This window comes from Streptomyces sp. NBC_00122 (assembly GCF_045160845.1).
Taxonomy (GTDB): Bacteria; Actinomycetota; Actinomycetes; order Streptomycetales; family Streptomycetaceae; genus Streptomyces.
In genome coordinates, this window is sequence record NZ_CP108191.1 from 1132501 (window position 1) to 1187684 (window position 55184).

Below are 55184 nucleotides of genomic sequence, written 5' to 3' on the forward strand. Positions count from 1 at the left end.
CTTAGAGCGGGCACGTCATGTCGGAATATGACCGACGCGCCACAACGTCCTCGCTGTGTTGTTGCCTGCAAGCACTCCGAAACCGGAGCCTTACAGGGCTTTTTCAAAGGAACCTCATCCACCGAAGTGGACGGGGTATCAACTTCTGGCGTTGATTTTTGGCACGCTGTTGAGTTCTCAAGGAACGGACGCTTCCTTTGTACTCACCCTCTCGGGCTTTCCTCCGGGCTTTCGTTCTGTGTTCTTGCGTTTCCAACTCTACCAGATCATTTCCCCGCCGTTTCCGGCTTGGATTTGAATTCAGTGACCGTTGGAGGTCTTTGCCTTTCGGCGCTCCACCACATTAGCGCTTATCCCTTGCGGCTCATAATCGAGCCACCGGCGGGGAATTCGGGCATGCCGAATAGAACCCCGCCAGGGGTAGATCGCAGTGAGTGGGTTGGCCGCTCCGGGAGGCTGCTGATAGCAGTGACCCGTTCAAGCGGCTCGGACTACGTTAGGCGTCCGGTAGGGCCGAGTCAAGTTGAGCGGCGGCGTGGCGCGTGGGCGCGGTAGGGGCTCACCGTCGGGTCGTGGGTGATCCAGAACCGGTAGGGGTGAGTGGCGCCGGCGCCGCCCACTCCCGTGCGTGGGCCGCTGCTGACCTGGTCGGGCGAGGTGGGGGTGCCCGTAAGAAGGGAGAGGGGGGAATCGGGGCCCCCGCAGAGGTCGGTGCCGTCGAGGGAGCGGTCCACGTCCAGGGCGGCGGCCAGGCGGGCCGGACCCTTGGCCAGTTCTCTCGGGTATCTGGCGGAAACTCGGCGTTTGGCGGCCAGGTCGGCGCCCACCGTGACCTCGCCCGCGCGCACCAGGATCCCGCTGGCGTGGCCGGGCGGGCCGCACACCAGGTTGAGGCTGAACCACATGCCGTAGATGAAGTAGACGTAGGCGTGTCCGGGCGGTCCGAACATCGATGCGTTGCGTGCCGTACGGCCGCGGTAGGCGTGGGAGCCCGGGTCGGACTCCCCTTCGTACGCCTCCACCTCCGTGATGCGCAGTTCGATGGGGCCGTCCGGGGTACGGCGGACCAGGGTGCGGCCGAGGAGCTCCGGGGCCACGGTGAGGACCGGGCGGTCGAAGAAGGTCCGGGGCAGGGGCGTACGGTCGGGGCGCGCGCTCATCCGGTCGAGCGTAGTGGAACGCGTGCACCTGCAACCGGGGCCTAAGGTTCCGCGTCTGAGAGCGTGTTTTCGCAAGCGGTAGTAGCGGCGTAGTCGCCAGATCGTTCAAGGGGAGTTTGAGCATGGGGTTCAAGAAGCTGTTCGCGAGCCTGGGTGCCGGTGGTGCTTCGGTGGACACGATCATCACCGAGCCGAACGTCGTGCCGGGCGGGATCGTCCAGGGCGAGGTCCGGATCCAGGGCGGTTCCGTGGAGCAGCAGATCGAGGGGCTGTCCGTCGGGCTGCAGGCGCGGGTGGAGGTGGAGGGCGGTGACCAGGAGTACAAGCAGGACGTCGTCTTCACCAAGCAGCGCCTCGGCGGTGCCTTCAAGGTGCAGGCCGGCGCGGTGCACGTGGTGCCCTTCGGGCTGGAGATCCCCTGGGAGACGCCGATCACCCACTTCGGGGGTCAGCACCTGCGCGGGATGAACATCGGGGTCAGCACCGAGCTGGAGATCGCGCGGGCGATCGACGCGGGTGACCTCGACCCGATCAACGTGCACCCGGTGCCGGCGCAGCAGGCGATCCTCGACGCGTTCCGGCAGCTGGGCTTCTCGTTCCGCAGTGCGGACATGGAGCGCGGGCACATCCGCGGGACGCGGCAGACGCTGCCCTTCTACCAGGAGATCGAGTTCCTGCCGCCGTCGCAGTACCGCGGGCTGAACCAGGTCGAGCTGACCTTCGTCTCGGACGGCCGGGAGATGGACGTCGTCCTGGAGATGGACAAGAAGCCGGGGCTCTTCAGCGAGGGCAGCGACACCTACCGCTGCTTCCAGGTGGGCCTGCAGTCGTACCAGGGCACCGACTGGGCGGCGTACCTGAACCAGTGGATCGCGTCCGTCGGTTCCCAGCGCAACTGGTTCTAGGCTCCTAGGCTCGGACCGGTACGCGTATCCGATTCCGAGCAGGAGGGTCAGCAGTGACCGAGCAGAGCAGGGCTCCTCTTCCGCACGACTTCCACCCCGAGGTGCACGAGTTCACCGTGACCAGTACGGATCTGGCGCCCGGTGCGGATCTGGGCGACGCCCAGGTCAAGTCGGGCGGGGACGTCTCGCCGCAGCTGCGGTGGGAGGGGTTCCCGAAGGGGACGAAGAGCTTCGCCGTGACGTGCTTCGACCCGGACGCGCCCACGGGCAGCGGGTTCTGGCACTGGGTGCTCTTCGATCTGCCGGCCTCGGTCACCGAGCTGCCGGCCGGGGCGGGCAGCGGGAAGTTCGAGGGGCTGCCCGCCGGGGCCGTGCACGTGCGGAACGACTACGGCACCAAGGACTTCGGCGGGGCGGCGCCGCCGGCCGGGGAGCGCCACCGGTACGTCTTCACCGTGTACGCGGTCGATCAGGAGAAGCTCGGCCCCGGCGAGGACGTCTCCCCCGCCGCGGTCGGCTTCAACCTGCGGTTCCACACGCTCGGGCGGGCCCAGCTGATCGGCGAGTACGAAGCCCCCGCGCGCTGATCTTTTCTCCCGGTGTTTGCCCGGTCCTGGTCTAAAGGCGGCCAGGACCGGGCATTTTTATTGCGTTGTCCCGCGTGGCGCGCGCGGCCAGAGTGGTCGCGGGCCCTACCGCAAGGGTGGTCGCGGGCCTGCACACGGGAGGTGGGCGAGATGCGGGACACGCTGGTACTGAATGCGAGCTTCGAGCCGCTGTCGACGGTGACGCTGAACCGGGCTGTGGTCCTGGTGCTCCAGGACAAGGCCGTGGTCGAACAGTCGCATCCCGAGTTGCGCGTGCGCGCGGCCACCATGGAGCTTCCGATGCCGCGGGTGATCAGGCTCTGCAGGTATGTCCGGGTGCCCTTCCGAAGACATGCTCCCTGGTCGCGGAGGGGGGTGTTGGTCCGGGACCAACACCGGTGCGCCTACTGCGGGAAGCGCGCGACGACCGTGGACCACGTGCTGCCCAGGGCCCAGGGGGGCGGGGACACCTGGCTGAACACGGTGGCCTCCTGCGCCGAGGACAACCACCGCAAAGCGGCCCGGACTCCGGAGGAGGCGGGGATGCCGCTCCTCCGGAAGCCCTTCGTGCCGTCTCCTGCGGACGCCATGCTGCTCGCCCTCGGGGTGGCCGGGCAGGATGCGCTGCCGGAGTGGCTGGAGCGCTCCGCCTAGGCGTGTGCCCCGGCTGTCCCCGGCTACCGCGTAGCCGGGGACGTTGGGCGACGTAACTCTGCTACGTCGTTCAGCGGACCAGCAGCTGGACGATGGCGATGACGCCGACCGTGACGATGACCGCGCGCAGGGCGGTCGGCGGGAGGCGTCGGCCGACCTTGGCGCCGATCTGGCCGCCTATCGTGGAGCCGACGGCGATGAGGGCGACGGCCGTCCAGTCGAATTCTGCGACGAAGAGGAAGACGACGGCCGCGATGCCGTTCACCAGGGCGGCGATGACGTTCTTCACGGCGTTGATCCGTTGCATGTCCTCGCGGAGCAACAGGCCCATCAGGCCGAGGTAGAGCACGCCCTGGGCGGCCCCGAAGTAGCCTCCGTACGCGCTGGCCAGCAGCATCCCGGACAACAGCACGGGTCCGCCGTCGGGGTGGCCGGTGTCGCCTCCCGCGGCCTCCTGGCGCCGGCGCAGGGCGGCGGCGAGCCGGGGCTGGAGGACGACGAGCACGAGGGCGAGTCCGATGAGGACGGGCACGATCGTGTCGAAGGAATCGGACGGCAGGGTGAGGAGCAGGACGGCGCCCGCGAGTCCGCCGACGAGGGACACGGCGCCGAGCCGCACGATGCGGGCGCGCTGGCCCTGGAGCTCCTTGCGGTAGCCGATGGCGCCGCTGATCGAACCGGGCACCAGGCCGAGGGTGTTGGACACGTTGGCGGTGACCGGCGGCAGGCCGGTGGCGAGCAGCACCGGGAAGGTGATCAGGGTGCCGGAGCCGACGATGGTGTTGATGGTGCCCGCGCCGATGCCGGCGGCGAAGACCGCGAGTGATTCCCAGATGGACATGGACTGTGCCATCCCCTTTGCATGAGTGAGTCGCCTCCCCGCCATGAAGGTCGAGGGGCCACTCCGATCATGCAGGAGGGGGTGGCGGGTCAGTCGATGGGGGGCTGTTCGCGGCGGTCCGCGGCGTCCTTGTCGCGGGCTGCGGGGATGCCGCCGCCGTCCTTGCCGGAGTTCTGCGGGTTGAAGCCCGAACCGCCGCCCATGGGGCCGAAGTTGCCCATGGCTCCGGAGAGGCCCTTGAGGGCGTCGCCGATCTCGCTCGGCACGATCCAGAGCTTGTTGGCGTCGCCTTCGGCGATCTTCGGGAGCATCTGGAGGTACTGGTAGGCGAGGAGCTTCTGGTCGGCGTCTCCCGCGTGGATGGACTCGAAGACCGTACGGATGGCCTGGGCCTCGCCCTCGGCGCGCAGGGCGGCCGCCTTGGCCTCACCTTCGGCGCGGAGGATGGAGGACTGCTTCTCGCCCTCGGCGCGCAGGATCTCGGACTGGCGGACGCCTTCGGCCTGGAGGATCGAGGCGCGCTTGTCGCGGTCGGCGCGCATCTGCTTCTCCATCGAGTCCTGGATGGAGGTCGGCGGCTCGATGGCCTTGAGCTCGACGCGGTTGACGCGGATGCCCCACTTGCCGGTGGCCTCGTCGAGGACGCCGCGCAGGGCCGCGTTGATCTCCTCGCGGGAGGTCAGGGTCCGCTCCAGGTCCATGCCGCCGATGATGTTGCGCAGCGTGGTGACGGTGAGCTGCTCGATGGCCTGGATGTAGCTGGCGACTTCGTACGTCGCGGCGCGGGCGTCGGTCACCTGGTAGTAGATGACCGTGTCGATGTTGACGACCAGGTTGTCCTGGGTGATGACCGGCTGCGGCGGGAACGGCACGACCTGTTCGCGCAGGTCGATGCGGTTGCGGATGGAGTCGATGAACGGGACGACGATGTTGAGGCCCGCGTTGAGCGTGCGCGTGTAGCGGCCGAAGCGCTCGACGATGGCGGCGCTGGCCTGTGGGATCACCTGGATCGTCTTGACCAGTGCGATGAAGACCAAAGCCACCAGAATGATCAGGACGATGATGATCTCTGACATGCGGTTCCCCGTGCCCTTCCGGCTGTCTGTGCTGCCCCGTTGAACGGAGTCTCGCAGACCCGCGGGCTGCGAGCAGGCTGCTTGTCACATGACGACGGCGGTCGCCCCGTCGATCTCCACGACGTCCACGGACTGGCCGGGCTCGAAACTGCTGTCCGCGTCGAGGGTGCGCGCGGACCAGATCTCGCCGGCGAGCTTGATGCGGCCGTCGGTGCCGTCGACGCGTTCGAGGACGACGGCGCTGCGGCCCTTCAACGCGTCGATGCCGCTGCGGTGTTGGGGCCGCTGGTCGCGGTGCCGGTTGGCGATCGGCCGGATGACGGCGATCAGCGCGACCGACACGGTCACGAAGACCAGGACCTGGGCCACCACTCCCCCGCCGACGGCCGCCGTGACGGCGGCCGCCACCGCTCCGACGGCGAACATGCCGAACTCCGGCATCGCCGTCAGGACGAGGGGGATGCCCAGTCCGACCGCCCCTATGAGCCACCACACCCATGCGTCGATGTCGTCCACATGGTCATGGTAGGTCCGGTGGGCGCGGTCGGGACAGGGTGCGGGGGCTCGTTACTGGCCGAGGGGCAGACCCTGCGCGGTCCAGCGGTCGTTCCCGTTGCGCTCGACGACCAGCGGGAGGCCGAAGCAGAGCGACAGGTTGCGGGAGGTCAGTTCGAGGTCGATCGGGCCCGCGGTGACCACCTTGCCCTGACGGATCATCAGGACGTGGGTGAAGCCGGGGGCGATCTCCTCGACGTGGTGCGTGACCATGACCATGGAGGGCGCGAGCGGGTCGCGGGCGAGGCGGCCGAGGCGCCGTACGAGGTCCTCGCGGCCGCCCAGGTCCAGGCCCGCGGCGGGCTCGTCGAGGAGCAGCAGCTCGGGGTCGGTCATCAGGGCGCGGGCGATCAGCGTGCGCTTGCGCTCGCCCTCGGAGAGGGTGCCGAACTTCCGGTCGAGGTACTCGGTCATGCCGAGGCGGTCGAGGAAGGCGCGGGCGCGCTGCTCGTCGACCTCCTCGTACTCCTCCTGCCAGGTCGCCGTCATGCCGTAGGCGGCGGTGAGGACGGTCTGCAGGACGGTCTGCCGCTTGGGCAGCTTGTCGGCCATCGCGATACCGGCGATGCCGATGCGGGGGCGCAGCTCGAAGACGTCCACCTTGCCGAGGGTGCTGCCGAGGATGGTGGCGGCGCCCTTGGTCGGGAAGAGGTAGCTGGAGGCGAGGTTCAGCAGCGTGGTCTTGCCGGCACCGTTGGGGCCGAGGATCACCCAGCGCTCCCCCTCCTTCACCGACCAGGAGACCTGGTCCACCAGAGCCCGGCCCTCGCGGACCACGGATACGTCCACCAGCTCCAGAACATCGCTCATGAGCGTGTTGTCACCCCTTGCAGTCACGGTTCTCTGTGCGCCGGCAGGCGCAGCCCCAGGGGAAAACCTACGCCACTCACGGACGGGTCCGGGGCCGGGGCCGGGCCATGCGGCGGGTCCGTAGAGTTGAGGGATGCTTTTCGAACCACGTTCAGGGCGGTTGGCCGCCTGGGGGAACGCGTTGCTGGCCGGTCTGGTCTCGCCCGACGAGGCCGTGTCGTCGATCGTGGGCGGGGACGCCGTGCACCGGGTGGCGGGGCTGCCCGGGGAATCGGGTCCGGTGGGTCTCACGCTGGCGCTGGGGCGGATGCGGGCGCTGGGGGCGACCGGGCTGCGGGTCGCGCTGCCTGCGCCGGGGCATCCGCTGGGACTGAGCGGGCCGCCGGAGTTCAACGCGCGGGCATTGGAAGCCGAGGAGGCGGTCGTCGCGGTGGGTGCGGCGCTGGGGCTCGTGCCGGAGGTGTCCGAGGCCGGGCCCGAGGGGGACGTGCACGTGTCGGTGACCTGGCACTGCCTGCCGGTACGGGAGGCCCCGCCGGCGGACGTGCCGTCGCTGGGCGAGGCGGAGCGGGAGCTCGCGGAGGCGCTGCGCGAGGCGACCGTGGTGCTGACGCGGCTGGACGTGGCGGCGTCGGGGCCGGTGGCGGACGCGGCGCTGTCGGCGTACCGGGCGCGGGCGGAGGCGGGACGGGAGGTCCTGGCCCCGGGCTATCCGCCGCGGGCGGTGCGGGTGCTGGCGCTGGCGCAGCGCGTGGACCTGATGGTTTCGCTGGCGTACGAGAACGGGCACGGGGGTGCGGTGGCCGCCTCGGAGATGGCGGCGCGGGCCGAGGCCTTGCGGCCGGTGGAGCGGGTGACCCGGCGGGCCCTCGTCGCGGCGTACAACGCGGCCGTCGAGGAGCGTGAGCGGGGCCGCTAGGGCCTGTCGTCACAGGGCCTGTCGTCGCCGCGCGGGGACGGCGGCGGCCCCGCTTCCCGGGGAGAAGGTGGAAGCGGGGCCGCGGTCAGGCGGGGGTCAGGCGTTCACACCCGTGTTGCCGAAGGCCGGGTTGAGCAGGCCGATCACGGTGACCGTGTTGCCCACCACGTTCACGGGGACGTGCACCGGGGCCTGGATCAGGTTCCCGGAGGCCACGCCGGGCGAGTTCAGGGCCTCGCCCTCCGCGGACGCACCGCCGTGCGCCGAGGAGACACCGGCGCCGGCGGCGAGGAGGCCGCCCGCGATCATGGTGACGGCTGCGGCCTTCTTGAAGTTCTTCACGTTCTCGTCCTCCAGTACGTCTGCCGCGACCAGCCGTCGCGACACGCCATGGAGAACGGTCACCCGGCGGTCCGGATACGCCATGTGGGCTACATACACCCGACCGTATGAATCTCAGTCCGGAATGAGACGGTCCGGTTCACCCCGTTCACTCGGCGAGCCCGTGCCTGACCGCCCACAACGCGGCCTGCGTCCGGTCGGACAGGTCCAGCTTCATCAGGATGTTCGAGACGTGGGTCTTGACCGTCTTCTCGGAGAGGACGAGCGCGCGGGCGATCTCGCGGTTGGAGCGGCCGTCCGCGATGAGGCCCAGCACCTCGCGCTCCCGATCGGTCAGTGAGCCCGGCCGGCCGGCCGAAGGGCTCTGCTCCTCCTGGGAGAGCAGGGTCACCGCCACCTCGGGCTGGAGGAGGACGTGGCCGGCGTGGACGGAGCGGATGGCTCCGGCCAGGGCGTCGGGATCGATGTCCTTGTAGACGTATCCCGCGGCGCCGGCCCGCAGGGCGGGGATCACGGTCCGCTGCTCCGTGAAGCTGGTGACGATCAGCACCCGGGCCGGGTTCGCCAGCTCGCGGAGCCTGCGCAGCGCCTCGATGCCGTCGGTGCCCGGCATCTTGACGTCCATGAGGATCACGTCGGGCCGCAGCTCCTCGGCGCGGGCGACGCCCTCCTCGCCGTCGGAGGCCTCTCCGACCACCTCGATGTCGTCCTGGACCTCCAGGAAGGTGCGCAGGCCCCGGCGGACCACCTGGTGGTCGTCGACCAGCACCACTCGGATCCGGCTGGGGGTGTCAGCCACCGGGGACCTCCATCTCGATCGTGGTGCCCTTGCCGGGCTCCGAGTGCACGGTGAGCCGGCCCCCGACACCGCTCGCGCGGTCCCGCATGGAGACCAGGCCCAGGTGGCGGCCGGCGCTGCGGACGGCCTGGGGGTCGAAGCCCTTGCCCGAGTCGACGACCTTGAGGACCGCTCCCCCGGCGGGGCCCTTCGCCAGTGTGACCTCGACCCGGTCCGCCCCCGAGTGGCGCAGGGCGTTGTGGAGCGCCTCCTGGGCGACCCGCAGGAGCGCCTCCTCCTGGGTCGCGGGGAGGGCCCGTACGCCGTCACAGGTGAAGGTGACGTGCGCGGTGTGGGCGCGGTCGAGTACGTGGACCTGGGTGCGCAGGGTCGCGATCAGGCCGTCCTCGTCCAGGGCGGCCGGGCGCAGCTCGGTCACGGCGGCGCGCAGCTCGTCGGCGGCCTCCGCGGCCAGTACGGCGACCTGCTGGAGCTCGTCCTTGGCCCGGTCCGGATCCCGGTCCACGAGGGCGGCGGCGGCCTGGGCGGTGAGGCGCAGCGAGAAGAGCTTCTGGCTGACGGCGTCGTGCAGCTCGTGGGCGAGCCGGGAGCGTTCTTCGGCGATGGTGAGCTCGCGGCTGCGCTCGTAGAGCCGGGCGTTGGTGAGGGCGATCGCGGCGTGCTGGGCGAGGAGGGAGAGGAGCTCCTCGTCCTCGTCGGTGAAGCCGTGCCTGCCGCCCGGGGCGCTCTTCTTGTTGGCGAGGAACAGGGCGCCGAGGATCTCCTCGCCGTCCCGGACGGGCAGGCCCAGGAAGTCGGACATCTCGGGGTGGGCCGCGGGCCAGCCCTCGAAGCGCGGGTCCTTGCGTACGTCGGCCAGCCGCTCGGGGCCGTCCTTGTGGAGCATCGCGGCGAGGATGCCGTGCTGGCGCGGCAGCGGGCCGATGCGGCGCCACTGCTCGGCGCTGATGCCGTCCACGACGAACTGGGCGAAGCCGCCGTGGTCGTCCGGGACGCCCAGGGCCGCGTACTCGGCGTCCAGGAGCTCGCGGGCGGAGACGACGATCGTGCGCAGGACGTCGCGGACCTCCAGGCGGCGGCTCATGGCGAGCAGCGCGGTGCTGACGGCGGCCAGGCCGCTGCGGGGGCCGCCGTACACGGGACTACCGGTCATGGCCTCACCGTACCGGCGGGCGTGACCTGCGGGATCGGGCGGTGGACGTAGGTCCAAGGGACGTGTGCGGGTGGGGCCCGCGACCGACGCGGCGGCGGGTGCGGGCTTCCTACGTTGGGGGCATCTGCTGATCGGGACGGAAGGCGAGGGGTGCGGTCATGTCGGTGGCGATCGTGACGGGGGCGTCGAGGGGACTGGGCCGGGCGCTGGCCGGGGAGCTGGCGGCACGGGGCTGGGACCTGGTGCTGAGTGGGCGGGGCGCGGCGGCGCTGGAGGAGGCGGCGGCCGGGCTGGAGCGGGCGGGAGGGGAGACGGGCGGGAGGGCGGGGAGGGTCGTGGCGGTGGCGGGGGACGTGTCCTCGGGGGAGCACCGGGCGGCGCTGCTGGCGTCGGCGCGGGAGCTGGGCGGGCTGGACCTGCTGGTGAACAACGCGGGGGTGCTGGGGGCGGAGCCGCTGGTGCCGCTGGCGGTCCATCCGCTGGACGGGCTGCGCGAGGCCTTCGAGGTGAATGTGGTCGGGCCGCTGGGGCTCCTCCAGGAGGGGCTGGCGCTGCTGCGGGCCTCGGCGGCCGGGGCGGTGCTGAACATCAGCTCGGACGCCGCGGTGGTTCCGTACGCCACGTGGGGTGCGTACGGGGCCACCAAGGCGGCCGGGGACCTGCTGTCGGCGGTGCTGGCGGTGGAGGAGCCGGGGCTGCGGGTGTGGTGGGCGGACCCGGGTTCGATGCGGACGCGGATGATGGCGGCGGCCGAGCCCGGGGAGGACCTGGCGGGGCTGCCGGCGCCCGAGGAGGTGGCGCCGGTGCTGCTGCGGCTGGTGGCGGACGGGCTGCCGAGCGGGCGGTACACGGCCGAGGGGCTGGCGGCGGGGGCGGGGCGGTGAGCGGAGCGGCGAGTGGGGCCGTGAGCAGAGCCACGAGCGGGCGCCCGGCACCACGAGGGACGAGTCCCCGCACAAGGACGAGTCCCTATATAAGGGACATTCCGCCGGACCTTCTGGCCCGGGTGCCGGCCGAGCAGCGCGGGCCGGGTCTGGGCCGGGACGCGGTGCGGCTGCTGGTCTCACGGGGCAGTACGGAGGTGTCGCTGCACGCCTTCCGGGAACTGCCGGAGCTGCTGCGCGCCGGGGACGTGCTGGTGGTCAACACCTCGGCCACGCTCGCGGCCGCCGTGGACGCCCGGCTGGGCGGCGAGGCGGTGGTGGTGCACTTCTCGACCCGGGGCGACCGGGGGTACCCCCGGACGGAGTCCGGGGGAGGACGGTGGTCCGTGGAGCTGCGGACCCCGGCCGGCGGGGGCACGACCGGGCCGCGCGCCGGGGGCCCGGCCGGGTCGGTGGCGCAGCTGCCGGGCGGGCACCGCCTCGTACTGGAGGAGCCCCTCGCGGCGGGGGCGGACCGGCTGTGGTGGGCGCGGCCCTCGACGGACGACGTTCCCGGCCTGCTGCGGGCGTACGGGCGGCCGATCCGGTACGCCTACACGGAACGGGACCAGCCGCTGTCGGCGTACCAGACGGTGTTCGCCGTGCCGCAGGCCGACGGGGCGGGGTCGGCGGAGATGCCGAGCGCCGGCCGGCCCTTCACCGCGGAGCTGGTGGCGCGGCTGGTGAGCCGGGGGGTGCAGTTCGCGCCGCTGACCCTGCACACGGGCGTGGCCTCGCAGGAGGCTCACGAGCCGCCGTACCCGGAGCGGTACGAGGTGCCGGCGGCCACGGCGTGGCTGGTGAACGCCGCCCGGGCGACGGGCGGGCGGGTGATCGCGGTGGGGACCACGGCGGTACGGGCCCTGGAGTCCGCCGCGGACCCGCGGGGGGTGGTGCGCCCGGCCGCCGGCTGGACGGACCTGGTGGTGACGCCGGAGCGCGGGGTGCGGGTGGTGGAGGGGCTGCTGACCGGGCTGCACGAGCCGGAGGCGTCCCATCTGCTGATGCTGGAGGCGGTCGCGGGGCGTGCGGCCGTACAGCTCGGGTACGCGGAGGCGGTGGCCCGTCTCTGCCTCTGGCACGAGTTCGGGGACGTCCACCTCCTCCTCAGGGATGACAGCCGTCACTGAATGCATTGCTGGAGCAACGCGTGGTGAGAACGACGTAAGGGCGATGTGAGCCCCGGCATAGGACCCACATCACTTACGAAGCTCCCTAGTGGAAAAGTGCAGGTCCCGTCAGGGCGGACGGGCGTAGCGCCGGGGCCGGAAATCGGGCCTCGGCGCCCGCCCCTGATCCACTAAGCGGGATCGTACGTCACACCTTTGCCACAGGATTTTGCCGCCGCTAAGAATTGCTCCCGTCGCACAGCACCGCGGATCCCCGGATCCACAAAGCGCCTTCCTGCGACTCCCGCTATTCGAAGAGGTTGCCCCGCCATGTCTGCTTCCCGCACCCCCGGTCACAGTCGTCTGACGAAGGCACACAAGCTGTCCATCGCCGGTGCCGCCACGCTGAGCGCCGCCGCCGTCGCCTTCTCCCTCGTCCCGGCCGGTGCCGCGGAGGCCGAGACCATCTCCGCCGCCCCCGTCGCCTGGTCCCAGGCCGTGAACGGCGCGCAGACGAAGGCGCTGTACGGCCACCTCTCCACGCAGCACGTCATCGCCGACGCGAACGCCAAGGCCGTCGCCGCCAAGGCCAAGGCCAAGGCCGACGCCGACGCCAAGGCCAAGGCCGCCGCCAAGGCCAAGGCCGAGGCCGCCGCGAAGAAGGACCGCGCGCAGAAGGCGACCGCGAGCCGCTCCGCCGCCCGCACCCCCGTCTTCGCGAACAACCTGGACGGCTGGATCAAGGAAGCCCTCTTCATCATGAAGAAGGAGGGCATTCCGGGCACCTACGCCGGAATCCACAAGAACATCATGCGCGAGTCCAGCGGCAACCCGATGGCGATCAACAACTGGGACATCAACGCCCAGAACGGCATCCCCAGCAAGGGTCTGCTCCAGGTCATCTACCCGACCTTCAAGACGTACCACGTCAAGGGCACCAAGTTCGACCAGTACGACCCGGTCGCCAACATCGTCGCCGCCTGCAACTACGCGGCCGACCGCTACGGCTCGATGGACAACGTCAACAGCGCCTACTAGGACGCCGACGGCATCAAAGCCCCCCAGCGCCTCAGGGCGGCCCCCGGAACACCGGGTGCCGCCCTGAGGCGTTTCGCGCGTACGCGGACTACTTGCCGGCGCGCATGACCTCCGGCTCGTGACGGCGCAGCAGGCGCTGCACCGCGAAGCCGCAGGCGATGCCGAGGAGCAGCAGGATGATGATGTCCACGCTCCACTGGCCGACCGTGTGCTCCCACAGCGGGTCGGTGTTGGTCGGGTTCTGCTGGTCCCACGGCGGCATGAGCACGCCGAGGTTCAGCGTGGTGCCGGCGGCGGCGACGGCCCAGCGGGACGGCATCAGCCAGGCGAACTGCTCCAGGCCCGGGGAGTCGTACACCTGGAAGAGGATGCCGGTGAAGACGACCTGGATGATCGCGAACATGACCAGCAGCGGCATCGTCTTCTCGGCGGTCTTCACCAGCGAGGAGATCACCAGGCCGAACATCATCGAAGTGAAGCCGAGCGCGGTGACCGAGAGGCAGAGCTCGACGGCCGGGGGCATGAGCAGGCCCTCGGTGGGCAGGTCGCGCGGGGTGAAGCCGATGGCGCAGATGACCACGCCCTGGACGGCCGTGATGAAGCCGAGGACGATCACCTTCGACATGAGGTACGCCGACCGGGACAGACCGGTGGCGCGCTCGCGCTCGTAGATGACCCGTTCCTTGATCAGCTCACGGACCGAGTTCGCGGCGCCCGAGAAGCACATGCCGACACAGAGGATCAGCATGATCGTGCCGGCGTCGCCGTTGAACCGGGACGGCGGCTTCGGCGGCGCGAGGCCGAAGGTCGCCGGGATGACCGTCGAGACCACGCCGAGGACCGCGGGCAGGATCAGCATCAGGGCCATGAAGCCCTTGTCGGACGCGATCACCGAGACGTAGCGGCGGATCAGGGTCCACAGCTGGTCGCCCCAGCCCTGTGCCTTCGGCGGCATCATCTGCTGCGGCGGCATCGCGACGGCCTGCGGCGCGACCGCGTCGAGGTCGGCGGCGTACAGCTGGTAGTGCTGCGAGCCCTTCCAGCGGCCGGCCCAGTCGTAGTCGCGGTAGTTCTCGAACGCCGAGAAGACGTCCGCCCACGTGGTGTAGCCGAAGAAGTTCAGCGCCTCGTCCGGCGGGCCGAAGTACGCGACCGAGCCGCCCGGAGCCATGACCAGCAGCTTGTCGCAGAGCGACAGCTCGGCGACGGAGTGGGTGACGACGAGGACCGTGCGGCCGTCGTCGGCGAGGCCGCGCAGCAGCTGCATGACGTCGCGGTCCATGCCCGGGTCGAGGCCGGAAGTCGGCTCGTCCAGGAAGATCAGCGAGGGCTTGGTGAGCAGCTCCAGGGCCACGGACACGCGCTTGCGCTGACCACCGGAGAGCGCGGTGATCTTCTTGTCCTTGTGGATGTCGAGCTTGAGCTCGCGCAGGACCTCGTCGATGCGGGCTTCGCGCTCGGACGCGGCGGTGTCGCCGGGGAAGCGGAGCTTGGCCGCGTACTTGAGGGCCGTGCTGACCCTCAGCTCCTTGTGCAGGATGTCGTCCTGCGGGACCAGGCCGATGCGCTGGCGGAGCTCCGCGAACTGCTTGTACAGGTTGCGGTTGTCGTAGAGGACGTCGCCCTCGTTGGCGGGCCGGTAGCCGGTCAGCGCCTTGAGCAGCGTCGACTTTCCGGAACCGGACGGGCCGATGACGCCGATGAGCGACTTCTCCGGCACGCCGAAGGTGACGTCCTTGAGGATCTGCTTGCCGCCGTCGACCGTGACCGTGAGGTGGCGGGCCGAGAAGGAGACCTCGCCGGTGTCGACGAACTCCTCGAGGCGGTCGCCGACGATCCGGAACGTCGAGTGGCCGACGCCGACGATGTCGTTCGGACCGAGCAGCGCGGTACCGGACTTGGCCAGCGGCTGGCCGTTGACGTAGGTGCCGTTGTGGCTGCCGAGGTCGTGGATCTCGAACCGGCCGCCGGGCATCGAGCGGAACTCGGCGTGGTGGCGCGAGACCTGGAGGTCGGAGACCACCAGTTCGTTCTCCAGCGCACGGCCGATCCGCATGACGTGACCCAGCGACAGCTGGTGGAACGTCGTCGGGCTGCGGTCGCCCCCTTGGTGCGCGGCACCCTGCGCCGGGCGGGCCGCGGCGGGGCCGCCGCCCTGCTGGTGCGGGAAGTGCGGCGCCTGCTGCGCCTGCTGCGCGTGCTGCTGCTGTTCCCAGGCCTGCTGCTGAGGCTGCTGCTGAGGCTGCTGCTGCGGCGCCTGGTACGCGGGCGCCTGCGGCTGGGCGTACGCCTGGGCCTGCTGGGCCTGCTGGGCCACGGCCGGCTGGGGCGCCGCGGCACCGACAGGATTCAGCCGCGGGCCGTCGGTGGCGTTGCCCAGGTGGACCGGCGTGCCGGGCACGAGTTCGGCCTGCTGCACCCGGGCCCCGTGCACGTAGGTGCCGTTGGTGCTGCCGTGGTCCTCGATTCCCCAACCACGGCCGTTCCAGCTGATGGTGGCGTGACGCCAGGACACCCGGGCGTCATCGATCACCACGTCTCCCTGGGGGTCGCGCCCCAGCGAGTACGACCTGGACGGATCGAGCGTCCAGGTCCTTCCATTCAATTCCAGTACGAGTTCCGGCACTCCAGCCCCACTTAAGTCCCCCGAGAATCCCCCATGACGTCAGGGAGTCTAGGGATGGCGAACATCCGGGGGAACTATTTCAGGCCCACGGCCACATGTGGGAATCCGGGCCTTGCCAGGGCGTCTACGACTGCCCGTTGACGAGGGCGAAAGTCACCCGGAGAGTGAGATACGGGACTTCTCGACCGAGCTTCTCGACCGGGCGTCCCACCCGGACCGCTCCGCTCGGCTCGCATCGGGGGACCGCTCATGCGCCGCATCCGTCGGGGAGACGTCCTGCTGTCCGCCGTCGCCGCCGTGGGCTGGTCGCTGGTGGTGATGATGGTGGTCGCGGCGCTCGGGCTCCACCTGCTGGGCGCCGACGGTACGGGAGGCTCGCTCGGAGCGATGACCGCGGCCGTGGTCGTCCTGGCCGTGGGCGGCACCGTGACCCCTTCCTGCGATCTGCCGGTCCTCGGGGTGGCGGGGGCGGGCGCCGAGGCCTCACTGGACGTCGTGCCGTTGGGTGTGGGGCTGGCCGGGGCCCTCGTCCTGGCGCGGCTGTTCCTGCGGTCGGTACGGGTCGGGGCCGCCGCCGAGACGGCCGCCCGGGTGGTGGTGGTCGCGGCGCTGCTCGTCACCGTGGCGGGCGCGCTGGCCTGGGTCGGGCACGATGTCGTCACCCTCGACGGGGCCGTGCTGCCGAGGACCCCGGCGAAAGTGGAGATCCCCGGGATCGGGGACATCGGCGGGCTGCTCCCGGACCGCGTCGGGGACCTGATCGGGCCACGGGCCCGGGTGGGGTTCTCGGTGGAGCCGGGGCCGACGCTGCTGGGCGCGGGGGTGTGGGCGGTGGCGGTACCGGCACTGGCCCTGCTGATCTCGCGGCGCGGGCCCGCCCCGCTCGCGCGGCTGCGGCCGGCCGTCTCGGCGGTGGTGACGATGCTGCTGGTGGCGGTGGCGGCCGGACTGGCTGCGGCGGTGTGGGCGGCGCTGGGCGACGAGCACCCCGGACGGGTGCTGGGGGCGGCGCTGCTGGGCGCGCCGAACGGGAGCTGGGCGGGGGTCCTTCTCGGGCTCTTCGTCCCACTGAGCGGCCGGGCCTCGGGGGCGTCGGCCCGGGTGCTGCCGGATCCGCTGGACGAGCTGCTGACGGGCTCCGCGCGGGAGCCGGTGACGGTGGCGCGCCTGGCGGAGTACGACGGGCGGGTCTGGCTGCTGGTCGCGGGGGCGGCGCTGCTGCTGCTCTGCGCGGGGGTGCTGGCCGCCGTACGGACTCCGGGGCGCGGGATCGCGGGGTGCGCGGCGCGGCTGTCGGCCGTGACCGGGGTGGCTCTGGCGGGGCTGGTGTGGCTGACCGGGTTCTCGGCGGATGCATCGCTGGCGGTACTGGGGGTGGACGCGGTGGACGCCGGGGTGGAGCTGCGGGGGTCGGTCCCGCTCGCCCTGGCGCTGGGCGCGGCCTGGGGCGCGGCGGCGGGCGCGGCGGGCGCCCTGCTGACCCGGCGCCGCCGGAGCCGCCTGCCGGAGGCGGGGCCGGGCTCCGGCGCGGCCGCAGCCGGCGTCCCGGCGTGGCCCGACCCCGGCGCGCCGACGGCCGCGTACGGCCGGGGGCCGGCGCCGGGCCGGGTGCAGCCGTACCCGGATCCGGATGTCTCCTGGGACGTGACGGTCACCGGCATCCCGCCGCGGCCGCCGAAGCCGCCGAAGCCGGCCCGGCGGCCGCCCTTCACCCCGCCTCCCCCGCCGGGAGCACCGCCGCCGCCGAAGCCTCCGGGGCCTCCGGGGCCGCGGTGACCGCCCCGGCTCCGACGGACGGAGTCCGGCGCAGCGGCCCGCCGAGGAAGAGCCCGGAAGAGCGCGGAAGAGCGCGGCGCGTTCACGACGTGGGACGGGGGTCCTGTCCTGGGGGCGGGGAAGATACGGTGAGGGCACCATGAGCGCTTCGCAGACCTCCGACGTCCCCACCCTCCTCGTCAAGATCTTCGGCAAGGACCGTCCCGGGATCACCGCCGGGCTGTTCGACACCCTCGCCGCCTACTCCGTCGACGTCGTCGACATCGAGCAGGTCGTCACCCGGGGCCGCATCGTCCTGTGCGCCCTCGTCACCAAGCCCGCCGGCGGCGCCGAGGGCGAGCTGCGGGCCACCGTCCACAGCTGGGCCGAGTCGCTCAAGCTGCAGGCCGAGATCCTTTCCGGTACCGGCGACAACCGGCCGCGCGGCAGCGGCCGGTCCCACGTCACCGTGCTCGGGCACCCGCTCACCGCCGAGTCCGCGGCGGCCATAGCGGCCAGGATCACCGCGACCGGCGGCAACATCGACCGCATCTTCCGCCTCGCCAAGTACCCGGTGACGGCGGTGGAGTTCGCCGTCTCCGGCACCGAGACCGAGCCCCTGCGCACCGCGCTTGCCACCGCCGCCGCGCAGATCGGCGTGGACGTGGCCGTCGTCTCGGCCGGGCTGCACCGCCGGGCCCAGCGCCTGGTCGTGATGGACGTGGACTCGACCCTGATCCAGGACGAGGTCATCGAGCTCTTCGCCGCGCACGCCGGGTGCGAGGCGGAGGTCGCCGAGGTCACCGAGCGCGCGATGCGCGGTGAGCTGGACTTCGAGCAGTCGCTGCACGCCCGCGTGGCGCTGCTGGCCGGACTGGACGCCTCCGTCGTCGACAAGGTCCGCGCCGAGGTGCAGCTGACCCCGGGCGCCCGGACCCTGATCCGTACGCTGAAGCGGCTCGGCTACCAGGTGGGCGTGGTGTCCGGCGGTTTCACCCAGGTGACGGACGATCTGCGGGAGCGGCTGGGGCTCGACTTCGCCTCCGCCAACACGCTGGAGATCGTCGACGGGAAGCTGACGGGCCGGGTGACCGGCGAGATCGTGGACCGGGCGGGCAAGGCCCGGCTGCTGCGCCGCTTCGCCGCGGAGGCCGACGTACCGCTGTCGCAGACGGTGGCCATCGGCGACGGCGCCAACGACCTGGACATGCTGAACGCGGCCGGGCTGGGCGTGGCCTTCAACGCCAAGCCGGTGGTCCGCGAGGCCGCGCACACCGCGGTGAACGTGCCCTTCCTCGACGCGGTGCTCTACCTGCTCGGGATCACCCGCGAGGAGATCGAAGCCGCCGACCTGGCCTGATCCGCTCCGTACGCAGACACGGGAGGGCCCCGGCAGCCGCACCGGCCGCCGGGGCGCTTCCACGTCAGGGGTCCTCGGGCCCGGTCAGTGGTCCTTGGGCGTCCAGAAGTCGACCAGTGTGCCCACGCCGTGCTCCAGGGACTTCCACGAGCCGGTGAAGGAGACGACGGCGAGGGCCGCGGTCGGGAATCCGGTCCGGGTCATCCGCGCCAGCGTGTCGTCCTGCGCGCGCCCGGAGAGGGCGTCGGCGAGGGCGTGCATGCCGGGGTTGTGGCCGATGACGAGGAGGTCGGTGACCTCGTCGGAGGTCTCGTTCAGCAGGGCGATGAGCTCGCCCAGCGAGGCGTCGTAGAGCCTCTCCTCGTACGAGGTCTTCGGCCGGTGCGGCATCTCCTGGACGGCGAGCTTCCAGGTCTCGCGGGTGCGGGCTGCGGTGGAGCAGAGGGCCAGGTCGAAGGCGATGCCGGTTTCGGCGAGCTTCAGACCGACGGCCGGTGCGTCCTTGCGGCCCCGTTCCGCCAGCGGGCGGTCGTGGTCGGACACCTCAGGCCAGTCGGCCTTGGCGTGCCGGAGGAGGGCGATCCTGCGGGTTGTGTCGGCGCTCATGGCTCCCAGCTTCGCATGAAACGGGCCACGGGGCGCAGGGTGTTGAAGGCCCTCACACGGTGGTGGGGCAGACCCCGGCGCACCCCGGGCGTACGTGGTTCAGCCGACGGCGCGCAGGAGCTGCTGGGTGACGTGGATCAGCCCGGTGGCCTCGCCGGTGGCGGCGTGGGCCTCGCCGGATCCGGCGAGGAGGAGCAGCAGGAGGCCGAAGGCGAGCGCGGGCAGGGCCAGGGCCCACCAGTGCAGGCGGGCGTCGGCGCCGTGCCGGGTGCCGGCGGCGGCCCGGGCGGCGGCTCGAGGGCCGGACGGGAGGGAGCGGGTGTGCGTGGGGGCCGACATGGCCGCCTCCGGGGTGCTGACGGGGACTGGCTCGCTCCTTCGAATCTATGGATCCGAAGGAGCGGTTCCCATCCGGGGCGCACCCCAGTTCACCCTGACCCTGGCCCCCTAGGGGTTGGTGGGGATAACCCCACCAGCCTCCCGGTCAGGGGGAGGCGATCGACGCGATGACGGAGATGATCACGGTCACGACGAGCATCGCGCCGAGCACGAGGCCGAGCTTCCTGCGGCCGTGCTGCGGGTTCGGGTCAAGTACGGGCGACATGCCGCTCAGTCTCGCATGCCGCATTCGTCCTCGATCGTGCGGTCCCGTCCGGCCAGGATCCCGAGCGCGATCTGCGGGACGAGCAGTCCGGCCATGAGGGCGAGGGGCAGGTCCCAGCCGCCGCTGTGCTGGTAGAGGGTGCCGATGACCAGGGGCCCGGGGATGGAGATGAGGTAGCCGGTGCTCTGGGCGAAGGCGGAGAGCTTGACGACGCCGGCCGGGGACTTGGCGCGCAGTCCGATCATCGTGATGACGAGGGGGAAGGCGCAGTTGGAGACGCCGAGCAGGAGCGCCCAGGCCCACGCGCCCGCGGCCGGGGCGAAGTAGAGCCCTAGGTACCCGGCGAGGCCGAAGAGGCCGAGGGTGACGGCGATGGGGCCCTGGTTCCGCATCCGGCCGGCCAGGCCGGGGATGACGAAGGCGAGCGGGACGCCCATGACCATGGTGAGGGCGAGCAGTACGCCGGCGGCGGAGGCGGAGACGCCGGCGTCGCGGAAGATCTGCGGGAGCCAGCCCATGGTGACGTACGCGCCGGTGGCCTGGAGGCCGAAGTAGCAGGCCAGGGCCCAGGCGGTGCGGCTGCGGACGACCCGGGGACCGGTGTCGGCCCGTACGGCGGTCCCCTCCCCGGAGCCGACGGCCGCGGCCTCGGCCCGTGCGGCGCGCCGCGAGGCGCGGGCGATGGGCAGCCAGGGCAGTACGGCGGCCAGTGCGAGCACGGCCCAGATCATCAGGCCGGTGCGCCAGCTGCCGCCGAGGGCGCCGGTCAGCGGGACGGTCGCGGCGGCGGCGAGCGAGGTGCCGGCGGCCAGCGCCATGGAGTACAGGCCGGTCATCGTGCCGACCCGGTCCGGGAAGTAGCGCTTGACGATCACCGGGAGCAGGACGTTGGTCACGGCTATGCCGGCCAGGGACAGCGCGCTGGCGGCGAGGAAGGCGGCCGCGTTGTCCGCGAAGGGGCGGATCAGCAGGCCCGCGGCGACGGCGGCCATGCCGGCGCAGACGACGGCGGCCGGGCCGAAGCGGCGGGACAGCCGGGGCGCGGTGACGCCGAAGACGGCGAAGCAGAGGGCGGGGACGGAGGTGATGAGTCCGGCGACGGTGCCGCTCATGCCGAGGCCCGTGCGGGTCTCCTCGAAGAGGGCGCCGAGGCTGGTGATGGCGGGCCGCAGGTTGAGGGCGGCCAGCACGATTCCGACGATGAGCACCGGACCGAGCCACGTGGGGGCGACGTGGACGGGGGCGGGAAGAGGCCGGTCGGGGGCGGTGCGCACGACCGGCGGGCGGTTCATGGTCTGGAGTTCTTCGTCGGGCATTCAACCATCATAGAATCATGGGATGATTGGTTGTCCAGTCGCCCTCAGTGGAACGAAGAGGAACACATGCCGCTGACCTCGCCACGGCGCTCCGCGCTCGTCGACCAGGTGATCACCCAGTTGCGGAACCAGATCACCTCCGGCGAGTGGCCGGTCGGCGCCCGCATCCCCACCGAGCCGGAGCTGGTGGAGCTGCTCGGCGTCGCCCGCAACACGGTGCGCGAAGCCGTGCGTGCGCTCGCGCACAACGGCCTGCTCGACATCCGGCAGGGCTCGGGTACGTACGTCATCGCCACCAGCGAGCTGGCCGGGGTGATGCACCGCCGTTTCGCCGGGGCCGAGCCGCGGCACATCGCGGAGCTGCGCTCGACCCTGGAGTCCTCGGCGGCCCGGCTGGCGGCGGAGCGGCGCACCGAGCGGGACCTCGTACAGCTGGACGCGCTGCTCGCGCGGCGCGAGGAGGCCTGGGCGAGCGGGGACGCGGAGCTGTTCGTGGCGGCGGACGTGAGCCTGCACATGGCGGTGGTCACGGCCTCGCACAACGACGTGCTGGTCGAGCTGTACGCCGACCTCGGCGATCTCGTGGCGGACTGGCTGCGCGCGGACGTCGGGACCGAGCTGCACCCCTCCGCCCCTCTGGACCACGCCCGGCTGATCGAGGCGATCCGGCGGGGCGACGGGGACGCGGCCGCCTCGGAGGCGGCGGGTTACCCCTTCGCCTGCCTCGGCAAGGGCACCGCCTGAGGAACGGGAGGAACGGCCGGGGCCGTCGGGGCGGTCACGGCCGCTGGTGGCTGACCCAGGCCGAGCGGACCTCCTTCCAGCAGCGGCTGACGAGTTCGACGCGTCCGGCCGGGCCGACGGCCACGGCCGCGCCGTCGCCGTCCACGTCCCACCAGCGGTCGCATTCGACGTGCAGCCGCACCAGGTCGGTCTGCGGGTAGCCGTTGTGGCAGTGCGCCGTCACCTGCGAGCCGTTGATCTCGGTGTCGCAGTCGGCGCCGAAGAGCTCCCGGGGGTCGGGCCGCGCGGGCTGTACGGGTGGTTCGGCGGGGATGTCGGCGAGGTCCACCACGGCGGGGGCGGCCGCCTCGGGGCCGTACGCCGATTCCTCGCCCGGGGACTGCGCGAGCGCACCGGGACCCAGGAGTCCGGTCAGGATCACCGAGGTGAACAGCAGCGATAGCGTTCGGCTCGGTCTCGCGCGCACTCCCGTACCTCCTCCCCGCCGGAGCCGGGAAGATCCCGACTCGGTCAGTTTGCAGGTATCTGTCCTGGTTTTCGACTCGGGAAGATCCGGTCGCACGGCGAACATCCGATCGAGTGCGGCGCCGCGGGCCGCTCCGTGACCCACGAGAACGGCGGCGGCCGCGCCTCCCGGAAGGGAGGCGCGGCCGCCGCCGTACAGAGTGGGGAGCCGTCAGGCACCCATCGCGTGCAGGCCGCCGTCCACGTGGACGATCTCGCCGGTGGTCTTCGGGAACCAGTCCGAGAGGAGGGCGACGACGCCCTTGCCCGCCGGCTCCGGGTCGCTCATGTCCCACTCCAGCATGGAGCGGGAGTTCCAGACGTCCGCCAGCTCCGAGAAGCCGGGGATGGACTTCGCGGCCATCGAGCCGATCGGGCCGGCCGAGACCAGGTTGCAGCGGATATTCTCCTTGCCCAGGTCACGGGCGAGGTAGCGGCTGGTGGCCTCCAGCGCGGCCTTGGCCGGGCCCATCCAGTCGTACTGCGGCCAGGCGAACTGCGCGTCGAAGGTGAGGCCGACGACGGCCGCGCCCTCGTGCGGGAACAGCGGCTTGCAAGCCATGGTCAGCGACTTCAGCGAGAACGCCGAGACGTGCATGGCGGTGGCGACCGACTCGAACGGGGTGTTCAGGAAGTTGCCGCCGAGCGCGTCCTGCGGCGCGAAGCCGATGGAGTGCACGACGCCGTCGAGGCCGCCGAGCTCGTCGCGGACGAGGCCCTCCAGGCGGGCCAGGTGCTCGTCGTTGGTGACGTCGAGCTCGATCACCTTGACCGGCTTGGGCAGCTTCTTGGCGATGCGCTCGGTCAGCGTCGGGCGGGGGAACGCGGTCAGGATGACCTCGGCGCCCTGCTCCTGGGCCAGCTTGGCGGTGTGGAAAGCGATGGACGACTCCATCAGCACCCCGGTGATGAGGATGCGCTTGCCCTCGAGAATTCCGCTCATGGTGATCAGTGACCCATGCCCAATCCGCCGTCAACGGGAATGACGGCTCCGGTGATGTACGCGGCGTCGTCGGACGCCAGGAAGCTCACGGCTGCCGCGATCTCCTCGGGCTGCGCGTAACGGCCGAGCGGCACCTGGCCCACGATGCCCGCGCGCTGCTCGTCGGTGAGCACCTTAGTCATGTCCGTGTCGACGAAGCCGGGGGCGACCACGTTGAACGTGATGTTGCGCGAGCCCAGCTCACGGGCGAGTGAACGGGCGAAGCCGACCAGCGCGGCCTTGGAGGCGGCATAGTTGGCCTGGCCCGCCGAGCCCAGCAGTCCGACGACCGAGGAGATCAGGACGACGCGGCCCTTCTTGGCACGGAGCATGCCACGGTTCGCGCGCTTGACCACCCGGAAGGTGCCGGTGAGGTTGGTGTCGACGACCGAGGAGAAGTCCTCCTCGGACATCCGCATCAGCAGAGTGTCCTTGGTGATGCCCGCGTTGGCCACGAGCACCTCGACCGCGCCGTGCGCGTCCTCGATCTGCTTGTAGGCCTGCTCCACCTGCTCGGAGTCGGTGATGTCGCAGCGGACGGCCAGGACGCCGAGCGAGGTCAGTGCCTCCGGCGGCTCGCCGGACCGGTACGTGATCGCGACCTTGTCTCCGGCCTCCGCGAAGGCACGGGCGATGGCGAGGCCGATGCCCCGGTTTCCTCCGGTGACGAGAACCGAGCGGCTCAACGGATCACCCTTTCGCTAGCGGTCTGAATACCAAAAACCTATAGGCCGCTCCCCTCGTACGGAGAATCGACCTCCGACAGGGCCTTGCGGCGGGCTCTGTCGAGTCCCTACAGAAAGATGTAGGCACAAGAGCCCTGAGCGCGACATGATCGAGGCGACCGGCCCCGACCCCGGGAGGACTTCCGTGCCCCATTCCATCGACGCGGCCTTCACCGCACTGCCCTTGCGGGCGCTCGCCGACGCGGCGCTCGCCCGGGCGCGCGCACTGGGCGCCGAGCATGCCGACTTCCGGCTGGAGCGGATCCGCAGCGCCTCCTGGCGGCTGCGGGACGCCAAGCCCTCCGGCGGGTCCGACACCACCGACCTCGGCTACGCGGTCCGCGTGGTGCACGGAGGCAGCTGGGGGTTCGCCTCCGGTGTGGACCTGACCATGGACGCCGCCGCCAAGGTGGCCTCGCAGGCCGTGGCCATGGCGAAGCTGTCGGCCCAGGTGATCAAGGCCGCGGGCTCCGACGAGCGGGTGGAACTGGCCGAGGAGCCGGTGCACTCGGAGCGGACCTGGATCTCGGCCTACGACGTGAACCCCTTCGAGGTTCCCGACGCGGACAAGGCGGCGCTGCTCGCCGACTGGAGCTCGCGGCTCCTGGCGGCCGACGGAGTCGCGCACGTGGACGCCTCGCTGCTCGCCGTGCACGAGAACAAGTTCTACGCCGACACCGCGGGCACCGCGACCACCCAGCAGCGGGTCCGGATCCACCCGCAGCTCACGGCCGTCGCCGTGAACGCCACCACCGGCGAGTTCGACTCCATGCGCACCATCGCCCCGCCGGCCGGGCGCGGCTGGGAGTACCTGACGGGCACCGGCTGGGACTGGAACGCCGAGCTGGAGCAGATCCCCGGCCTGCTCGCCGAGAAGATGCGGGCGCCGAGCGTGGAGGCCGGGCGCTACGACCTGGTGGTGGACCCGTCCAACCTGTGGCTCACCATCCACGAGTCCATCGGCCACGCCACGGAGCTCGACCGGGCACTGGGCTACGAAGCGGCGTACGCGGGGACCTCCTTCGCCACCTTCGACCAGCTCGGCAAGCTCAAGTACGGCTCCTCGATCATGAACGTGACGGGTGACCGCACCGCCGAACACGGGCTGGCCACGATCGGCTTCGACGACGAAGGCGTCGAGGCGCAGAGCTGGGACCTGGTCAAGGACGGCACACTGGTCGGCTACCAGCTGGACCGGCGAATCGCGAAGCTGACCGGTCTCGGCCGCTCCAATGGCTGCGCGTACGCCGACTCCCCCGGGCACGTGCCCGTGCAGCGGATGGCGAACGTGTCGCTCCAGCCGGATCCGGGCGGTCTGTCCACCGAGGACCTCATCGGCGGGGTGGAGCGCGGCATCTACGTCGTCGGCGACCGCTCCTGGTCGATCGACATGCAGCGCTACAACTTCCAGTTCACCGGGCAGCGGTTCTTCCGCATCGAGAACGGCAAGCTGGCCGGGCAGCTGCGCGACGTCGCGTACCAGGCCACGACCACCGACTTCTGGGGCTCGATGGAGAAGGTCGGCGGCCCGCAGACCTACGTCCTGGGCGGCGCCTTCAACTGCGGCAAGGCCCAGCCGGGCCAGGTGGCCTCCGTCTCGCACGGCTGCCCGTCCGCGCTGTTCCGCGACGTGAACATCCTGAACACCACGCAGGAGGCCGGCCGATGAGCACCCCTTCGAACGGACGCACCAAGCCCCACGAGATCGTCGAGCGGGCCCTGGAGCTGTCCACCGCCGACGGCTGCGTCGTCATCGCCGACGAGGAGTCGAGCGCCAACCTGCGCTGGGCGGGCAACGCCCTGACGACGAACGGCGTCACCCGCGGCCGCACCCTCACCGTCATCGCCACGGTCGACGGCAAGGAGGGCACGGCCTCGGGGGTCGTCTCGCGCTCCGCCGTCACCGCCGCGGACCTGGAACCGCTGGTCCGGGCCGCCGAGGCGGCCGCGCGCGGGGCGGGTCCCGCCGAGGACGCCCAGCCGCTGGTGACGGGGACCCCGGCCTCGCCCGACTTCACGGACGCGCCCGCCGAGACCTCCTCGGCGGTGTTCGCGGACTTCGCGCCCGCCCTCGGCGAGGCCTTCGCCCGGGCCCGCGCGGGCGGCCGGGAGCTGTACGGCTTCGCCAACCACGAGCTGGTCTCCACGTACGTCGGCACCTCGACGGGCCTGCGGCTGCGCCACGACCAGCCCACGGGCACCCTGGAGCTCAACGCCAAGTCCCCCGACCGGCAGCGCTCGGCCTGGGCCGGCCGCGCGACCAGGGACTTCAAGGACGTGGACCCGACCGTGCTGGACGCGGAGCTGGCCGTGCGCCTGGGCTGGGCGGAGCGGAAGATCGAGCTGCCCGCCGGGCGGTACGAGACCCTGCTGCCGCCGACCGCCGTGGCCGATCTGCTGATCTACCAGATGTGGTCGGCGGCGGCCCGGGACGCGGTGGAGGGCCGTACGGTCTTCTCCAAGCCCGGGGGCGGCACCCGGATCGGCGAGAAGCTGTCGCAGCTCCCGCTGACCCTGCGCAGCGACCCGAACGCGCCGGGCCTGGAGTCCGCGCCGTTCGTGATCGCGCACAGCTCCGGGGACGACGCCTCGGTGTTCGACAACGGCCTGCCGGTCCCGTCCACCGAGTGGATCCGGGACGGGGAGCTGACCCGGCTGACCACGACCCGGCACACCTCCGGGCTGACCGGGCTGCCCCTCTCCCCCTCGTTCGGGAACCTGATCCTGGACGGGGGCGGCGACAAGTCGCTGGAGGAGATGGTGGCGGGCACCGAGAGGGGTCTGCTGCTGACCTGCCTCTGGTACATCCGCGAGGTCGACCCGGCCACCCTGCTGCTCACGGGCCTGACCCGGGACGGCGTCTACCTGGTGGAGAACGGGCAGGTCGTCGGCGAGGTCAACAACTTCCGGTTCAACGAGTCCCCCGTGGACCTGCTGTCGCGGGCCACGGAGGCCGGCCGGACCGAGAAGACCCTGCCGCGCGAGTGGGGCGACTGGTTCACCCGGGCCTCGATGCCGGCGCTGCGCATCCGGGACTTCAACATGAGCTCGGTCAGCAAGGGGGTCTGACCCACCTAGACTGGGCTTTGTTTTTCCCTACACCAAAGGAGTCGAGAGAACCGTGACGGACATCGTCGACGAACTGAAGTGGCGCGGGCTCTTCGCCCAGTCCACCGACGAAGAAGCGCTGCGCAAGGCGTTCGCGGACGGTCCTGTCACGTTCTATTGCGGCTACGACCCGACCGCGGCCTCGCTGCACGTGGGGCACCTGGTGCAGGTGCTCACCATGCGCCGGCTCCAGCTGGCGGGGAACCGGCCGCTCGCGCTGGTCGGCGGGGCCACCGGCCAGATCGGTGACCCCCGCCCGACCGCCGAGCGCACCCTGAACGACCCCGCGGTCATCGCGGAATGGGTGAACCGGCTGCGCTCGCAGATCGAACCGTTCCTGTCCTTCGAGGGCGAGAACGCGGCGGTCCTGGTCAACAACCTGGACTGGACGGCGGGCATGTCCGCGATCGAGTTCCTGCGGGACATCGGCAAGCACTTCCGCGTCAACAAGATGCTGACGAAGGACTCGGTCGCCAAGCGGCTGGAGTCCGACCAGGGCATCAGCTACACGGAGTTCAGCTACCAGCTGCTCCAGGGCATGGACTTCCTGGAGCTCTACCGGCGCCACGGCTGCGTGCTCCAGCAGGGCGGCTCCGACCAGTGGGGCAACCTGACGGCCGGTCTCGACCTGATCCACCGGGTCGAGCCGGGCGCGGTCGTGCACGCGATGGCGACCCCGCTGATGGTCAAGGCGGACGGCACCAAGTTCGGCAAGACCGAGGGCGGGGCCGTCTGGCTGGACCCGGAGATGACCACACCGTACGCGTTCTACCAGTTCTGGCTGAACGTGGACGACCGGGACATCTCCACCTACATGCGGATCCTGTCCTTCCGGAGCCGTGAGGAGCTGGAGGAGCTGGAGGCGCAGACCGCCGAGCGGCCGCAGGCGCGCGCCGCGCAGCGGGCGCTGGCGGAGGAGCTGACCACGCTGGTGCACGGCGCCGGCCAATGTGCCGCCGTGATCGCCGCGTCGAAGGCGCTGTTCGGCCAGGGCGACCTGGCCGAGCTGGACGAGGCCACGCTGGCCGCGGCCCTGTCCGAGCTGCCGCACGCCCAGGTGACGGAGCTCGGCCTGGTCGTGGACCTGATGGCGGAGACCGGTCTCGTCGCGAGCAAGTCGGCCGGCCGCCGGACCGTGAAGGAGGGCGGGGCCTACGTGAACAACGCGAAGGTCACGGCCGAGGACGCGGTCCCCGCCGAGGAAGACCTGCTGCACGGGCGCTGGCTGGTGCTGCGCCGCGGCAAGAAGAGCCTGGCGGCGGTCGAGGTCACCGGCGCCTGACGCGTCGCCACACCGCACGGCACGCGTCGGAGGGGCCGGCCGGACATGGGTCCTGGCCGGCCCCTCCGGCATGCCGGGGGCCGGCCAGGGCGTGCTCGAAACACGCCCTAAGTTGTCTGTCGCTTGCCCCGGACCGCCCCGTAGGCCATGTCGCCGAGACCGACGATCAGGACCGCCCCGGCGAGCTGCAGCAAGTGCCGGGTCCAGTCGATGCCCCTGGTGTCCGCGACACCGATCCAGGAGGCGACGGCATTGCCGATGACGGCGCCGATGATGCCGAAGAGGGTGGTCAGCCAGAGGGGCTGGTGCTGCTTGCCCGGCAGGATGGCCCGGGCTATCAAGCCCAGCACGAAACCGACGATGATCGCCCACAACCAAGACATGTCGAGCCTCCTCCCGGCGCGTTGTGCGCACGTGCGCCCAGTGTCGACCCGTGCGGCGTAACGCGCATTTCGAACACTCCATTCGAGCGACACCCCCTCTCCTCGCGGTCCGGGCGGCCGCGTACGGTGGGAGAGTCCGGGCCGGGAAGCGTCCGGCGGGTGATCGGGTGGTGGACTGTGGAGCGGACGAAGCGACAGAAGCGGAACGGGGCCGAGGTCTTCCGGATCACCGGTGCGCGGATGGGGCTCGCCGAGGACGTGCGGGGCCGCCAGCGACGCTATGTGATCTCGATGGCCATCAGGACCCTGTCGGTCATCGCGACCGTGCTCTTGTGGAACGTGCAGCGCCCGGTGGCGATCGTGACGCTGATCGCGGGCGCACTGCTGCCCTACGTGGCCGTGGTCATCGCCAACGCGGGGCGCGAGTCGGCCCCCTCGCTGCCCTCACACTTCGTCCCGGCGCCCGTGAGGCCTGCGCTGGAGGCGGAAAACCTCAAGAAAACCTCAGATCAATCATGAAGTTCCAGTGCACCGTACCGGGTCCTGCGTGACATACTGCCTACGCGCTCCGCATCCCCCGTCGGAGCGACGGACCGACGCCGGGCAGCTCCCCCCGTGGCTGCTCGGCGTCGCCTTTCCGTAGGGTTGAGGCGTGACCTCCCCTGATACCGAAACCCCCACATGCTCCGCCAAGGGCTGCCGCGACGCGGCCGTCTGGGTGCTGGCGTGGAACAACCCGAAGCTGCACACGCCGGAGCGGCGCAAGACCTGGCTGGCATGCGGGGAACACCGCGAACACCTCTCCCAGTTCCTGGGGGTCCGCGGTTTCCTCAAGGACGTCGTGAAGCTCGACGAGTGGGTGCAGCCGGAGGGCTCGGAGCGCGAGCGCTGACGGCTGGGCGCGCTGACGGCTGGGCGCGCTGGCGCTGGGCGCTGGGGGCTGGGCGCCGCCCTCCGGAACGGAAGGCCCTAGCCGCCGATCGCCGACATCGGGCGGTCGGGCTGCAGGAAGGTCGGGTCGTCGAGACCGGACCCGGCCTTCTTGCCCCACATCGCCACCTTCCACAGCCGGGCGATCTCCTCGTCCGGAGCGCCCGAGCGCAGGGCGGCGCGCAGGTCCGATTCCTCGGTGGCGAACAGGCACGTACGCACCTGGCCGTCGGCCGTGAGCCGCGTACGGTCGCAGGCGCCGCAGAACGGGCGGGTGACGGAGGCGATGACACCGACGGTGGCCGGGCCGCCGTCGACCACCCAGCGCTCGGCCGGGGCGGAGCCGCGCTCGTCGGCGCCCTCCTCGGTGAGCGTGAAGCGGGTGCGCAGGGACTGCAGGATGTCACCGGCGGTGATCATGCCGTCCCGCTTCCAGCCGTGCTGGGCGTCGAGCGGCATCTGCTCGATGAAGCGGAGCTCGTACTCGTTCTCCACGGCCCAGGCGAGCAGGTCGGGGGCCTCGTCGTCGTTGAGTCCCGGCATGAGGACCGCGTTGACCTTGACGGGGGTGAGGCCGGCCTCGCGGGCCGCGGCCATGCCGTCTATGACGTCCTTGTGACGGTCGCGGCGGGTGAGGGTCTTGAAGACGTCGGGCCGCAGGGTGTCCAGGGAAACGTTCACCCTGTCCAGGCCGGCGGCCTTCAGGGCCTGCGCGGTGCGCTTGAGGCCGATGCCGTTGGTGGTCAGGGACATCTTGGGGCGGGGCTCCAGGGCCGCGCACTGCTCGACGATCCCGACCAGGCCGGGGCGGAGCAGCGGCTCGCCGCCGGTGAAGCGGACCTCGGTGATGCCGAGCTGGGTGACCGCGATGCGGATCAGCCGCACGATCTCCTCGTCGCTCAGCAGGTCGGACTTGCCGAGCCACTGCAGGCCCTCCTCGGGCATGCAGTAGGTGCAGCGCAGATTGCATCGGTCGGTGAGCGAGACGCGCAGGTCAGTTGCGACGCGGCCATATGTGTCGAGAAGCACTGTGGGCCCCCTCCCCTGTCCGGAGCTGTGGCGATTCGATAGATCGAGCCTACGCGACGCCTGTGTCATGAAGGGGTCCCCGAATGAACGAGACGTAACGCGGCCGCGTCGTAGGGAAGTACGACACGGCCACGCACGGTGTTCGGTCGCATGCGTAGAGCCCGCTCAGTGTGCCCCGGTTCCCGTGAGGGAGCGGACCTCCAGCTCCGCGAACTTCTGGGGGTCCGCCTCCTCCTTCGACAGGACGGTTCCGAGCCAGCCCAGCAGGAAGCCGAGCGGGATGGAGATGATGCCCGGGTTCTCCAGCGGGAACCAGTAGAAGTCGGCGTCCTTGAACATCGAGGTGGGCTTCCCGGACACCACCGGGGAGAACAGCACCAGGCCGACCGCGGCGATCAGGCCGCCGTAGATGGACCACAGCGCTCCCTGGGTGGTGAAGCGCTTCCAGAAGAGGCTGTAGAGGATCGTCGGCAGGTTGGCCGAGGCGGCGACCGCGAAGGCGAGGGCGACCAGGCCGGCGACGTTCAGGTCGCGGGCGAGGGCGCCCAGGCCGATGGCGACGGCCCCGATGACCACGGTTGACCAGCGGGCGGCACGCACCTCCTCCTGCTCGGTGGCCTTGCCCTTGCGGATGACGTTCACGTACAGGTCGTGCGCGAAGGACGAGGAGGAGGCGAGGGTGAGGCCCGCGACCACCGCGAGGATGGTGGCGAAGGCGACCGCGGAGATCACGGCGAGCAGGACGGCGCCGCCCGTGGAGCCCGCGCCTCCGCCGATCTCCTGGGCGAGCAGCGGGGCCGCGGTGTTGCCGGCCTTGTTGGACTTGATGATGTCGTCCCGGTTCAGCAGGGCGGCGGCTCCGAAGCCGAGGGCGATCGTCATCAGGTAGAACCCGCCGATGATGCCGATGGCCCAGTTCACGGACTTGCGGGCGGCCTTGGCGGTGGGGACCGTGTAGAAGCGGATCAGGATGTGCGGCAGGCCGGCGGTGCCCAGGACCAGCGCGAGGCCGAGCGAGATGAAGTCCAGCTTGGTCAGCGAGTCCTTGCCGTACTTCATCCCGGGCTCCAGGAACTTGGTGCCCTGTCCGCTGTTCTCGGCGGCCCTGCCCAGCAGGTCGGAGATGTTGAAGTTGAACTTCAGCAGCACCAGGAAGGTGATCAGCAGGGCGCCCGCGATCAGCAGGACGGCCTTGATCATCTGGACCCAGGTGGTGCCCTTCATGCCGCCGATGGTCACGTAGAGGATCATCAGGACGCCGACCAGGGCGACGACGGCGACCTTGCCGCCGTCGCTGGTGATCCCCAGGAGCAGCGAGACGAGCACGCCGGCACCGGCCATCTGGGCGAGCAGGTAGAAGATCGAGACCACGATGGTGGAGGTGCCGGCGGCGGTGCGGACGGGCCGCTGGCGCATCCGGTACGCGAGGACGTCGCCCATCGTGTAGCGGCCGGAGTTGCGCAGCGGCTCGGCGACGAGCAGCAGGGCGACCAGCCAGGCGACGAGGAAGCCGATGGAGTAGAGGAAGCCGTCGTAGCCGAAGAGGGCGATGGCGCCGGCGATGCCGAGGAAGGACGCGGCGGACATGTAGTCGCCGGAGATGGCCAGGCCGTTCTGGAAGCCGGTGAACTGGCGGCCGCCCGCGTAGAAGTCGGCGGCGTCCTTGGTCTGGCGGCCGGCCCAGATCGTGATGATCAGGGTGGCGACGACGAACAGGCCGAAGAGGGTGATGATCAGCGGGCGGTGCTCGGTGGCACCGGCCGCGACCGTCGTCAGGTGGAGCGAGCCGCTCATTCGCCGGCCTCCATCCTCGCCTTGATGGCGGCCGCCTTGGGGTCGAGCTTGGTGGCGGCGTGCCGCGAGTACAGCCAGGCGATCAGGAAGGTCGTCGCGAACTGGGCGAGGCCGAGCACGAGGGCGACGTTGATGTTGCCGAAGAGCTTGGTCCCCATGAAGCCGCCCGCGTAGCTGGACAGCAGTACGTAGAGCAGGTACCAGGCGATGAAGGCCACGGTCAGCGGGAAGGCGAAGGAACGGTAGGAGCTGCGCAGTTCGGCGAACTCGGCGCTCTGCTGGACGTGTCCGAAATCTTCGGCCGTGGGGACCGCCGGGGGCGTTCCCGCGCTGCCTGGCGGCGGCGCTGCTTCGGTGGTCACGGGGGGTTCTCCTTGCGATGCGGACGCGGTGGGGACGACGGACAAAACAACCTCCGTGTGGGGGACGGTGGTGCCGAGCCCCCCTGTCAACGGCACGGCCGGCGCGTCGGGACGGTTCAACACCCGCTGTTTCTTTAGAGACTGATTTCTCGAACTGATGGCGCAGAAGCGAACACCGGCACTAGGTTCCACATGTCATGAACCCGTCCGCCGTGACCACGGCCGGGCGGTTTTTTCAAGGATGATGTGGAGAACCCATGGCTCATCTGGGATCCGGCCGCCGGCGTGCTCTCGCCGTTCCGGTCGGCCTGGCGCTCACCGCCTCGCTCGCCTTCCTGCCCTCGGTCGCGGCCTCCGCCGCTCCGCTGGGCAACACGGCGGACGCGGCCACGGCCTCCAAGGCCGAGACCACCGGGCCCAAGCTGTCGTACGTGGCGAACCTGAACACGTACGCCACGGTGACGGCGGCGAAGAAGGCCATCGAGCGTGCCGGCGGCACGGTGGTGACGGCGCACGAGCAGATCGGCGTCATCGTCGCGCACTCCCAGAACCCGGAGTTCGCCAAGCAGCTGCGGGCCCAGCGCGGACTGTTCGTGTCCGTGGGCGCCACCCGGACGGCCCCTCTGAAGACGGTGCAGACCACCGAGGAGGGCACCACGCAGAAGCTCAGCGCGGCGGACGCCGCCAAGGCGGCGGCGGACGCGGCGCCGGGGCAGGAGCCGCTGGAGTCCAACCAGTGGGACCTCCGGGCGATCAAGGCCGACCAGGCTCACAAGATCAACGATGGCAGCCCGGACGTCACGGTGGGCATCATCGACACGGGTGTCGACGACACCCACCCCGATCTCGCCGCGAACTTCTCCAAGGAGCAGTCGGCCAACTGCGTCGGCGGTGTCCCGGACACCACCGAGGGCGCCTGGCGTCCGTACGCGGACGGCAGCGACCACGGCACGCACGTGGCCGGCACCATCGGCGCCCCGCGCAACGGCGTGGGCGTCAGCGGTGTCGCGCCCGGTGTGAAGCTCGCCGCGATCAAGGTGAGCGAGCCCGGGACCAGCCTGTTCTACACCGAGGCGGTCGTCTGCGGCTTCATGTTCGCCGCCGAGAAGGGGATCGAGGTGACCAACAACAGCTACTACGTCGACCCCTGGTACTTCAACTGCAAGACGGACGACGACCAGAAGGCGCTGGTGGAGGCCCTCACCCGGGCGAGCAACTACGCCCAGCGCAAGGGCGTGCTGAACGTCGCCGCGGCCGGCAACGAGAACTTCGACCTGGCGTCCGACTCGATCGTCGACGACACCAGCCCGAACGACACGACCCCGACGCCGCGCACGATAGACCCGCGCGTCTGCCTGGACGTGCCGACCCAGCTGCCGGGCGTGGTCACCGTGACCGCGACCGGTGACAAGGGCTTCAAGTCGTACTACTCCAGCTTCGGCCTGGGCGTGGCGGACGTCGCGGCCCCCGGCGGCGACAAGTGGCAGATACCGGCCACCCCGGACGCCAACGGCCGCGTGCTGTCCACCATCCCGGGCGGCTACGGCTACAAGCAGGGCACCTCGATGGCCACCCCGCACGTCGCGGGCGTCGCGGCCCTGCTCAAGAGCGCGCACCCGTCGGCCACGCCGGCGCAGCTCCAGGCGATGCTCAAGGGCCAGGCCACCAAGACGGCCTGCCCGGCCCAGGTCTACGACGCGACCGGCGCTCTGATCAACGCCACCACCTGCGTGAGCAAGTGGGGCCAGACCGGCTACTACGGCTACGGCGTGGTCGACGCGCTCAAGGCCGTGCAGTAACACCTGGCAGGCGTAGTACGCGAGAGGGCCGGGCGGGGGTCGCCCCCGCCCGGCCCTCATCGCTCGTTCAGGGCTTGATCAGCACCTTGAGCGCGCTGCGGTCGTCCATCGCGCGGTAGCCGTCCGGGACCTCGTCCAGGGACACGGCCCGGTCGAAGACGGGCGACGGGTCGATCGCGCCACTGAGCACGTCGTCCAGCAGCTCCGGGATGTAGGCGCGGACGGGGGCCACGCCGCCGCGCAGGGTGATGTTGCGGTCGAACATGACGCCGAGGTCGAGGCCGGTGCCGCTGCCGTGCGGGACACCGACGTAGCCGACGGCCCCGCCGTCGCGGGTGATGTTCACGGCGGTGCGCATGGACTGCTCGGTGCCGACCGCCTCGATGACCGCGTGCGCGCCCCGGCCGCCGGTGAGCTCGCGCACGGCCGCCTCGGCGGCCTCGCCGCGCACGGCGACCACATCGGTGGCCCCGAAGAGCCGGGCTATGTCCGTACGGACGGTGTGGCGGCCCAGTGCGATGATCCGCTCGGCGCCCAGGCGCTTGGCGGCGAGGACGCCGCACAGGCCGACCGCGCCGTCACCGACGACGGCGACCGTGGAGCCCGGGCGCACCCCGGCGCCCAGGGCCGCGTGGTGCCCGGTGCCCATGACGTCGGAGAGCGCGAGCAGCCCGGTGAGCAGGTGGTCGTCGGAGGCGGCCTCGGCGGGCAGCTTGACCAGGGTGCCGTCGGCGTGCGGGACGCGGACGGCCTCGCCCTGGCCGCCGTCGTGGCCGACCGAGCCCCAGAAACCGCCGTGGTCGCAGGAGGTGAACAGACCCTCCTTGCAGTACTCGCAAGTGCCGTCCGACCACATGAAGGGCGCGACGACCAGGTCTCCGGCGCGCAGGCCGGACACGTCGGGGCCGGTCTCCTCGACGATGCCCAAGAACTCGTGGCCGATGCGCTGGCCGGGCTGGCGCTCGGCCTCGCCGCGGTAGGCCCACAGGTCGCTGCCGCAGATGCAGGCACGCAGGACGCGGACGACGGCGTCCCCGGGTCGCCGTATCGCGGCGTCCGGCACCTCCTCCACGCGTATGTCGTGCGGGGCGTGGATGACGGTGGCGCGCATGGTGGTGCTTCCCTCGTGTCGGCCGACCGGGTCGGTCGGTCTTGACTGTGCTGCCCTTGTGGGGCCGGCCTACCTTACGCCTGTTCGCGGGCCGGGCTGCCCGTGGCCAGCAGGTACTGGGCGGCCGCGTAGGTGGCCATGATCCAGAAGTCCGGGCGGGGAAGCTGGGGCCAGTCGGCGACGCCGGTGGCGATGAGGGTGTCCGACAGCAGGAACAGCGCCCCGCCCACCCCGGCCCGCAGGCCGAAGGCACTTGAGCGGTAGGCCATGGCGGCCAGGAGCAGGCTGTACCCGGCGACGGGGATGCGCAGGTCGGCGGGGAGGTCTCCCCAGAGCAGCGCGACGGTCCCCAGGAGCGCGAGCCCGTACCCGCCGCCGAGCAGGGCGTTGGTGCCGCGCCGGCCGAAGAGCACGAGGTAGCAGACGTGCCCGGCGGCGAAGGAGCCCATGCCGATCAGGAAGGCGGGCTCGGCGTCGAAGAGCAGGGCGAGGTCCCCGCCCCAGCCGAAGAGCAGGGCGGCGACCAGCAGGCGGGGGGCGCCGCGGGTGATCACGTACGCCACCAGCAGCGGCATCAGCAGCGGCTTCGCGAGGACGTGCCCGAGGTGCCAGCCGGCGAGCAGCGAGCCGAGGTCGGCGGCGGTGGCCGCGGCGAAGGCGCCGAGCAGCACCCGGCCGGCGAGGCCGCCGCCGGCGGCGGTCGCGGTGCGGGCCGCCCACGACGGCGTACGGGACTCGGTGGCGCTCACGCGGCGTGCTCCGGTGCGGTGGCCGGCTGGGCTGCCTGGGCCGCCGGGGCGGGCTGCCAGCCGGGGCCGCCGAAGACCCGTCCGGCGCGCTCGCGCCAGCTCGTGGCGGCCCGGACGTCGCGGGCGATGGCGGCGTACTCGTGGGTGGCCACGCGCAGCGGGTTGTAGGTGTTGATGTTCTTCGTCAGACCGAAGACTGGCTTGTCGGTCTCCCCCACCCAGGAGCCGAACATCCGGTCCCAGATGATCAGGATCCCGGCGAAGTTGCGGTCCAGGTAGCCGCCCTGGGAGGCGTGGTGGACGCGGTGGTGGGAGGGGGTGTTGAAGACGTACTCGACGGGCCGCGGCAGCTTGTCGATCCGCTCGGTGTGGATCCAGAACTGGTAGACGAGGTTGACCGAGTAGCAGAAGGCGACGGCGGCGGGGTGCACGCCGAGCGCGATCATCGGCAGGTAGAACGGCCAGGAGGTGGCGCTGGTCCACGGCTGGCGCAGGGCGGTGGTGAGGTTGAACTTGCGGCTGCTGTGGTGAACGACGTGGCAAGCCCACAGGACGCGGATGACGTGGTGGCCGCGGTGCTGCCAGTAGTAGAGGAAGTCCTGCGCGAGCAGCATCAGCAGGACGGTCCACCACAGGACGGGCACGCGCAGGGGCGTCAGCTCGTAGACGGCGGTGTAGATCGCGACGACGGGGATCTTCCAGAGGAAGTCGAAGACGAGGCTGCCGATTCCCATGCCGAGGCTGGTGACGGCGTCCTTGGTCTCGTACCCGGCGGCGTCCTCGTCGGGATGGATGCGGTAGCTCACCATCTCCAGGACGGTGAGCAGCACAAAGGCCGGTATGGACCACAGCACGACATCGGGCAGGTTCGGCATGTCCGCACCATAGAGGCGGCTCCGGGGGTGCCGCTAGAGGTTGTTACCGATCGGTATCCATCTGGGTTACCGCGGGTTCGCGAGATGATGTCCGAGCAAGGAGAGGGTGGGGGATGACGGGATTCGAGACGGTTCTCTTACGGGTGGCGGGGACGGCGGCGGGCGCGCTGGTCAAGTCCCTCCTGGCCCGGGCCCCGGGGGCGGGCCTGGTGGCCGATCCGGCCGCCCCGGCGGGGCGCTGGCGCAAGCCGCCGACGGAGCTGGGCGCGGCGGAGATCCGCCGCCTGACGGAGGTTCTGGCCGCCCGGCTGGGCCCGGCCTGCGTGGGACTCCCGGAGCACGAACGCCTGGCGGCGGTGACGGCGGTCGGCGACACTTTCGCGGCGCTGGGCGACCTGGACGCGCAGACCCTGTTCGCCGCGGACCTCGACCCGGCGGCCCTGGCCGCGGCCCTGCCGGCTCCCCCTCCGGGGCTGAGCGAGGCCGCCGACGCCCTGTACCGGCGGCTGGTCGCCCTGTGCTGCGCGCACGCGGTGGAGTACGCGACGACCCTGCCGGGCTTCGGGGCCCGGGCGGACGTGGAACTGGTCCGCCGGACGGGGCAGTTGACACGCTCCTTGGACCGCCTGCACCACGCGGGAGACGGTTCGGCCCACGCCTTCGAGGAGCGCTACGCCGAGTACATCGCCCGCACCCACGGCCGCCTCCAGCTCTTCGGCCTCACCCTCAGCCGGTCCCGGCCGGAGTGGCCGCTGGACCTGGCCTACATCAGCCTCGCCGTGAGCGGCGCCCGGTCACCGGGTGAAGCACCGGAACCGCACCGGACCTCGGTCGATGTGAAGCAGGCGCTGCGCGGAACGGACCGGGTGCTGCTGCGCGGCCCGGCGGGGTCGGGGAAGAGCACTTTGATCCAGTGGCTGGCGCTGAACGCGGCCCGGCGCAGCTTCGGTCCGGAGCTGAGCGAGCTGAACGCCTGCGTGCCGTTCGTCCTGCAGCTGCGCTCCCTGCGTTCCCGGGAAGCGGCACCGATGCCGGAGGAGTTCCTGCGCACGGCGGGTGTCCCCCTGCACGGCGAGGCGCCGGCGGGCTGGGCCTCCGCCCTCATGCGGAGCGGTCGGGCGCTGGTCCTGGTCGACGGGGTGGACGAAGTGCCCCAGCACCTGCGCAACCAGACCGAGGCCTGGCTGTGGTCCCTGCTCGGGGCATACCCGCAGGCCCGGTACATCGTGACGACCCGGCCGTCGGCGGTCCCGGAGGACTGGCTCTCGGGCCACGGATTCTCGCGCACCACGCTGCTCCCGATGGAGCGCAAGGAGGTCCGGACGTTCGTGAGCCACTGGCACGACGCGGCGCGCGCCGACTGCCACTCCCCGGACGAGCTGGCCCAGTTGGACCGGTACGAGGAGTCGCTCGGCCAGGCGGTGGACTCGCGCCGCGACCTCGGCCGGCTGGCCACCAACCCCCTGATGTGCGCGCTGCTCTGCGCCCTGAACCGGGACCGGCACACGCACCTGCCCCGCGCGCGCAAGGAACTGTACGACGCGGCCCTCGACATGCTGCTGGTCCGACGCGACAACGAGCGGGAGATCAGTGGCGTGGAGGGGGTGGATCTCACCCGGGACGAGCAGACCCTCCTGCTCCAGCGGCTCGCCTACTGGCTGATCCGCAACGAGCACCTCGAAGCGGACCGCGACGAAGCCGTGGCGATGGTCGCCGCATGGCTGGACTCGATGCCGCGCGTACGGGCGCAGGGCACCGCCCAGCAGGTGTTCAACCACCTCCTGATCCGCAGCGGCCTGCTGATCGAGCCCGTCCCCGGAGCCGTGCAGTTCGTGCACCGGACCTTCCGGGACTACCTCGGCGCCAAGGCCGCGGTGGAGGCCCGGGACTTCGGCGTCCTGGTCCGCCACGCGCACGAGGACACCTGGGACGACGTGGTCCGCATGGCCGTGGGCCACGCACGGCCCGACGAACGGGCCCGGCTGCTCCGCCAGCTGCTGCGCCGTGCCGACAAGGTCACGAGCCGTCGCAATCGGCTGGTGCTCCTGGCCGCCGCCTGCCTGGAGCACGCGCCGGAGCTGGACCCGGAGGTCTGGAACGAGGTCCGGGCGCGCACCGCGGAGCTGCTGCCCCCGCGCGGTCCCGACCAGGCCGAGGAGCTGGCCAAGGCGGGCGAGATGGTACTGGAACTGCTGCCCGAGCCGGCGGGCCTGAGCGAGGCCCAGGCGCAGGCGACCGTCCGCACGGCCGCACTCGTCGGCGGGGACCGGGCGCTCCAGGTCATCGCCGCGTTCCGGGGGGACGACCGGTACGAGGTGGGCCATGAACTGTCCGACGCCTGGGGCCGGTTCCCCACGGCGGACTACGCGGACGCGGTGCTGGCCGGCGCCCCGATGCGCACGACGCACCTGCACATCCGCACCCCCGGGCAGCTGGCGGCGTTCGCCGGGCTTCCGCACATCCGCCGCGTCTACCTCACCTCGGACAACGGCATCCCCCGGGAGATCACCGAGCGGCGGGACCTGGAGTGGCTGGTCGTGGAGCACAATCCGGGCGTGGCCGACCTCTCGGTGCTGTCGGGTCACCGCGCGCTGCGTCACCTCGGAGTCTTCGACTGCCCGGGGGTGACCAGCATCGAGCCGGTCGCCGAGCTCACCGCGGACAGCCTCGCCTTCGGGTACGTACAGAACGGGCTGTCGCTGGCTCCCCTGGCCGGCATACCAGGGCTGCGGTCGCTGGTCATCGGCTTCGAGCCGAAGGAGCGGCACATCGGGGACGTCCCGGCAGCGGAGGGGCTGACCAAGCTGACCCTGTGGCAGGGTGCGCGGGGACTCTCCCTCGACGGGCTGGAGCGCTGGCCCGCGCTGACCTCCCTCGCCATCGCCGGGGACTGGCAGTACGGGCAGTTCGTGGGGCGGCGGCCACTCACCGGACTGACCTCGCTGCAGATCCGGTACACCGCGCCGGTGGAGGTGGCCCACCTGCTCCCGTACCGGCGGCTCACCGAGCTGATGCTGCTGCGCTGCGGGCTCGCCGGCGGTCTGGAGCAGCTGCGGGAACTGCCGGGACTGACCCGGCTGCGGATCGCCGAATGCGCGGGGACCGTGGACGTCGCTCCCCTGGCAGGGCTGGACCACCTGCGGCTGGAGCTCGACCGGCGCACCGCCTTCACCGGGACGGAGCGGATCGCGCCGGAGCGGCTCACCTTCTTCTCGTGAGCCGCTCCGGCGGACAGCCGGGGTGTCACCAGACGCGGACCGAGCCGCCGCGGGCGAAGGCCGGGCTCGTGGCCTGTGGCGGGATGGCCGTCAGGGGCTCCGCGATCTCCGAGACCAGGGGGCCGTGCTTGGAAGCCACCGCGTCCAGGAGCGGGAGGTCGAAGCCGTAGACGCGGGCGGCGTTGCCGCCGATCATCGCGGCGACCTCCTCCCTCGGGAGGCCCGCGTAGGCGATGCGGAGGCCTTCGCGGGAGAAGGGGGTGGTGCCCTCGTCGTGGGGGTAGTCGCTGCCCCACATGATCTTGTCCAGGCCGATCCGCTCCCGCAGCGGGACCTCGTGGGGCCGCATGAAGCTCGCTCCCACGAAGCAGTTGTCCCGCCAGACCTCGCTCGGGCCCTTGCCCATCGCGTCCGCCAGGCCCGCCCCGAACTTGGACTCGGCCGTGCCCGAAGCCGCGACCAGGCGGCCGTGGTAGTAGTCCAGCATCTCCATCACGCCCGGGATCCAGCCGGAGCCCTGCTCCGTCAGGACCAGCTTGAGGCCCGGGTGGCGGCGGAAGGCGCCGCCGAAGATGAGGTGCCACAGGGCGCGGTGCGAGAACCAGGTCGTCTCCACCATGAAGACCGCGCGGGCCGCCGGTTCGTCGCCGAGCGGCGGCGACGCGGAGCCGCCGTGGTGGTTGACCGGGACGTCCAGCTCGTCGCAGACCGCCCAGATCGGGTCGTACGCCTCCGAGTAGAGCTCGGGGACGGTGGAGCCGGGCGGGACTCCTGGCAGCAGGATGCCGCCCGTGAGGCCGGCTTCGCGGGTGCGGCGGATCTCCGCGACCGCCGCGTCCACGTCGTTGAGGAGGATCTGGACCACGCCCGCGCGCCGCCCCGGCGCGTCCGCGCAGAAGTCGGCCAGCCAGCGGTTGTGGGCCTGCAGCCCCGCCCAGCGCATCGCGTACTCCGAGGCCGTCGGGGGCTGCGCCATCAGGGAGGCCTTGGGGAAGAACGGCGGGATGGTGTTCGGGAAGAGGACTTCCGCGACGATGCCGTCCGCCTCCAGTTCGGACAGGCGGCGCTGGGAGTTCCAGTTGCGGTCCGCCGTGTCCGCGAGGAGGTCCTCGTACGGGTTCACGTACGAGGCGGCCCAGGCGTCGAACTCCTCGTGGTACCGCTTCTCCAGGTACGGCCTGTAGTCCAGCAGGTCGGCGCCCGCGTGGCAGTCCGCCGAGATGACCGTGTAGCGGTCCTCGGGCGTCATGAGTTCACCCCCAGCACCGGGAAGTCGTTGTCCGTCAGCCAGTGCCGGCCCACCTCGCGCGAGCGCGCCCAGGACGCCTCCACCGCCGCCTGGTCCGGGGACTGGCCCAGCTCCGCCGGGGTGGGGCCGATCCGGCGGGCGATCGGGGCGAGCTTCTCGGTGTCGAAGCCGAAGACCTCGGCCGCCGCCAGGCCCAGCATCCGGCGGGCCTCGGTGACCGGGATGTCGTGGAAGGTCTTCTTCAGCCAGGCGCGGGTGGCCGGCCAGGTGCCCTCGGGGTGCGGGAAGTCCGAGCCCCACAGGATGTTGTCGACGCCGATCTCGTAGCGCTGGGCCAGTTCCCGGCGCTTGGTGTTCGTCGCGCAGATGAAGACCTGCCGGTCCAGGTACTCGCTCGGCGGCCGCTTCAGCTCCTCGAAGGGGGACAGCTTCTTGCCGCCGTGCGCGCCGAGGTAGAGCCGGTCCATGAACCACAGCTGGTTGGGGAGCCACCAGCAGCCCGATTCCGCCACGCCGAACTTGAGGCCCGGGTGCCGCTCGAAGACCCCGGACCAGAGCAGGAACCACAGCGGGCGGGCCGGCCACCAGGTGACCTCGGAGACGAAGATGCCGAGGTGGTCCCCGTACTCGTGGCGCGGCGAGGAACCGGAGTGGGTGACGATCGGCATCGCGGTCTCGGCCGCCGCCGCCCAGACGGGGTCGTAGCGGCGGTCGTGGTAGGGCGCCTTGTCCACCCACATCGCGGGGATCATCAGCGCGCCCAGCCCGGACTCCTTGGCCCGGTGGATCTCGGCGACCACCTTCGACGGCTCGCCGGTGATGGGGAGCAGGGCGACCCCGCAGTGGCGCTCGGGATGCTCCGAGACGAACTCCGCGAGCCACCGGTTGTGCGCCTGCGCGCCCGCCATGCCGAGCTCGGGGTCCTGGTCGCCGGAGAGGCCGAGGCCCACTCCGAAGGGGGCCGCGGTCTGGCTGTCGACGGCGTCCGCGTCGGGGAAGACGACCTCGGCGGCCACGCCGTCGCCGTCGAGCTCCTTCAGCCGCTGCGCCGTGTCCCAGCCGCCCTTGAGGCCCTCCTCGTGGTCGTGGAACCACTTCTCGGCGAACGCCTCGTTGCGGACGCCCAGTCGGGTGGCCTCCGCGCGACGGGCGTCGCGCTCCCCGAGGAACTCGTCGAACTGGGGGTGGAACGCGCTGTCCAGGTAGGGGCGGTACTGCTCGGTCGGCAGGCCCGCGTGACAGTCGGAGGAGATGATGAGGTACGGGTCCTCGTACCGGTCTTCGTGCCGGTCTTCGTGCCGGTCTTCGCGCGTGTCGCTCACTGCGGACGCCCCTCAGTCGAGGATGAAGCTTTCCAGGTAGGCGGGGTTGGCCCGGTCGAGCATCGACTGCGACCGGGCGCGGATCTGCCGGTCGCTGTGCTCGCTGGCCGGGAGCATCCAGAAGCGGTCGGCGCGGATGCCGTCGACGACGTGCTCGGCGACCTCCTCGACGGGCGTGAAGTTCACCTCGTGGCCGGCCTTCTTCATGGCTGCTTCGTACTGGTCGAGGCTGCGGTACGGGGACTTGCGCGGCCGCTCCTTCGCGTACCGCTCGGGCCGGTTGCGGTGCGATTCCCACAGCCCGGTGCGCAGCATGTGCGGTCCGGGGAAGAGGACGGAGGCGCCGACGGCCGCGCCCTCCGCCTTGAGGTGCGCGTAGAGGGACTCGGTCATCGTCACCACGGCGGCCTTGGTGACGGCGTACACGGAGGCGGTGGGCAGCGGGGCGATGCCGCCGTCGCCGGAGGAGGTGTTGACGACGTGGCCGGGAGCGCCTGACGCGATCATGCGGGGGACGAAGGCCTGGATGCCGTGGAAGACGCCCCACACGTTGACGGAGAACGCCCATTTCCAGTCGTTGGGCTCGTGCTCCCACATGCGGCCCTCGGCGCCGGAGCCCACGCCCGCGTTGTTGCACAGCACGTGCACGGCGCCGAAGCCCTCGTACGCGGCGTCGGCCAGCGAGAGCACCGAGTCGCGGTCGCTGACGTCCACGGTCCGGGCGAGGACGTCGGCGCCGTCGGCGGCGAGTTCCTCGGCGGCCTTGCGCAGGGCGCCCTCCTCCACGTCGGCGAGGACGACCTTCAGCCCCTCGGCGGCGAAGCGGCGGGCCATCGCGAGGCCGATGCCGCTGGCAGCGCCGGTGACGACGGCCACCTGTCCTGGTTCGAGTCGCATGTCACACGCTCCCCTCGGGCGGCCCGTCCAGGATCTGCATCGGGTCGTCGTAGCGCTGGTGGATGTACGGGAGCAGGGCCTGGGAGCTGACCCGCTCGACGACCTTGCCCGTCTGGTCGGTGGTCTTCTCGCCGATGGTGATCTCCACGATCCGGCGTACGGGCAGATCGGCCACGGGGTCGAACATCGACTCGCGGAGCAACACGTCACCGGTGATGTGCTCCAGCTTGCGGACCTTCTCGTTGCGCGTGCAGTGGACGAGCACCGGGTCCGCGTCGAAGCCCGAACCGTCCACAGCCGGCAGGAACTTGAAGTAGAAGTCGGTCTTCCGGGTGGGCTCCGGCAGCGGCAGTTCGCGGTCCACCGCCCCGCGCACCTCCACGAAGGCGATCCCGTGCCGGGCGAGGGCGGCCCGCACGACGAGCCCCTCGCGCTCGACGGTGATCTCGCCCAGCTTCTTCGGCTCGCCGAACACCTCACGGCCACCGGTCAGGGCGCGTTCGAGGCTCATCGGCATGACCAGCGGGTACCAGCCCTCGACCCCGCCGTGCTGCGCGGCGACGGCCACCGAACCGGCCCCGAGCGGGTATCCGGGCAGGTCGACCTTGCTGATGTTGGCCCGTACGAGGGGCCGCTCGGCCGGCTTGAGCGGCGGCGGCAGGACCGCCGCCACCACGTCCGGGTCGGTCTCCCAGACGGCCACCACACCGGTGGACCAGATGTCGGGGAGATTGGAGCTCTTCTCGCGCGACGCCGCGATCTCGGCCTCGGTCCGCGCTCCGTACCGTACGCGTGCCATGTATCGCACCACCCTCGTCTTGAGCGGAGTCGGTTCTGTAACACAGTTACACCGCCACCGATGAAGGGTAAAGACCCCTGCACGCATGAGAACTGACGAACCGACAGATTGGTGGGCCGGATCACATGGCCAGAAGCACGCTGACCCGCCCGGAGGTGCTCGACGCCGCCGCGACCCTGGTCAAGCAGCACGGTCCCGCCGCCCTGACCATGCGCAAGCTCGCCGCAGAACTGGGCACCGCGGTGACCTCCATCTACTGGCACGTCGGCAACCGCGAGCAGCTGCTCGACGCTCTCGTGGAGCGGACCGTGGAGGAGATGGGCGCGATAGAGCCCGTCGGCCGCACCCCCGGCGACCGGATCCTGTCGGTGGCCCGGACCCTGCGCCGCGAGCTGCGCGAGCGCCCGCACCTGATCGCGATGGTCCACGAACGCGGCCTCACCGACCGGATGTTCCTGCCCGCGCAGCAGGCCCTCGTGCACGAGGTGCACGCCGCGGGACTGCGCGGCACGCGGGCGGCCGACGCGGTGCGCGCGATCCAGTTCCAGATCGTCGGCTTCCTGCTCGTCGAGCGCAACCGCGAACGCTCTCCCGCCCAGTCCCCCGCCGAGAGCGACCTCTGGGACCCGGCCGCGGCCCCGAACGACCCGGCGCTGGCCCGCGCCCTGGGCCGGCCGGCGGATCCGGAGCGGCTGTTCCTGCTGTCCGTGCAGGCCCTGACGGCCGCACTGCTGAAACCGCGCGGCTAATCGGATTGCCCCGGCGCTTCGGCCCGTGATGGGATCGGCTGTGCGGGGGCGGCTCCCCGGCGTGCATCCTTCTCCACCTTTTTGTAAAGACACGCGCGCCCACTCTCCGCCCCCGCTTCGCCGTGTCCGGAGGGGAATTCACCAGTGTCTGCCATCGAGTCCGTCCTGCTGCGCCGGCTCGGAACCGTCTACGTCGACCGGCCGACGGCTGCCGCGTCGCCCGGCAGCGAAGGGGTGCGGCCCCTGGAGGGCGAGCTCCTCGAACGCGGCCACGCGCTGGGCGCGGAGCTGCACGCGGCCCTGTCGGTGCTCGCGCCGACCGACCTCGCCGAGGAGCGGCTGCGCCTGCTCGCGCTGGTGGACGAGCTGATGGGCGCCGACCGGGTGCACAAGCCGCTCTTCCGGCGCTTCCCCTTCTCCATCCCGCAGGACACCGAGCGCTGGTACGTCGGCCGGGTCTTCGCCCTGCTGCTCCAGGAACCCGAGCAGCCGTGCGTGCTGTGCGGCGAGGCCGGCACGGTCCACCCCGTCGCCCCCTGCGCCCACCTGGTGTGCCGCACCTGCTGGGACGGCGCCGACTACACCGGCTGCCCGGTCTGCCACCGGCGCGTCGACCCCGCCGACCCCTTCCTGCGCCCGGACCGCGACGAACGGGCCGGCCGCCGGGCCACCCGGGCGGCCCGCAAGGGCAAGGGTCTGCCGTCGGGCCCGCTGCGGCTGCTCCGGCTCGGCACCGGTCTGCCGCAGGACTGCGCCCGGGTGGTGGCCTCGCTGCTCGCCCGGCAGACCCCGCTGTCCCCCGAGGACCGCGACGACCTGGCACGCCTGCTCCCCGCCGCCCCGGCGGACCTCGGCTGGCTCCCCGGGGAGATCCCCGTACGGGAGACCAAGGCGCTGGTCCTCGGCCGGCTGCTGGGCGACTGGCGGACCGAGGACGCGGCGCGGCCGCTGCTCGCCGAGCGGCTCACCACCGCCACCGACGTGCTGCGGCTGCTCGCGGTGCTCTCCGGCGGAGAGGCGGGCCTGCTGCCGCTGCCCCGGTTCGCGAACCCCGGCCGGCCGCTGCGCCGGGAGCTCCTCCGCGTGCTCGACGCGTTGAACCCGCAGTACCTGGTCGAGGACCTGCTGCGGCATCCCGCCGCCTGGAAGCGGGCCGCCGAGCGCCTGCACCCCTTCGAGCAGCACGCCCGGCACCCGCGGGCGGCACTGGCCTTCGCCGTGCTGCGGGGCACCACCGTGTCCGCCGCCACACCGCTCGGTGCGGCGCTGCTGGAGACCGCCGCCGCGCACCCGGACGCCGTCCGCGTGGACGGGGACCGGATCCGGCCCGCCACCTGGGCCGGCCGGATCGAGGAGGCCCTCGCCCAGGGGGACGCGGGGGCGGCCGCCGCGCTGGCCGGGCAGCGGCCGGGAGAACTCGTCCGCCGTCTCGACCACCTGCTGCGCCTGCATCCCGGCGAGGAGCTCGTCCCCGAGCTGGAGAAGGCACTCGCGTGCGGGCTTTCCTCCGTCGGCGCCGGCCCGCTGCTGTCCGCGCTGGGCGCGCTGCGGGTGCGCGCCGGGGACCGCTCCGGCGGCCGGCGGGTGTTCTTCCCGCGCGGACAGGTGGCCTCCGCGCAGTCCGTGACCGACCGGCGGCTGCCGCTGCCCGCGCCGCTCGTCACGGCGGTGGTGTCGCGGCTGCAGGATGAGGTGCTGCGGCGGTTCGCCGCCGCCGGTGACGAGCCGTACGACCTGTCCGTCGTCGAATCCGGGCTGGCCGACCTGACCGTGCCCTTCGGCGAGCGCACGGCCGCCAAGGCACTGGTGGCCGTCCCCCGGGGCAGTACGCAGACCCTGCCCGAGGGCGAGGTGCTGCGGCTGTTCCTGCACTGGACGGAGCCCGCGGGCAACCGCACCGACCTGGACCTGTCCGTCGCGTTCTTCGACGCCGACTGGAAGTTCACCGGTCTGTGCGACTACACGAACCTGCGGCACGGCCCGCGCGGGGCCGCCACCCACTCGGGCGACCTCACCTCGGCGCCCGCGCCGGACGGGGCCACCGAGTACGTGGACCTGGACCTGGCCGCGCTCGCATCGAGCGGGGACGTGTACGCGGTCCCGCTGGTCTTCAGCTTCAACAACGTGCCCTTCGATGAGCTGCCGGACGCCTTCGCGGGCTTCATGGCCCTGCCGGCCAAGGGCCCGCGCGGCTCCTCGTACGATCCGCGCACCGTCCGCCAGCGCTTCGACCTGGCGGGCGCGTCGCAGGTCTGCATGCCGATGGTCGTGGACCTGGCCGCCCGCAGGACCCTGTGGGCGGACGTCCACCTGCCGCCGTCGGAGGGCTTCCAGAGCGTGGCCTCGCACGGGGACCGGCTGGCTGCGGTGGCCCGCGACGTGTGGGAGCACTTCGGCTCCGGCGTCGTCACGACCCTGTGGGACCTGGCGGTGTGGCGGGCCGCGGCGCGCTCCCGCGAGGTGACCGTCGTACGCCGGGCCGCGCATCCGGTGCTCCCCGACGAGCTGTGGCTGTACCGGGCCGGGGACGGCGAGCCGGTGGCCGCCTTCGCCGCCCGGATCTCGGCCATGGAGGCGCCGCAGGAGCGGCGCGAGGCGGCTGACGGCGACGCGGCCGCCGCCGAAGTGGCCGCGGGCAAGCGGGTGTTCCTGGCCCTGGTGCACGCGAGCGTGGCCCCGCCCGGGGCTTCGGGGACGGCGTACCGGCTGTTCCCGGGGCCGGCCGAACTGCCCGGGGGCTTCGACCGGGTGAGTGCCGGGGACCTCGTGGCGGAGCTGGGCTGATCGGGCATCGCGGCAACGGCTGTCAGTCGGGGCCGATATCCTCTGTGACCATGCTCGACGACCGTACGACCGCAGAGACGACGTGGCCGACCGCGTACCCACAGGGGTACGCGGTCGTCGACGTGGAGACCACCGGGCTCGCTCGCGACGACCGGATAGTCTCCGCCGCCGTCTACCGGCTCGACGCGCAGGGCAATGTGGAGGACCACTGGTACACCCTGGTCAACCCGCAGCGGGATCCGGGGCCGGTGTGGATCCACGGTCTGACGAGTGAGGTGCTGGCCGGCGCCCCGCTGTTCAAGGACATCGCCGAGGAGTTCGCCGGCCGGCTCGCGGACCGGGTGCTGGTCGCGCACAACGCCATCTTCGACTGGCAGATGATCGCCCGCGAGTACGCGCGGGCCGCCGAGACCGCGCCGGTCCGTCAGCGGCTGTGCACCATCGCCCTGTCGAAGGAACTGAACCTCCCGCTGCCCAACCACAAGCTGGAGTCGCTCGCCGCGCACTTCGGCGTGGTCCAGCAGCGCGCGCACCACGCGCTCGACGACGCCCGGGTGCTGGCGGAGGCGTTCCGCCCGTCCCTGCACGCGGCCGCGCAGGGCGGCGTACGGCTGCCGCTGCTGGAGTGCCGGCCGCTGACGGAGTGGTCGGACTCCCCCGTCACCCCGCGCGTCGGCTACCAGGCCTCGTACGGGAGCGGCAGCTGGCGGCCCTCGCGCAAGCGGCCCCCGTGCCCGCACCCGAACCCGGGCCGGTTCGAGGACGGCAAGCCGCTGAAGCAGGGGATGCGGATCGCCTTCTCCGGCGACACCTCGGTGGACCGGGAGCTGCTGGAGGACCGCGCGGTGGAGGCGGGCCTGCACGTCGCGACGAGCGTGTCGCGCCTCACCAGCCTGCTGGTGACGAACGATCCCGACTCGGCGACCTCGAAGACGGTCAAGGCGAAGTCCTTCGGCACGCCCGTCGTCGACGAGGCGGCCTTCACCCAGCTGCTGCGGGACGTGGCGGCGGCCGAGGACTGAGCGGACGGCCCGGACGTTGCGCCGGGCGGGTGCCGACGCGGCGACTCACCCCGGTGGATCTTGTTCCGGTCCGCCGCCGTGCGGAGCATGCGGCCCATGGCACGTTGTGAGGTCTGCGGAAACGATTACGGCATGTCGTTCGAGGTGCACGCGCAGGGAGCCGTGCACGTCTTCGACTGCTTCTCCTGCGCCATTCACCGCATGGCGCCCATCTGCGAGCACTGCCGGGTCCAGATCATCGGGCAGGGCGTCGAGGTCGAGGGGCAGTGGTTCTGCGGGGCGCACTGCGCCCGCGCGGAAGGGAAGGTGGGCATCAAGGACCACGCTTGACGGCCAGGACCGACCACCCGCCCGACACCACGTCCCGTACCCGTGACCCCGGACGGCCACCCGGCCGTCCGGGGCCGACCCCGCTGGGGGTACCGTCGTGGGCGTGTACCGCTTTGTGCTGACCCGGCAGTGGGTGTGCCTCACCCTCGTCACCCTCGCCCTCATCCCCGCGATGATCAAGCTGGGGTTCTGGCAGTTCCACCGCCATGAGCACCGGGTCGCCCAGAACGAGCTGATCGCCGCGAACCTGAGGGCGAAGCCGGCACCCGTGACCGAGGTCACCTCCCCGGGCCACCAGGTGCCCCGCGCGGACTTCTGGCGGACGGTCACCGCGACCGGTGCGTACGACTCCGCGCACGAGGTCGTCGTGCGGATGCGGACCTCGGCCGACGACAAGGTCGGCTTCCACGTCGTGACCCCGCTCGTCCTGGCCGACGGCCGGGTGGTGCTGGTGAACCGCGGCTGGGTGCCGGGCGGCGACGACCCCCGCGCGTACCCGCCGGTGCCGGCCGCGCCATCGGGCGAGGTCACCGTGACCGGCCGGCTGAAGGCCGACGAGACCAGCGGCGGCAGCGGCATCAAGGACCGCAAGGGCCTGCCGGACCGTCAGGTGATGCTGATCAACAGCGCGCAGCAGGCGGAGTACCTGGGCAGGCCCGTCCTCGGCGGCTACCTGGAACTCGACGGCCCGGCCCCCTCCGGCGGCAGCCCGGAGGCCGTCCCCGAGCCCGACCACGACTCGATCGGCCCCCACATGGCGTACGCCGTCCAGTGGTGGCTGTTCGCGGCCGCGGTGCCGGTGGGCTGGCTGGTCCTCGTACGGCGTGAGAAGCGCGAGCGCGAGGAGGAGGCCGCGGCGGCCGGCGAACCCGGAACCGGCGCGCAGCGGGAGCCGGCGACGGCGTAGCGTGTCGGCATGGATCTTGGACTGAAGGACCGTGTCTACATCGTCACCGGGGCCACGCGCGGCCTCGGCCTCGCCTCCGCCCGGGAACTGACCGCCGACGGCGCGAAGGTCGTTCTGACGGGCCGGGACGAGAAGCGGGCGGCCGACGCCGCCGCCTCGCTCGGCCCGAACGCGGTCGGTGTGGCGGCCGACAACTCCGACCCGGAAGCGGCCGGACGCCTCGTCGAGACCGCGCGCGAGCGCTTCGGACGCTTCGACGGCATCCTCATCAGCGTCGGCGGCCCGGCCCCGGGCCTCGCGGCGGACAACACCGACGAGCAGTGGTCCGCCGCCTTCGAGTCGGTCTTCCTCGGCGCGGTCCGCCTCGCGCGGGCGGCCGCCGCCGAGCTGGGCGAGGGCGGGGTCATCGGCTTCGTCCTGTCGGGCTCGGTGCACGAGCCGATCCCCGGCCTGACCATTTCCAACGGTCTGCGCCCGGGCCTGGCCGGCTTCGCCAAGTCCCTCTCGGTGGACCTCGGCCCGCGCGGGATCCGGGTCGTGGGCCTGCTCCCGGCGCGGATCGACACCGACCGCGTACGCGAGCTGGACGCGCTGTCCGGGGACGCGGCTGCGGCGCGGGCCGGGAACGAGTCCCGCATCCCGCTGCGGCGTTACGGCACCCCGGAGGAGTTCGGCCGCACGGCGGCGTTCCTGCTCTCCCCCGCGGCCTCGTACCTGACGGGCGTCATGGTGCCGGTCGACGGCGGTTCCCGGCACGGTTTCTGAGCCACCGTCTCCGACAGGGCCTACGTCACCCGCTGGGCCCGGTGCGACGTCACCTTCAGGCGGGCCTCCGTCGGCAGTCCGGCGAGGCCCGCCGAGGCGCGGGCGTGGGTCAGGACCGGGCCCGCGAGGGCGGCCAGGGCGTCGGCCGGGACCGCGTGGGGTTCGAGTTCCAGTGCGACCCGCAGCGCAGGCGCCCCCCGCCTGCCGCGCAGCGCGACCCGGCAGCGGGCGACCCCGTCCAGGGCGCCGGCCTCCGCGGCCACCGCCTCCTCCAGGGCGGGCCCCCGCAACACGGCGAACGCCCCGTCCCCGGTGTCGACGAACACGGCCCGCAGCCGGGAGCGCCTCAGCTGGGACAGCAGCCACCACAGCGCCAGCAGCACGCCCAGCACGAGGCCCGCGAGCACCACCCACCCCCACCAGCCCTCGGCGTGCCAGTACCGGCGCCGGGCCTCCTGCGTCAGCAGCGGGGCGTGCCGGCCGCCCAGGGGCCAGGACGCCGTGAGCACCGCGGCCCCGGCCGCCAGCAGGACCAGGCCGGCCACCGCCAGCAGGATCCGGTTCACCACCCCGAGCATCCCGCTCACCTCCTGACCCGTACGCGCGGCTGCGGCGGGTGTGCGAGGCCCAGTTCCCCGATGCCGACGGCGAGCACCGCGTCCAGGTCTGCCCGTACGTCGTCCAGCTCGCGGAAGTGCGAGGTGGCGCGTACCCCGATGTGGGAGCGGCCCACCCTGACCCGGACCGACCGCACTCCCGACACCTCCATCGCCCGGTCCCGCAGGACCTGCGCGGCGTCCTTGCGGCTGAGCCCGGCGCGTACCCCGGCGGCCGGATCCGGGGTGCGCATCGGGAGGATCCCGCGCCGCCCGGGAGCGAGCGCCAGCAGCAGGAGCACCGCCCCGGCGACGGCGAGGACTCCGCCGACCAGCAGTACGCCCGGGTCGGCCGGGGTGTGCCGGTCCAGCTGGTCGCCGAGCTCGCGGCGCCACTCCATCCCCGGCCGGCCGGACCGTACGGCGGCCAGGTCGTACAGGAACAGCCCCGCCACTGCCAGTACGGCGAGGGCGGTGAGCGCGGCGGGGACGCGGCGGGCGGAGCGGAACCGGTGCGCCCGGGGAGCGCGGGGGGCTTCGGGGGCCCGGTCGGAGTCCGTCACCGCAGCCGCCGGTCCCGCCCGGCGGTGGGCCGGGTGTGCGTGGAGTGCAGGTGCTCGATGTCGATGTCCACCTCGGGTACGGACATCGCCGCGTACTCCTCGACCCGCAGGGCGACCTGGCGGCGTACGGCCGCGCACTGGGCGGCCAGGTCGGAGGGGTAGTCGAGCTCCAGGCTCACCCGTACCCGGGCGATGTCGTGGTGCACGGTGACGATGGCGTGCGGGGGCTCCGCCTGTGCGGGCCGCGCGACGAGCGCCTCCCGGGCCGCCTGGGCGGCGATCTTGGCGACGACCCGGTCGGCGATACGGGTCGCACCCCGGTCGGCGGGCGCCACCCGGGGCGGGGTGGCCCGGGGGTTGCTCATCGGCGCCTCACCCGCGCCGGTCGTCGCGGCGGCGGAACAGGTCTCCGGGTTCCAGGTCCCCGTCGAGGAACCGGCCGGCGACGAAGCCGATGGCGCCGAGCGCCGCCACCAGCAGGAAGGCTCCGAAGCCGCCGAAATACCCGGCGAACGCCAGGGCCATGCCGGCGAACAGGCCGGCGACCGCCATGCTCATTGCGGGGCTCCTTTTCGCTACTGGAGCCGCGACTCCGGCTCCTCGTCGGGCTCATCGGGCAGCTTGACGTCGCTGACCGCGATGTTGACCTCGACGACCTCCAGGCTGGTCATCCGCTCGACCGCCGAGATGACGTTCTCACGGACCGCCCGTGCCACGTCCCGGATCGACACGCCGTAGTCGACGACGATCTCCAGGTCGAGGGCCGTCTGGACCTCGCCGACCTCGGCCTTCACGCCGCGGCTGACGGAGGCCTTCGCGCCGCCGGGGACCCGTTCGCGGACGGCGCCGAAGGTACGGGAGAGACCGCTGCCGCTGCCCATGGCGTGTACGCCGACCACCTCGCGGGCGGCCAGCCCGGCGATCTTCTCGACCACTCCGTCGGCGATGCTCGTGCGGCCCCGGTCGGCGGGCGCCTTGCCGGGGCCGCCCGATGTGGATTCGGTCATCGCATGTCCCTTCGCGCGTGCGGACTCCACTCCGCACCACGGTAAGCGCGCGAAGCCGCCACCGCCCCGGGACTACGCCGGTCGGCCTGAACCGGTGCCCGGGCCCCGCCCGGGCACCTTCCACCGCGGTGGGGAGTCAGTCGGACAGGCCCGCCAGGTCGCGCAGGCGACGGGCCTGGGCGGCGCGCTCGGCGGCGCGCTGGTCGTCGTACGGGCGCGACTGCGCGTCGCGCAGCAGCGCCTTGGTCTCGACGACGGCGTCCCGCGCGGGGGCGAGCAGCGCGGTGGTGAGGTCCTGGACGGCGGCGTCGAGCTCGTCCGCGGGCACCACGAGGTTGGCGAGGCCGACCCGCTCCGCCTCCTCGGCATGCACGAAGCGGCCCGTGGCGCAGATCTCCAGCGCGCGGGCGTATCCGACCAGCGAGGTGAGGGGCTGGGTGCCCGCCAGGTCCGGGACCAGGCCCAGGCTGGTCTCGCGCATGGCGAACTGCACGTCGTCCGCGACCACGCGCAGGTCGCACGCGAGCGCGAGCTGGAAGCCGGCGCCGATCGCGTGCCCCTGCACGGCGGCGACGGAGATGATGTCGTTACGCCGCCACCAGGTGAATGCCTCCTGGTACTCGGCGATGGTGGAATCGAGCAGTTCGTCCGAACCGCGTGCCAGATCGAGGAAGGACGGCTCGCCCTCGAAACCCTCGGGGGTGAACGCCTGCCGGTCGAGCCCGGCGGAGAAGGACTTGCCCTCACCGCGCAGCACGACGACCCGGACGGTGCCCGGCAACGACCTTCCGGCCTCCGCCAAAGCCCGCCAGAGCGCGGGGGATTGGGCGTTTCGCTTGGCCGGATTGGTCAGTGTCACCGTGGCGAGCGAGTCGTCGACGGTGAGTCGTACGCCGTCCTTGTCGAGCAGAGCCATCTGTATGCCTCCGGTGTGCAGTCGGCCGCGATCCGGCCTAAGTGACTGCACAGTAACCACCCGGCCGACCGGAAAGTCGACCGGGGGTCACCGAAGGAACCGTTTGACCATGCTGAAACCTTTGAAGCCTTGAAGCATTCAAACGTCGGAACCGATGGGACCAGGGTCAGGCCGTGGCGGCCTTCTTACCGCGCGTCGCGCCACCGCGACCGCGCAGCGAGACCCCGGACTCACTGAGCATCCGGTGGACGAATCCGTAGGACCGGCCGGTCTCTTCGGCCAGCGCCCGGATACTCGCACCGGAGTCGTACTTCTTCTTCAGGTCTGCCGCGAGCTTGTCGCGCGCGGCGCCGGTTACCCGGCTGCCCTTCTTCAGAGTCTCGGCCACCCGTGCCTCCTCATGGGAAGTGCGCTCTGGACTTCTCATGATCACCCCTCCCACGCTTCCTGGCCACCCATTCCGCAAGGTCGGTACGGCCGCATTTCTCGAAGGGTGGACACCCGAGCAGAACGGAATCTCCCCTTCCGCCACATGACCTCCGTCA

At 71.9% G+C, this 55184-nt stretch carries 57 protein-coding genes; 23 read left to right on the top strand and 34 right to left on the bottom strand.

Features of this window, described 5'->3' with window-relative positions; all coding sequences use genetic code 11:
* Positions 1–518 precede the first annotated feature (518 nt).
* Positions 519–1160, bottom strand: a complete 642-nt coding sequence (locus OG737_RS05365; protein WP_328924974.1) for a DNA-3-methyladenine glycosylase — start codon at positions 1158–1160, stop codon at positions 519–521.
* Positions 1161–1282: 122 nt separating this feature from the next.
* Here OG737_RS05365 and OG737_RS05370 point away from each other — a divergent pair, with 122 nt between their 5' ends.
* The 3 genes from OG737_RS05370 to OG737_RS05380 all read left to right on the top strand — a co-directional run bounded on the left by OG737_RS05370 (position 1283) and on the right by OG737_RS05380 (position 3306).
* Positions 1283–2065 carry a sporulation protein gene (locus OG737_RS05370; protein ID WP_328924975.1) on the top strand — a complete coding sequence of 261 codons (783 nt, stop codon included), beginning with the start codon at positions 1283–1285 and terminating at the stop codon, positions 2063–2065.
* 53 nt (positions 2066–2118) lie between these two features.
* Positions 2119–2652: a YbhB/YbcL family Raf kinase inhibitor-like protein gene (locus tag OG737_RS05375; protein WP_328924976.1), complete on the top strand. Its 534-nt coding sequence runs from the start codon at positions 2119–2121 to the stop codon at positions 2650–2652.
* A 150-nt stretch (positions 2653–2802) separates the two neighbouring features.
* A complete protein-coding gene (locus OG737_RS05380) occupies positions 2803–3306 on the top strand; it encodes an HNH endonuclease (RefSeq protein WP_328924977.1) in 504 nt (167 codons plus the stop codon).
* 70 nt (positions 3307–3376) lie between these two features.
* On the opposite strand, the gene OG737_RS05385 is transcribed toward OG737_RS05380, so the two are convergent.
* From OG737_RS05385 to OG737_RS05400, 4 genes are all read right to left on the bottom strand, one after another.
* A complete protein-coding gene (locus OG737_RS05385) occupies positions 3377–4147 on the bottom strand; it encodes a sulfite exporter TauE/SafE family protein (RefSeq protein WP_328924978.1) in 771 nt (256 codons plus the stop codon).
* 89 nt (positions 4148–4236) lie between these two features.
* Positions 4237–5223, bottom strand: coding sequence for an SPFH domain-containing protein (locus OG737_RS05390; RefSeq protein ID WP_405680127.1), 987 nt, complete (start codon positions 5221–5223; stop codon positions 4237–4239).
* Positions 5224–5307: 84 nt separating this feature from the next.
* A complete protein-coding gene (locus tag OG737_RS05395) occupies positions 5308–5739 on the bottom strand; it encodes an NfeD family protein (RefSeq protein WP_328924980.1) in 432 nt (143 codons plus the stop codon).
* Between the two features lie 51 nt (positions 5740–5790).
* Complete coding sequence (locus tag OG737_RS05400) at positions 5791–6588, bottom strand: ABC transporter ATP-binding protein (RefSeq protein WP_328924981.1); 798 nt, start codon at positions 6586–6588, stop codon at positions 5791–5793.
* A 133-nt stretch (positions 6589–6721) separates the two neighbouring features.
* On the opposite strand from OG737_RS05400, the gene OG737_RS05405 reads away from it, so the two are divergent.
* Complete coding sequence (locus OG737_RS05405; protein WP_328924982.1) at positions 6722–7507, top strand: hypothetical protein; 786 nt, start codon at positions 6722–6724, stop codon at positions 7505–7507.
* 96 nt (positions 7508–7603) lie between these two features.
* On the opposite strand, the gene OG737_RS05410 is transcribed toward OG737_RS05405, so the two are convergent.
* The 3 genes from OG737_RS05410 to OG737_RS05420 form a co-directional block, all read right to left on the bottom strand.
* Positions 7604–7849, bottom strand: a complete 246-nt coding sequence (locus tag OG737_RS05410) for a chaplin (RefSeq protein ID WP_328930220.1) — start codon at positions 7847–7849, stop codon at positions 7604–7606.
* 148 nt (positions 7850–7997) lie between these two features.
* Positions 7998–8648, bottom strand: a complete 651-nt coding sequence (locus OG737_RS05415) for a response regulator transcription factor (RefSeq protein ID WP_328924983.1) — start codon at positions 8646–8648, stop codon at positions 7998–8000.
* Positions 8641–9786 (bottom strand): GAF domain-containing sensor histidine kinase, encoded by a 1146-nt coding sequence (locus OG737_RS05420; protein ID WP_328930221.1) that lies wholly within the window; start codon positions 9784–9786, stop codon positions 8641–8643. Before OG737_RS05420 ends, OG737_RS05415 begins: the two co-directional genes overlap by 8 nt.
* Before the next feature lie 173 nt (positions 9787–9959).
* Between OG737_RS05420 and OG737_RS05425 the strand changes: the two genes are divergently transcribed.
* The 3 genes from OG737_RS05425 (at position 9960) to OG737_RS05435 (ending at position 12871) form a co-directional block, all read left to right on the top strand.
* Complete coding sequence (locus tag OG737_RS05425; RefSeq protein ID WP_328924984.1) at positions 9960–10685, top strand: SDR family NAD(P)-dependent oxidoreductase; 726 nt, start codon at positions 9960–9962, stop codon at positions 10683–10685.
* A 98-nt stretch (positions 10686–10783) separates the two neighbouring features.
* A complete protein-coding gene (locus OG737_RS05430; protein ID WP_328930222.1) occupies positions 10784–11854 on the top strand; it encodes an S-adenosylmethionine:tRNA ribosyltransferase-isomerase in 1071 nt (356 codons plus the stop codon).
* A gap of 309 nt (positions 11855–12163) precedes the next feature.
* Positions 12164–12871, top strand: a complete 708-nt coding sequence (locus OG737_RS05435; RefSeq protein ID WP_328924985.1) for a transglycosylase SLT domain-containing protein — start codon at positions 12164–12166, stop codon at positions 12869–12871.
* Between the two features lie 88 nt (positions 12872–12959).
* On the opposite strand, the gene OG737_RS05440 is transcribed toward OG737_RS05435, so the two are convergent.
* Positions 12960–15497, bottom strand: coding sequence for an FHA domain-containing protein (locus OG737_RS05440; protein ID WP_405921238.1), 2538 nt, complete (start codon positions 15495–15497; stop codon positions 12960–12962).
* 249 nt (positions 15498–15746) lie between these two features.
* On the opposite strand from OG737_RS05440, the gene OG737_RS05445 reads away from it, so the two are divergent.
* Together OG737_RS05445 and serB are read left to right on the top strand one after the other, a co-directional pair.
* Positions 15747–17273: a streptophobe family protein gene (locus OG737_RS05445; RefSeq protein ID WP_405921239.1), complete on the top strand. Its 1527-nt coding sequence runs from the start codon at positions 15747–15749 to the stop codon at positions 17271–17273.
* Positions 17274–17412: 139 nt separating this feature from the next.
* On the top strand, positions 17413–18612 hold the full coding sequence (serB, locus tag OG737_RS05450; protein ID WP_328924988.1) for a phosphoserine phosphatase SerB: 1200 nt from the start codon (positions 17413–17415) through the stop codon (positions 18610–18612).
* 84 nt (positions 18613–18696) lie between these two features.
* On the opposite strand, the gene OG737_RS05455 is transcribed toward serB, so the two are convergent.
* The 4 genes from OG737_RS05455 to OG737_RS05470 all read right to left on the bottom strand — a co-directional run bounded on the left by OG737_RS05455 (position 18697) and on the right by OG737_RS05470 (position 21138).
* Positions 18697–19218: a histidine phosphatase family protein gene (locus OG737_RS05455; protein WP_328924989.1), complete on the bottom strand. Its 522-nt coding sequence runs from the start codon at positions 19216–19218 to the stop codon at positions 18697–18699.
* Positions 19219–19317: 99 nt separating this feature from the next.
* Positions 19318–19557, bottom strand: coding sequence for a hypothetical protein (locus OG737_RS05460; RefSeq protein ID WP_328924990.1), 240 nt, complete (start codon positions 19555–19557; stop codon positions 19318–19320).
* A 145-nt stretch (positions 19558–19702) separates the two neighbouring features.
* Positions 19703–19822, bottom strand: coding sequence for an SGM_5486 family transporter-associated protein (locus OG737_RS05465; RefSeq protein WP_328924991.1), 120 nt, complete (start codon positions 19820–19822; stop codon positions 19703–19705).
* A gap of 5 nt (positions 19823–19827) precedes the next feature.
* Entirely contained in the window at positions 19828–21138 is a 1311-nt protein-coding gene (locus OG737_RS05470; protein ID WP_405921240.1) for a CynX/NimT family MFS transporter, read from the bottom strand.
* A gap of 66 nt (positions 21139–21204) precedes the next feature.
* Between OG737_RS05470 and OG737_RS05475 the strand changes: the two genes are divergently transcribed.
* Positions 21205–21882 carry a FadR/GntR family transcriptional regulator gene (locus tag OG737_RS05475; protein WP_405680111.1) on the top strand — a complete coding sequence of 226 codons (678 nt, stop codon included), beginning with the start codon at positions 21205–21207 and terminating at the stop codon, positions 21880–21882.
* A 34-nt stretch (positions 21883–21916) separates the two neighbouring features.
* Here OG737_RS05475 and OG737_RS05480 read toward each other — a convergent pair whose 3' ends face one another.
* The 3 genes from OG737_RS05480 to fabG all read right to left on the bottom strand — a co-directional run bounded on the left by OG737_RS05480 (position 21917) and on the right by fabG (position 24054).
* A complete protein-coding gene (locus OG737_RS05480) occupies positions 21917–22348 on the bottom strand; it encodes a hypothetical protein (RefSeq protein ID WP_405680109.1) in 432 nt (143 codons plus the stop codon).
* 210 nt (positions 22349–22558) lie between these two features.
* Entirely contained in the window at positions 22559–23329 is a 771-nt protein-coding gene (gene fabI, locus OG737_RS05485) for an enoyl-ACP reductase FabI (RefSeq protein WP_328924994.1), read from the bottom strand.
* 5 nt (positions 23330–23334) lie between these two features.
* On the bottom strand, positions 23335–24054 hold the full coding sequence (fabG, locus tag OG737_RS05490) for a 3-oxoacyl-[acyl-carrier-protein] reductase (protein ID WP_328924995.1): 720 nt from the start codon (positions 24052–24054) through the stop codon (positions 23335–23337).
* A 145-nt stretch (positions 24055–24199) separates the two neighbouring features.
* Between fabG and OG737_RS05495 the strand changes: the two genes are divergently transcribed.
* Genes OG737_RS05495 through tyrS form a run of 3 tightly spaced genes read left to right on the top strand, consistent with a single transcriptional unit; the run spans position 24200 to position 28483 of the window.
* A complete protein-coding gene (locus OG737_RS05495) occupies positions 24200–25762 on the top strand; it encodes a TldD/PmbA family protein (protein WP_405921241.1) in 1563 nt (520 codons plus the stop codon).
* On the top strand, positions 25759–27162 hold the full coding sequence (locus tag OG737_RS05500) for a metallopeptidase TldD-related protein (RefSeq protein ID WP_328924997.1): 1404 nt from the start codon (positions 25759–25761) through the stop codon (positions 27160–27162). Before OG737_RS05495 ends, OG737_RS05500 begins: the two co-directional genes overlap by 4 nt.
* Before the next feature lie 52 nt (positions 27163–27214).
* Complete coding sequence (tyrS, locus tag OG737_RS05505) at positions 27215–28483, top strand: tyrosine--tRNA ligase (RefSeq protein ID WP_405680108.1); 1269 nt, start codon at positions 27215–27217, stop codon at positions 28481–28483.
* Between the two features lie 107 nt (positions 28484–28590).
* On the opposite strand, the gene OG737_RS05510 is transcribed toward tyrS, so the two are convergent.
* Positions 28591–28866: a GlsB/YeaQ/YmgE family stress response membrane protein gene (locus OG737_RS05510; RefSeq protein WP_328924999.1), complete on the bottom strand. Its 276-nt coding sequence runs from the start codon at positions 28864–28866 to the stop codon at positions 28591–28593.
* 240 nt (positions 28867–29106) lie between these two features.
* Between OG737_RS05510 and OG737_RS05515 the strand changes: the two genes are divergently transcribed.
* Both OG737_RS05515 and OG737_RS05520 read left to right on the top strand, forming a co-directional pair.
* Positions 29107–29385, top strand: coding sequence for a DUF3099 domain-containing protein (locus OG737_RS05515; RefSeq protein ID WP_328930224.1), 279 nt, complete (start codon positions 29107–29109; stop codon positions 29383–29385).
* Positions 29386–29518: 133 nt separating this feature from the next.
* Positions 29519–29758 carry a hypothetical protein gene (locus tag OG737_RS05520; RefSeq protein ID WP_405680107.1) on the top strand — a complete coding sequence of 80 codons (240 nt, stop codon included), beginning with the start codon at positions 29519–29521 and terminating at the stop codon, positions 29756–29758.
* 77 nt (positions 29759–29835) lie between these two features.
* Here the strand turns inward: OG737_RS05520 and moaA are convergent, their stop codons facing one another.
* From moaA to OG737_RS05535, 3 genes are all read right to left on the bottom strand, one after another.
* Positions 29836–30825, bottom strand: a complete 990-nt coding sequence (gene moaA / locus OG737_RS05525; protein WP_328925001.1) for a GTP 3',8-cyclase MoaA — start codon at positions 30823–30825, stop codon at positions 29836–29838.
* A 165-nt stretch (positions 30826–30990) separates the two neighbouring features.
* A complete protein-coding gene (locus tag OG737_RS05530) occupies positions 30991–32619 on the bottom strand; it encodes a cation acetate symporter (protein ID WP_328925002.1) in 1629 nt (542 codons plus the stop codon).
* The gene (locus tag OG737_RS05535; RefSeq protein ID WP_328925003.1) at positions 32616–32981 is read right to left on the bottom strand and encodes a DUF485 domain-containing protein; all 366 of its coding nucleotides are present in this window, start codon (positions 32979–32981) and stop codon (positions 32616–32618) included. Before OG737_RS05535 ends, OG737_RS05530 begins: the two co-directional genes overlap by 4 nt.
* Before the next feature lie 257 nt (positions 32982–33238).
* On the opposite strand from OG737_RS05535, the gene OG737_RS05540 reads away from it, so the two are divergent.
* Positions 33239–34780 (top strand): S8 family serine peptidase, encoded by a 1542-nt coding sequence (locus tag OG737_RS05540; protein ID WP_328925004.1) that lies wholly within the window; start codon positions 33239–33241, stop codon positions 34778–34780.
* A gap of 67 nt (positions 34781–34847) precedes the next feature.
* Here OG737_RS05540 and OG737_RS05545 read toward each other — a convergent pair whose 3' ends face one another.
* The 3 genes from OG737_RS05545 to OG737_RS05555 all read right to left on the bottom strand — a co-directional run bounded on the left by OG737_RS05545 (position 34848) and on the right by OG737_RS05555 (position 37515).
* Positions 34848–35891 (bottom strand): zinc-dependent alcohol dehydrogenase family protein, encoded by a 1044-nt coding sequence (locus tag OG737_RS05545; protein ID WP_328925005.1) that lies wholly within the window; start codon positions 35889–35891, stop codon positions 34848–34850.
* A gap of 74 nt (positions 35892–35965) precedes the next feature.
* Complete coding sequence (locus OG737_RS05550; protein WP_328925006.1) at positions 35966–36640, bottom strand: lysoplasmalogenase; 675 nt, start codon at positions 36638–36640, stop codon at positions 35966–35968.
* The gene (locus OG737_RS05555) at positions 36637–37515 is read right to left on the bottom strand and encodes a sterol desaturase family protein (RefSeq protein WP_405680106.1); all 879 of its coding nucleotides are present in this window, start codon (positions 37513–37515) and stop codon (positions 36637–36639) included. The genes OG737_RS05550 and OG737_RS05555 overlap by 4 nt, the downstream gene beginning before the upstream one ends.
* 113 nt (positions 37516–37628) lie before the next feature.
* Here OG737_RS05555 and OG737_RS05560 point away from each other — a divergent pair, with 113 nt between their 5' ends.
* Positions 37629–40733 (top strand): NACHT domain-containing protein, encoded by a 3105-nt coding sequence (locus OG737_RS05560; protein ID WP_405921242.1) that lies wholly within the window; start codon positions 37629–37631, stop codon positions 40731–40733.
* 25 nt (positions 40734–40758) lie between these two features.
* On the opposite strand, the gene OG737_RS05565 is transcribed toward OG737_RS05560, so the two are convergent.
* The 4 genes from OG737_RS05565 to OG737_RS05580 are packed head-to-tail and all read right to left on the bottom strand — an operon-like array spanning position 40759 to position 45000.
* Complete coding sequence (locus OG737_RS05565; protein ID WP_328925009.1) at positions 40759–41982, bottom strand: amidohydrolase family protein; 1224 nt, start codon at positions 41980–41982, stop codon at positions 40759–40761.
* Positions 41979–43304 carry an amidohydrolase family protein gene (locus OG737_RS05570; RefSeq protein ID WP_405921243.1) on the bottom strand — a complete coding sequence of 442 codons (1326 nt, stop codon included), beginning with the start codon at positions 43302–43304 and terminating at the stop codon, positions 41979–41981. Before OG737_RS05570 ends, OG737_RS05565 begins: the two co-directional genes overlap by 4 nt.
* 12 nt (positions 43305–43316) lie before the next feature.
* Entirely contained in the window at positions 43317–44201 is an 885-nt protein-coding gene (locus OG737_RS05575) for an SDR family NAD(P)-dependent oxidoreductase (RefSeq protein WP_328925011.1), read from the bottom strand.
* A gap of 1 nt (position 44202) precedes the next feature.
* Complete coding sequence (locus tag OG737_RS05580) at positions 44203–45000, bottom strand: acetoacetate decarboxylase family protein (RefSeq protein WP_405921244.1); 798 nt, start codon at positions 44998–45000, stop codon at positions 44203–44205.
* A gap of 125 nt (positions 45001–45125) precedes the next feature.
* Between OG737_RS05580 and OG737_RS05585 the strand changes: the two genes are divergently transcribed.
* The 6 genes from OG737_RS05585 (at position 45126) to OG737_RS05610 (ending at position 51557) form a co-directional block, all read left to right on the top strand.
* Entirely contained in the window at positions 45126–45749 is a 624-nt protein-coding gene (locus OG737_RS05585; protein WP_405921245.1) for a TetR/AcrR family transcriptional regulator, read from the top strand.
* A 144-nt stretch (positions 45750–45893) separates the two neighbouring features.
* Entirely contained in the window at positions 45894–48533 is a 2640-nt protein-coding gene (locus tag OG737_RS05590; RefSeq protein WP_405921246.1) for an MXAN_6230/SCO0854 family RING domain-containing protein, read from the top strand.
* A gap of 44 nt (positions 48534–48577) precedes the next feature.
* The gene (locus OG737_RS05595) at positions 48578–49555 is read left to right on the top strand and encodes a DEDDh family exonuclease (RefSeq protein ID WP_328925015.1); all 978 of its coding nucleotides are present in this window, start codon (positions 48578–48580) and stop codon (positions 49553–49555) included.
* 96 nt (positions 49556–49651) lie between these two features.
* A complete protein-coding gene (locus OG737_RS05600) occupies positions 49652–49885 on the top strand; it encodes a hypothetical protein (RefSeq protein ID WP_328925016.1) in 234 nt (77 codons plus the stop codon).
* 103 nt (positions 49886–49988) lie between these two features.
* Complete coding sequence (locus tag OG737_RS05605) at positions 49989–50792, top strand: SURF1 family protein (protein ID WP_405921247.1); 804 nt, start codon at positions 49989–49991, stop codon at positions 50790–50792.
* A 9-nt stretch (positions 50793–50801) separates the two neighbouring features.
* Complete coding sequence (locus tag OG737_RS05610) at positions 50802–51557, top strand: SDR family oxidoreductase (RefSeq protein WP_405921248.1); 756 nt, start codon at positions 50802–50804, stop codon at positions 51555–51557.
* 20 nt (positions 51558–51577) lie between these two features.
* On the opposite strand, the gene amaP is transcribed toward OG737_RS05610, so the two are convergent.
* The 7 genes from amaP to OG737_RS05645 all read right to left on the bottom strand — a co-directional run bounded on the left by amaP (position 51578) and on the right by OG737_RS05645 (position 55027).
* Entirely contained in the window at positions 51578–52144 is a 567-nt protein-coding gene (amaP, locus tag OG737_RS05615; protein ID WP_405921249.1) for an alkaline shock response membrane anchor protein AmaP, read from the bottom strand.
* A complete protein-coding gene (locus tag OG737_RS05620) occupies positions 52141–52716 on the bottom strand; it encodes a DUF6286 domain-containing protein (RefSeq protein ID WP_405921250.1) in 576 nt (191 codons plus the stop codon). Before OG737_RS05620 ends, amaP begins: the two co-directional genes overlap by 4 nt.
* On the bottom strand, positions 52713–53081 hold the full coding sequence (locus OG737_RS05625; protein WP_328925021.1) for a hypothetical protein: 369 nt from the start codon (positions 53079–53081) through the stop codon (positions 52713–52715). The genes OG737_RS05620 and OG737_RS05625 overlap by 4 nt, the downstream gene beginning before the upstream one ends.
* 7 nt (positions 53082–53088) lie before the next feature.
* Positions 53089–53274 carry a hypothetical protein gene (locus OG737_RS05630; RefSeq protein ID WP_328925022.1) on the bottom strand — a complete coding sequence of 62 codons (186 nt, stop codon included), beginning with the start codon at positions 53272–53274 and terminating at the stop codon, positions 53089–53091.
* A 17-nt stretch (positions 53275–53291) separates the two neighbouring features.
* Positions 53292–53723, bottom strand: a complete 432-nt coding sequence (locus tag OG737_RS05635; protein ID WP_328925023.1) for an Asp23/Gls24 family envelope stress response protein — start codon at positions 53721–53723, stop codon at positions 53292–53294.
* A gap of 136 nt (positions 53724–53859) precedes the next feature.
* Positions 53860–54639: an enoyl-CoA hydratase/isomerase family protein gene (locus tag OG737_RS05640; RefSeq protein ID WP_328925024.1), complete on the bottom strand. Its 780-nt coding sequence runs from the start codon at positions 54637–54639 to the stop codon at positions 53860–53862.
* A 166-nt stretch (positions 54640–54805) separates the two neighbouring features.
* A complete protein-coding gene (locus OG737_RS05645) occupies positions 54806–55027 on the bottom strand; it encodes a helix-turn-helix domain-containing protein (RefSeq protein ID WP_030010789.1) in 222 nt (73 codons plus the stop codon).
* Positions 55028–55184: the final 157 nt, after the last annotated feature.

Excerpts from the sequence above, each read along its gene's own strand:
- OG737_RS05470 (WP_405921240.1), bottom strand. The coding sequence starts at position 21,138 with ATGCCCGACGAAGAACTCCAGACCATGAACCGCCCGCCGGTCGTGCGC.
- OG737_RS05385 (WP_328924978.1), bottom strand. The coding sequence starts at position 4,147 with ATGTCCATCTGGGAATCACTCGCGGTCTTCGCCGCCGGCATCGGCGCG.
- OG737_RS05500 (WP_328924997.1), top strand. The coding sequence starts at position 25,759 with ATGAGCACCCCTTCGAACGGACGCACCAAGCCCCACGAGATCGTCGAG.
- OG737_RS05465 (WP_328924991.1), bottom strand. The coding sequence starts at position 19,822 with ATGTCGCCCGTACTTGACCCGAACCCGCAGCACGGCCGCAGGAAGCTC.
- fabI (WP_328924994.1), bottom strand. The coding sequence starts at position 23,329 with ATGAGCGGAATTCTCGAGGGCAAGCGCATCCTCATCACCGGGGTGCTG.
- OG737_RS05400 (WP_328924981.1), bottom strand. The coding sequence starts at position 6,588 with ATGAGCGATGTTCTGGAGCTGGTGGACGTATCCGTGGTCCGCGAGGGC.
- OG737_RS05380 (WP_328924977.1), top strand. The coding sequence starts at position 2,803 with ATGCGGGACACGCTGGTACTGAATGCGAGCTTCGAGCCGCTGTCGACG.
- OG737_RS05610 (WP_405921248.1), top strand. The coding sequence starts at position 50,802 with ATGGATCTTGGACTGAAGGACCGTGTCTACATCGTCACCGGGGCCACG.
- OG737_RS05640 (WP_328925024.1), bottom strand. The coding sequence starts at position 54,639 with ATGGCTCTGCTCGACAAGGACGGCGTACGACTCACCGTCGACGACTCG.
- OG737_RS05495 (WP_405921241.1), top strand. The coding sequence starts at position 24,200 with ATGATCGAGGCGACCGGCCCCGACCCCGGGAGGACTTCCGTGCCCCAT.
- OG737_RS05515 (WP_328930224.1), top strand. The coding sequence starts at position 29,107 with ATGGGGCTCGCCGAGGACGTGCGGGGCCGCCAGCGACGCTATGTGATC.
- OG737_RS05390 (WP_405680127.1), bottom strand. The coding sequence starts at position 5,223 with ATGTCAGAGATCATCATCGTCCTGATCATTCTGGTGGCTTTGGTCTTC.
- OG737_RS05530 (WP_328925002.1), bottom strand. The coding sequence starts at position 32,619 with ATGAGCGGCTCGCTCCACCTGACGACGGTCGCGGCCGGTGCCACCGAG.
- OG737_RS05555 (WP_405680106.1), bottom strand. The coding sequence starts at position 37,515 with ATGCCGAACCTGCCCGATGTCGTGCTGTGGTCCATACCGGCCTTTGTG.
- OG737_RS05545 (WP_328925005.1), bottom strand. The coding sequence starts at position 35,891 with ATGCGCGCCACCGTCATCCACGCCCCGCACGACATACGCGTGGAGGAG.
- OG737_RS05405 (WP_328924982.1), top strand. The coding sequence starts at position 6,722 with ATGCTTTTCGAACCACGTTCAGGGCGGTTGGCCGCCTGGGGGAACGCG.
- serB (WP_328924988.1), top strand. The coding sequence starts at position 17,413 with ATGAGCGCTTCGCAGACCTCCGACGTCCCCACCCTCCTCGTCAAGATC.
- OG737_RS05580 (WP_405921244.1), bottom strand. The coding sequence starts at position 45,000 with ATGGCACGCGTACGGTACGGAGCGCGGACCGAGGCCGAGATCGCGGCG.
- OG737_RS05560 (WP_405921242.1), top strand. The coding sequence starts at position 37,629 with ATGACGGGATTCGAGACGGTTCTCTTACGGGTGGCGGGGACGGCGGCG.
- OG737_RS05370 (WP_328924975.1), top strand. The coding sequence starts at position 1,283 with ATGGGGTTCAAGAAGCTGTTCGCGAGCCTGGGTGCCGGTGGTGCTTCG.
- OG737_RS05540 (WP_328925004.1), top strand. The coding sequence starts at position 33,239 with ATGGCTCATCTGGGATCCGGCCGCCGGCGTGCTCTCGCCGTTCCGGTC.
- OG737_RS05455 (WP_328924989.1), bottom strand. The coding sequence starts at position 19,218 with ATGAGCGCCGACACAACCCGCAGGATCGCCCTCCTCCGGCACGCCAAG.
- OG737_RS05585 (WP_405921245.1), top strand. The coding sequence starts at position 45,126 with ATGGCCAGAAGCACGCTGACCCGCCCGGAGGTGCTCGACGCCGCCGCG.
- OG737_RS05435 (WP_328924985.1), top strand. The coding sequence starts at position 12,164 with ATGTCTGCTTCCCGCACCCCCGGTCACAGTCGTCTGACGAAGGCACAC.
- OG737_RS05510 (WP_328924999.1), bottom strand. The coding sequence starts at position 28,866 with ATGTCTTGGTTGTGGGCGATCATCGTCGGTTTCGTGCTGGGCTTGATA.
- OG737_RS05445 (WP_405921239.1), top strand. The coding sequence starts at position 15,747 with ATGCGCCGCATCCGTCGGGGAGACGTCCTGCTGTCCGCCGTCGCCGCC.
- OG737_RS05565 (WP_328925009.1), bottom strand. The coding sequence starts at position 41,982 with ATGACGCCCGAGGACCGCTACACGGTCATCTCGGCGGACTGCCACGCG.
- OG737_RS05460 (WP_328924990.1), bottom strand. The coding sequence starts at position 19,557 with ATGTCGGCCCCCACGCACACCCGCTCCCTCCCGTCCGGCCCTCGAGCC.
- OG737_RS05635 (WP_328925023.1), bottom strand. The coding sequence starts at position 53,723 with ATGACCGAATCCACATCGGGCGGCCCCGGCAAGGCGCCCGCCGACCGG.
- OG737_RS05600 (WP_328925016.1), top strand. The coding sequence starts at position 49,652 with ATGGCACGTTGTGAGGTCTGCGGAAACGATTACGGCATGTCGTTCGAG.
- OG737_RS05365 (WP_328924974.1), bottom strand. The coding sequence starts at position 1,160 with ATGAGCGCGCGCCCCGACCGTACGCCCCTGCCCCGGACCTTCTTCGAC.
- OG737_RS05630 (WP_328925022.1), bottom strand. The coding sequence starts at position 53,274 with ATGAGCATGGCGGTCGCCGGCCTGTTCGCCGGCATGGCCCTGGCGTTC.
- OG737_RS05475 (WP_405680111.1), top strand. The coding sequence starts at position 21,205 with ATGCCGCTGACCTCGCCACGGCGCTCCGCGCTCGTCGACCAGGTGATC.
- OG737_RS05425 (WP_328924984.1), top strand. The coding sequence starts at position 9,960 with ATGTCGGTGGCGATCGTGACGGGGGCGTCGAGGGGACTGGGCCGGGCG.
- OG737_RS05625 (WP_328925021.1), bottom strand. The coding sequence starts at position 53,081 with ATGAGCAACCCCCGGGCCACCCCGCCCCGGGTGGCGCCCGCCGACCGG.
- OG737_RS05575 (WP_328925011.1), bottom strand. The coding sequence starts at position 44,201 with ATGCGACTCGAACCAGGACAGGTGGCCGTCGTCACCGGCGCTGCCAGC.